At 71.5% G+C, this 57,098-nt stretch carries 47 protein-coding genes and 2 riboswitches (2 of these 49 cut by a window edge); of the genes, 15 read left to right on the top strand and 32 right to left on the bottom strand.

Annotated elements, in window-relative coordinates; all coding sequences use genetic code 11:
- A protein-coding gene (locus tag AB0B14_RS07820; RefSeq protein ID WP_357521900.1) for a serine hydrolase domain-containing protein crosses the window boundary here: on the bottom strand, positions 1-1,053 show its 5' portion. 333 nt of this gene lie to the left of the window's left edge; 1,053 of the gene's 1,386 nt are visible here — the first part of the coding sequence; the start codon lies at positions 1,051-1,053; its stop codon lies off the left edge, out of view.
- Between the two features lie 177 nt (positions 1,054-1,230).
- Between AB0B14_RS07820 and AB0B14_RS07815 the strand changes: the two genes are divergently transcribed.
- Complete coding sequence (locus AB0B14_RS07815; RefSeq protein ID WP_357521898.1) at positions 1,231-2,607, top strand: FAD-dependent oxidoreductase; 1,377 nt, start codon at positions 1,231-1,233, stop codon at positions 2,605-2,607.
- Here AB0B14_RS07815 and AB0B14_RS07810 read toward each other — a convergent pair whose 3' ends face one another.
- The 6 genes from AB0B14_RS07810 to AB0B14_RS07785 form a co-directional block, all read right to left on the bottom strand.
- A complete protein-coding gene (locus tag AB0B14_RS07810) occupies positions 2,608-3,084 on the bottom strand; it encodes a heme-degrading domain-containing protein (protein WP_357076003.1) in 477 nt (158 codons plus the stop codon).
- 36 nt (positions 3,085-3,120) lie between these two features.
- Complete coding sequence (locus AB0B14_RS07805) at positions 3,121-4,581, bottom strand: SDR family NAD(P)-dependent oxidoreductase (protein WP_357521896.1); 1,461 nt, start codon at positions 4,579-4,581, stop codon at positions 3,121-3,123.
- A gap of 134 nt (positions 4,582-4,715) precedes the next feature.
- A complete protein-coding gene (locus AB0B14_RS07800) occupies positions 4,716-5,621 on the bottom strand; it encodes a siderophore-interacting protein (RefSeq protein WP_357521894.1) in 906 nt (301 codons plus the stop codon).
- A 27-nt stretch (positions 5,622-5,648) separates the two neighbouring features.
- A complete protein-coding gene (locus AB0B14_RS07795; RefSeq protein ID WP_357521892.1) occupies positions 5,649-7,751 on the bottom strand; it encodes an iron ABC transporter permease in 2,103 nt (700 codons plus the stop codon).
- A 2-nt stretch (positions 7,752-7,753) separates the two neighbouring features.
- Positions 7,754-8,737 (bottom strand): iron-siderophore ABC transporter substrate-binding protein, encoded by a 984-nt coding sequence (locus AB0B14_RS07790; RefSeq protein WP_357076015.1) that lies wholly within the window; start codon positions 8,735-8,737, stop codon positions 7,754-7,756.
- A 32-nt stretch (positions 8,738-8,769) separates the two neighbouring features.
- Positions 8,770-9,603 (bottom strand): ABC transporter ATP-binding protein, encoded by an 834-nt coding sequence (locus AB0B14_RS07785; protein WP_357521891.1) that lies wholly within the window; start codon positions 9,601-9,603, stop codon positions 8,770-8,772.
- 113 nt (positions 9,604-9,716) lie between these two features.
- Here AB0B14_RS07785 and AB0B14_RS07780 point away from each other — a divergent pair, with 113 nt between their 5' ends.
- Positions 9,717-12,896 (top strand): BTAD domain-containing putative transcriptional regulator, encoded by a 3,180-nt coding sequence (locus AB0B14_RS07780; RefSeq protein WP_357521889.1) that lies wholly within the window; start codon positions 9,717-9,719, stop codon positions 12,894-12,896.
- A gap of 1 nt (position 12,897) precedes the next feature.
- Here the strand turns inward: AB0B14_RS07780 and AB0B14_RS07775 are convergent, their stop codons facing one another.
- The 3 genes from AB0B14_RS07775 to AB0B14_RS07765 all read right to left on the bottom strand — a co-directional run bounded on the left by AB0B14_RS07775 (position 12,898) and on the right by AB0B14_RS07765 (position 15,368).
- Positions 12,898-13,725, bottom strand: coding sequence for an ABC transporter permease (locus AB0B14_RS07775; protein ID WP_357521887.1), 828 nt, complete (start codon positions 13,723-13,725; stop codon positions 12,898-12,900).
- Positions 13,722-14,702 carry an ATP-binding cassette domain-containing protein gene (locus AB0B14_RS07770; RefSeq protein WP_357521885.1) on the bottom strand — a complete coding sequence of 327 codons (981 nt, stop codon included), beginning with the start codon at positions 14,700-14,702 and terminating at the stop codon, positions 13,722-13,724. Before AB0B14_RS07770 ends, AB0B14_RS07775 begins: the two co-directional genes overlap by 4 nt.
- 198 nt (positions 14,703-14,900) lie before the next feature.
- A complete protein-coding gene (locus tag AB0B14_RS07765; RefSeq protein WP_357076030.1) occupies positions 14,901-15,368 on the bottom strand; it encodes a MarR family winged helix-turn-helix transcriptional regulator in 468 nt (155 codons plus the stop codon).
- 113 nt (positions 15,369-15,481) lie between these two features.
- On the opposite strand from AB0B14_RS07765, the gene AB0B14_RS07760 reads away from it, so the two are divergent.
- The 4 genes from AB0B14_RS07760 to AB0B14_RS07745 all read left to right on the top strand — a co-directional run bounded on the left by AB0B14_RS07760 (position 15,482) and on the right by AB0B14_RS07745 (position 19,350).
- The gene (locus AB0B14_RS07760) at positions 15,482-16,024 is read left to right on the top strand and encodes a DinB family protein (RefSeq protein ID WP_357076033.1); all 543 of its coding nucleotides are present in this window, start codon (positions 15,482-15,484) and stop codon (positions 16,022-16,024) included.
- A 40-nt stretch (positions 16,025-16,064) separates the two neighbouring features.
- Complete coding sequence (locus tag AB0B14_RS07755) at positions 16,065-16,676, top strand: dihydrofolate reductase family protein (RefSeq protein WP_357076035.1); 612 nt, start codon at positions 16,065-16,067, stop codon at positions 16,674-16,676.
- A gap of 257 nt (positions 16,677-16,933) precedes the next feature.
- Entirely contained in the window at positions 16,934-17,875 is a 942-nt protein-coding gene (locus AB0B14_RS07750; RefSeq protein WP_357076038.1) for a hypothetical protein, read from the top strand.
- A 215-nt stretch (positions 17,876-18,090) separates the two neighbouring features.
- The gene (locus AB0B14_RS07745) at positions 18,091-19,350 is read left to right on the top strand and encodes a serpin family protein (RefSeq protein WP_357521919.1); all 1,260 of its coding nucleotides are present in this window, start codon (positions 18,091-18,093) and stop codon (positions 19,348-19,350) included.
- Positions 19,351-19,453: 103 nt separating this feature from the next.
- Here AB0B14_RS07745 and AB0B14_RS07740 read toward each other — a convergent pair whose 3' ends face one another.
- The 11 genes from AB0B14_RS07740 to AB0B14_RS07690 form a co-directional block, all read right to left on the bottom strand.
- On the bottom strand, positions 19,454-20,263 hold the full coding sequence (locus AB0B14_RS07740; protein WP_357521883.1) for a methyltransferase domain-containing protein: 810 nt from the start codon (positions 20,261-20,263) through the stop codon (positions 19,454-19,456).
- Between the two features lie 70 nt (positions 20,264-20,333).
- Complete coding sequence (locus AB0B14_RS07735) at positions 20,334-21,104, bottom strand: ABC transporter ATP-binding protein (RefSeq protein ID WP_357076044.1); 771 nt, start codon at positions 21,102-21,104, stop codon at positions 20,334-20,336.
- Entirely contained in the window at positions 21,104-21,847 is a 744-nt protein-coding gene (locus tag AB0B14_RS07730; RefSeq protein ID WP_357521881.1) for an ABC transporter ATP-binding protein, read from the bottom strand. The genes AB0B14_RS07735 and AB0B14_RS07730 overlap by 1 nt, the downstream gene beginning before the upstream one ends.
- Positions 21,844-22,863, bottom strand: coding sequence for a branched-chain amino acid ABC transporter permease (locus AB0B14_RS07725; protein ID WP_357076050.1), 1,020 nt, complete (start codon positions 22,861-22,863; stop codon positions 21,844-21,846). Before AB0B14_RS07725 ends, AB0B14_RS07730 begins: the two co-directional genes overlap by 4 nt.
- Positions 22,860-23,756: a branched-chain amino acid ABC transporter permease gene (locus tag AB0B14_RS07720; RefSeq protein WP_357076053.1), complete on the bottom strand. Its 897-nt coding sequence runs from the start codon at positions 23,754-23,756 to the stop codon at positions 22,860-22,862. Before AB0B14_RS07720 ends, AB0B14_RS07725 begins: the two co-directional genes overlap by 4 nt.
- A complete protein-coding gene (locus AB0B14_RS07715; RefSeq protein ID WP_357076055.1) occupies positions 23,753-24,946 on the bottom strand; it encodes an ABC transporter substrate-binding protein in 1,194 nt (397 codons plus the stop codon). The genes AB0B14_RS07720 and AB0B14_RS07715 overlap by 4 nt, the downstream gene beginning before the upstream one ends.
- Positions 24,947-24,994: 48 nt before the next feature.
- Entirely contained in the window at positions 24,995-25,399 is a 405-nt protein-coding gene (locus tag AB0B14_RS07710) for a roadblock/LC7 domain-containing protein (protein ID WP_088989969.1), read from the bottom strand.
- Positions 25,400-25,415: 16 nt separating this feature from the next.
- Entirely contained in the window at positions 25,416-27,806 is a 2,391-nt protein-coding gene (locus AB0B14_RS07705; protein WP_357521879.1) for a nitrate- and nitrite sensing domain-containing protein, read from the bottom strand.
- Between the two features lie 253 nt (positions 27,807-28,059).
- Positions 28,060-28,542, bottom strand: coding sequence for a helix-turn-helix transcriptional regulator (locus AB0B14_RS07700; RefSeq protein ID WP_357076061.1), 483 nt, complete (start codon positions 28,540-28,542; stop codon positions 28,060-28,062).
- A 253-nt stretch (positions 28,543-28,795) separates the two neighbouring features.
- Positions 28,796-30,088, bottom strand: a complete 1,293-nt coding sequence (locus AB0B14_RS07695; RefSeq protein ID WP_357521877.1) for a cytochrome P450 — start codon at positions 30,086-30,088, stop codon at positions 28,796-28,798.
- 505 nt (positions 30,089-30,593) lie between these two features.
- A complete protein-coding gene (locus tag AB0B14_RS07690; protein ID WP_357521875.1) occupies positions 30,594-32,948 on the bottom strand; it encodes an AbfB domain-containing protein in 2,355 nt (784 codons plus the stop codon).
- Positions 32,949-33,315: 367 nt separating this feature from the next.
- Here AB0B14_RS07690 and AB0B14_RS07685 point away from each other — a divergent pair, with 367 nt between their 5' ends.
- The gene (locus AB0B14_RS07685) at positions 33,316-34,110 is read left to right on the top strand and encodes a serine protease (RefSeq protein ID WP_357076070.1); all 795 of its coding nucleotides are present in this window, start codon (positions 33,316-33,318) and stop codon (positions 34,108-34,110) included.
- A 137-nt stretch (positions 34,111-34,247) separates the two neighbouring features.
- Positions 34,248-35,099 (top strand): pyridoxal kinase PdxY, encoded by an 852-nt coding sequence (gene pdxY, locus AB0B14_RS07680; RefSeq protein WP_357521873.1) that lies wholly within the window; start codon positions 34,248-34,250, stop codon positions 35,097-35,099.
- A gap of 88 nt (positions 35,100-35,187) precedes the next feature.
- Here pdxY and AB0B14_RS07675 read toward each other — a convergent pair whose 3' ends face one another.
- The 8 genes from AB0B14_RS07675 to AB0B14_RS07640 all read right to left on the bottom strand — a co-directional run bounded on the left by AB0B14_RS07675 (position 35,188) and on the right by AB0B14_RS07640 (position 45,114).
- Complete coding sequence (locus tag AB0B14_RS07675) at positions 35,188-38,550, bottom strand: DUF87 domain-containing protein (RefSeq protein WP_357521871.1); 3,363 nt, start codon at positions 38,548-38,550, stop codon at positions 35,188-35,190.
- Positions 38,547-39,260, bottom strand: coding sequence for a hypothetical protein (locus AB0B14_RS07670; protein ID WP_357076079.1), 714 nt, complete (start codon positions 39,258-39,260; stop codon positions 38,547-38,549). Before AB0B14_RS07670 ends, AB0B14_RS07675 begins: the two co-directional genes overlap by 4 nt.
- Entirely contained in the window at positions 39,257-40,402 is a 1,146-nt protein-coding gene (locus AB0B14_RS07665) for a DUF559 domain-containing protein (protein ID WP_357521869.1), read from the bottom strand. The genes AB0B14_RS07670 and AB0B14_RS07665 overlap by 4 nt, the downstream gene beginning before the upstream one ends.
- Positions 40,403-40,484: 82 nt before the next feature.
- The gene (locus AB0B14_RS07660; RefSeq protein WP_357076085.1) at positions 40,485-41,903 is read right to left on the bottom strand and encodes a PQQ-binding-like beta-propeller repeat protein; all 1,419 of its coding nucleotides are present in this window, start codon (positions 41,901-41,903) and stop codon (positions 40,485-40,487) included.
- Between the two features lie 143 nt (positions 41,904-42,046).
- Positions 42,047-43,093, bottom strand: a complete 1,047-nt coding sequence (locus AB0B14_RS07655) for a polysaccharide deacetylase family protein (protein ID WP_357521867.1) — start codon at positions 43,091-43,093, stop codon at positions 42,047-42,049.
- Between the two features lie 469 nt (positions 43,094-43,562).
- Positions 43,563-44,153 (bottom strand): histidine phosphatase family protein, encoded by a 591-nt coding sequence (locus AB0B14_RS07650; protein WP_357521865.1) that lies wholly within the window; start codon positions 44,151-44,153, stop codon positions 43,563-43,565.
- Positions 44,150-44,920 (bottom strand): CbtA family protein, encoded by a 771-nt coding sequence (locus AB0B14_RS07645; RefSeq protein ID WP_357521863.1) that lies wholly within the window; start codon positions 44,918-44,920, stop codon positions 44,150-44,152. The genes AB0B14_RS07650 and AB0B14_RS07645 overlap by 4 nt, the downstream gene beginning before the upstream one ends.
- Positions 44,911-45,114, bottom strand: coding sequence for a CbtB domain-containing protein (locus AB0B14_RS07640; RefSeq protein ID WP_357076097.1), 204 nt, complete (start codon positions 45,112-45,114; stop codon positions 44,911-44,913). The genes AB0B14_RS07645 and AB0B14_RS07640 overlap by 10 nt, the downstream gene beginning before the upstream one ends.
- Positions 45,115-45,171: 57 nt before the next feature.
- A riboswitch (cobalamin riboswitch) is annotated at positions 45,172-45,247 on the bottom strand.
- 289 nt (positions 45,248-45,536) lie between these two features.
- Between AB0B14_RS07640 and AB0B14_RS07635 the strand changes: the two genes are divergently transcribed.
- From AB0B14_RS07635 to AB0B14_RS07620, 4 genes are all read left to right on the top strand, one after another.
- Entirely contained in the window at positions 45,537-46,415 is an 879-nt protein-coding gene (locus tag AB0B14_RS07635) for an amidohydrolase family protein (RefSeq protein ID WP_357521861.1), read from the top strand.
- Positions 46,416-46,722: 307 nt separating this feature from the next.
- Positions 46,723-47,730, top strand: coding sequence for an ABC transporter permease (locus tag AB0B14_RS07630; protein ID WP_357076103.1), 1,008 nt, complete (start codon positions 46,723-46,725; stop codon positions 47,728-47,730).
- 40 nt (positions 47,731-47,770) lie between these two features.
- Positions 47,771-48,823: an ABC transporter substrate-binding protein gene (locus tag AB0B14_RS07625; RefSeq protein ID WP_357076107.1), complete on the top strand. Its 1,053-nt coding sequence runs from the start codon at positions 47,771-47,773 to the stop codon at positions 48,821-48,823.
- A complete protein-coding gene (locus AB0B14_RS07620) occupies positions 48,823-49,635 on the top strand; it encodes an ATP-binding cassette domain-containing protein (RefSeq protein ID WP_357076110.1) in 813 nt (270 codons plus the stop codon). Before AB0B14_RS07625 ends, AB0B14_RS07620 begins: the two co-directional genes overlap by 1 nt.
- A 60-nt stretch (positions 49,636-49,695) precedes the next feature.
- Here the strand turns inward: AB0B14_RS07620 and AB0B14_RS07615 are convergent, their stop codons facing one another.
- Positions 49,696-50,418: a FadR/GntR family transcriptional regulator gene (locus tag AB0B14_RS07615; protein ID WP_357076112.1), complete on the bottom strand. Its 723-nt coding sequence runs from the start codon at positions 50,416-50,418 to the stop codon at positions 49,696-49,698.
- 8 nt (positions 50,419-50,426) lie between these two features.
- Positions 50,427-51,821, bottom strand: a complete 1,395-nt coding sequence (locus AB0B14_RS07610) for an enolase C-terminal domain-like protein (RefSeq protein WP_357076114.1) — start codon at positions 51,819-51,821, stop codon at positions 50,427-50,429.
- 563 nt (positions 51,822-52,384) lie between these two features.
- A riboswitch (cobalamin riboswitch) is annotated at positions 52,385-52,601 on the top strand.
- A gap of 194 nt (positions 52,602-52,795) precedes the next feature.
- Between AB0B14_RS07610 and AB0B14_RS07605 the strand changes: the two genes are divergently transcribed.
- From AB0B14_RS07605 to AB0B14_RS07595, 3 genes are all read left to right on the top strand, one after another.
- Positions 52,796-55,114, top strand: coding sequence for a ribonucleoside-diphosphate reductase subunit alpha (locus AB0B14_RS07605; protein WP_357521917.1), 2,319 nt, complete (start codon positions 52,796-52,798; stop codon positions 55,112-55,114).
- Between the two features lie 101 nt (positions 55,115-55,215).
- A complete protein-coding gene (locus AB0B14_RS07600) occupies positions 55,216-56,211 on the top strand; it encodes a ribonucleotide-diphosphate reductase subunit beta (protein ID WP_357076298.1) in 996 nt (331 codons plus the stop codon).
- A 486-nt stretch (positions 56,212-56,697) separates the two neighbouring features.
- On the top strand, positions 56,698-56,898 hold the full coding sequence (locus tag AB0B14_RS07595; RefSeq protein ID WP_357521859.1) for a hypothetical protein: 201 nt from the start codon (positions 56,698-56,700) through the stop codon (positions 56,896-56,898).
- Positions 56,899-56,938: 40 nt separating this feature from the next.
- Here the strand turns inward: AB0B14_RS07595 and AB0B14_RS07590 are convergent, their stop codons facing one another.
- A protein-coding gene (locus tag AB0B14_RS07590) for a MerR family transcriptional regulator (RefSeq protein WP_357076117.1) crosses the window boundary here: on the bottom strand, positions 56,939-57,098 show its 3' portion. 755 nt of this gene lie beyond the right edge of the window; only the last 160 of its 915 coding nucleotides appear in the window; its start codon lies off the right edge, out of view; it ends in the stop codon at positions 56,939-56,941.

Here is a 57,098-nt window from a genome sequence, read left to right as displayed (position 1 = left end):
GGTGCCTCCGTCGAGGAGCAGCTGACCGATGGCCGCGAGATCGGTGGCGGTCGCGAAGACGCCGGCGTGACCGGCGATGCCACCGAGGTGGTTGGCGACGTCGTCGTGGACGGTGCCACGGAGCAGGCCCCGCGACGATCGGGCGTCGGTGGCGACGAGTCGACTGGCCCGGGCGGTGCCCGACAACCAGGTGTTGGGGTGGAAACCGGTGTCGCGCAGGCCCAGCGGACCGGTGAGGTTGCTCTTGAGCGCCTGGTCGAGCCGCTGACCGGTGACCTTCTCGACGATCTTGCCGGCGATCATGAGCCCGACGCTGGAGTAGCGGAACGTGTCCCCGGGCACGGCGCCGGAGACCAACCCGGTGGTGAGCACGGCGTTCCAGCGGGCGGCACTGTCGGCGAGGCCGGTGACCTTGGCGCCGACGGGCAGGCCGCTGGTGTGGGTCAGCAGCATCTCGACGGTGACGCGCTCGGTGCCGGCTCCGCCGAAGGCCGGCAGGTAGTCGCGGACCGGGGCGCCCAGGTCGACGCGTCCCCTGTCGACCTGCTGGAGCAGCAGGATGGCGGTGTACACCTTCGTGACCGAGGCGAGGTCGAAGATCGAGTCGGGGCGCATCGCGACCCGTTGGCTGGCCGGGAGGAGCTTCGGGCCGGCGCCGTAGCGCAGCGCCTCCCCGACGGCGGTGTGCACAGTTGTCTTCCCGTCGACCAGGACGACCGCGACGGCACCCGGAAAGCCCTTGTGCGCAACGGTCTGCGGTGTGGCGGGCAGGTGCCTGCGGAGCAGGGTCGTCACGCCCTGCGCGTAGCGGGCCTGGCCGGCCGGCTCGGCACCGCCACTCGGCGCCGCGGTGGCGCTCGGCGAGCCGGACGGGGCCGCGCTGTTACCGGCCGCGCCGAACCCCACCCGGTTGCCGGCGGCGTCGGTCGCGGTCACCGCGTCGCCGGGATCACCCGGGCCTGGCTTCGGCCCGCCGTCCGCACCGCAGCCGGTGAGGGTGGCGGTCGCGGCGGCCAGACCGGCCCCGAGCAGAGTACGACGCGCAACGGGCATGCCGGGAATCGTGACAGCTGACATCGACGTGCGCCAACCGAGCCTCCCCACCTCGGTCACGCTCATCCATTGGTCAACACATGGTCACCATCAGGACACGTTCGGTAAATGTGTGGTGCCTGTGCGACGATCGGCGGGCGTCACACCGAACGACCATCCATACCCTTGGAGAGCACGATGTCCCTCTCCCGCGCCCGCGTCTTCGCCGAGCTGAACGCGGTGCGACCCCCCGATCAGCCATCCCCGGTCCTGGGCAGGGCAGTCGTGGTCGGCGGCAGTGTCGCCGGCCTGCTGGCCGCCCGCGTGCTCTCCGACTACGCCGACAGCGTCGTCATCATCGACCGGGACGACCCGCAGGGGTGCGGCGCGCGTCCCGGCGTACCCCAGGGGACGCAGCTGCACGCGCTGCTGCCCGGCGGCTTCCTGCAGTTGGAACGGCTGTTTCCCGGCTTCCGCGACGCGGCCGTGGCGCGCGGGGCGGTCGAGGCGCCGCCCGCGGCCAGGCGCAACTACCTCGACGGTCGCCTGCGGGTCGTCGTCCCCGACGACGCCGACAGCCTGGCGGGCAGCCGGCCGCTCCTGGAGGGGCTGATCCGCCAACAGGTGCTGCGACTGCCCAACGTCAAGACGGTCACCGCCCGTGCCACGGGTCTCGTGTTCGACGGCACCGTGGTCACCGGGGTCCGCTGCGACGTCGGCGGGTCGCCCGGTGTGGAGTGCGGTGACCTCGTGGTGGACGCCATGGGGCGGTCGAGCAGACTGTCGGCCTGGCTGGAGCAGGCCGGCTGGGACCGGCCGGTCACGCGGCGGATGACCGTGCACCTCAACTACGCGACGGCCCTCTTCCGCCGCCCGGCCGAGGCGGAGGCCGCGACGGTGGCCCTGGCGCTGCACACCCCGAAGATGTCCTCGGACGTGGCCGGCGCCGCGTTCTTCGCCATCGAGGACGGTCGGTGGATGGCCATGATGGCCGGCTACGGGGACCACCGCCCCGGCTCCACCGCCGAGGACTTCGTCCGTCGACTCCGGGAGCAGTTTCCACCCGAGTTCGGTGAGGTCGCCGGCCAGCAGATGCTCGGCGACGTCCAGACCTACCACCATGCCGACAGTCGACGGCGCGACTTCCACGCGCTGCGGCGGTTTCCCGGCGGGCTCGTCAGCGTGGGCGACGCCGTCGCGTCGTTCAACCCGGTGTACGGGCAGGGGATGACGGCGGCGGCCCTGCACGCGGCCTGCCTGTCGACGTACCTGCGCACCCGCCCGGATCTGACCGCCCCCGCACACGAGTACCTCGCGTTGCAGAAGGTCGTGGTCGACGCCGCGTGGTCGACGTCGACCTCCGCCGACCTGGGGCTGCCCCACGTCGACGGGCCCTATCCGCGCGGATACCGGATCACCAGTTGGGCCAGCCGGCAGATCATCGCCGCGACCGTCACCGACGTGGCGATCGCGCGACGGTTCAACCAGGTCGTCTCCATGCGGGAGCACCCACTCACACTGGCCAGGCCCGGCGTGCTCGTCGGCGCCCTACGGGCCAACCGACGCGCCCGTTGACTAGCGGGGTAGCTTGCGCAGGATGTCGACGACGAACCGGTGGTCGTCCAGCTGCGGAAGCCCGGACACACCGACCCAGCCCACCACGCCGGTGCCGCGTACGCGCAACGGCACCGCACCGCCAGCGGCCGCGTAGCGGGAGGCCGGCAGACCGAACTTCTCGGCCAGCGTCACCTGCTTGTCCTGGCACAACCGGGCCATGTAGAGCGACGAGTGCTCGAACCGCATCACCACCCGCCCCTTGCGTCGCAGCCACCCGTCGTTGTCCGCCGTCGACCCGGGCAGGCCACAGTGGAACAGCTGACGCCCGGCCCGCCACACGCCCACCGAAACCGGCAGCCGCTGCTCCCTTGCGGCGGCGACGGCGAGCTGCCCCAGCTCGTACGCGTCCGTCTCGGACAGGCCCGCGAGCTCCAGCTCGGTCTCCTCGCGCAGCAGCTCGTCAAGCGTCGGCCACGGTTCACGATCAGATGCCATGAGTCTTCTCCTCGTCGAAACTCGTCGTGTCGGTGCTCACCAGGCGCAGGGCGCGTAGTCCTTCAGGAAACACCCGTACAGGTCCTCGCCCAGCTCGCCGCGGACGATCGGGTCGTACACCCGGGCGGCGCCGTCCACCAGGTCCAACGGGGCGTGGAAACCCTCGTCGGCCAGTCGCATCTTCGTCGGGTGGGGGCGTTCGTCGGTGATCCAGCCGGTGTCGACGCTCGTCATCAGGATGCCGTCGGTCAGCATCTCCTGTGCGCTGGTGCGGGTCAGCATGTTCAGCGCGGCCTTGGCCATGTTGGTGTGCGGGTGCCCCGGCCCCTTGTAGCCGCGGCCGAACTGGCCCTCCATCGCCGACACGTTCACCACGTACTTGCGGCGGGCCGACGCGGCGGCCATCGCCGGCCGCAGTCGACTGACCAGCACGAACGGCGCGGTGACGTTGCACAGTTGCACTTCGAGCAGCTCGACCGGGTCGACCTCCTGCACCCGCTGGACCCAGCTGTTGACCGAGTCGAGGTCGGGCACGAGACCACCGGCGTCGATGGCCGTGGACGCGGCGATCCGTTCCGGCGAGGCGGAGCCGCTGGTGAGTGCCAGCGCGGTGAGCGCGTGCGGGGTGAGCGCGGTGGACTGCGGCCCGGCGGTCAGGCTGCCCACCGGGCCGGTCTGGCCGTCCGGCTTGGCGAACGTGATCAGCTCGGGCAGGGGGCCGTCCGGTAGGGCCGCGGCCTCGGCGGCGATGAGCTGCGCGTACGCCCCGGGGGAGCGGCGGACGGTCTGCGCCGCGTTGTTGATCAGGATGTCCAGGGGGCCCTGGCTGCTGACGTCGTCGGCGAGGGCGATCACCTGGGCGGGGTCGCGCAGGTCGATGCCGACGATGCGCAGACGGTGCAGCCAGTCCCCGCTGTCGGGCATGGCGGCGAACCGGCGCACCGCGTCGTGCGGGAACCGCGTGGTCACCGTCGTGTGTGCGCCGTCGCGCAGCAGCCGCAGCGCGATGTACATGCCGATCTTCGCCCGACCGCCGGTGAGCAGTGCGCGCCGGCCGGTCAGGTCGGTACGGGCGTCGCGGCGCTCCCGGTTGAGCGCGGCGCAGGACGGGCAGAGCTGGTGGTAGAAGGCGTCCACCTCGCGGTAGCGCTGCTTGCACACGTAGCAGCCGCGGGGGTTGTGCAGGAAGCCCGCCGTCTCACCCGCGGCGGAGGACGCGAGCGGGATGCCCTGGGTCTCGTCGTCGATCCGCCCGGGGGCGCCGGTGGCGGTGGCCTCCGTCACCGCCCGGTCGGCCGTGAGGATGGCGTCCCGCCGTTCCTCACGCCGCCTCTGCTTGATCACCTTGTAGAGCCGGGCGGTGGCCCGCTGCACCCGCACCACGTCCGGGTGGTCGGAGGGCAGGGCCTCCAAGGCCTCGAAGACACCGAGGCAGGCCTCCAGCCGATCGCGGTCGATGCCGCCTTGACCGTTTTCGGTAATGTTGTCCACCGTCATGTGTCTGTGTCTCGTCCCGTTTCCCGTGCCGGAACCAGCCGGCCCACCCCAAGTCCGACCCGAAACTGTACGCGGGGTCCGCGACGGACCCCGCGTACACCTGTCGGCCCCGGAGGCGGCAGGCGGCGTCGGTCTCAGGCCTCGTCGGCGCGGCCGAGACGCCAGTAGCCCATGAAGGCCACCGCGCGCCGGTCCAGGCCCCGCTCGGCGACCAGGTGTCGGCGCAGGTTCCGGATGACGCCGGCCTCCCCGGCGAGCCACGCGTACAGCGGTGTCACGGTCACCTCGTCGGGGACCTCCCACAGGATCTCGGTGTCGACGTCCACGTCCGCGACCGGCGCGGTGGCCGCCGTCGCGCCCGGGGCCAGCAGTTCCCCCGCCGCCACGGTGACGGCGGGCACCAGGCGGCTGCCGTGGGCGTCGTCGCCCCGGGGCAGCCAGCGCACCTCGACGCCGGGAGGTGCGGCCAACGGCAGCACGTCGTCGGCGTCGGGCACCTCCAGCAGGACGACGCCCCGGGCTTCGCGAGGCAGGCGTTCGCAGATGCTGGCGATCGCCGGCACGGCCGTCTCGTCCCCGGCCAGCAGCAGGCTGCCCCCGGCCGACGGGCGGAACTCGGCCCCGCCGTGGTCACCCTCGTAGGCGGAGTCCGGCCCGACGATGGCGATCTGGTCCCCCGCGCCCACCCGCCGCGCCCAGCGCGTCGCCGGCCCGCCGTCGCCGTGCAGCACCAGGTCGACGTCGACCTCGGCCAGGTGCGGTCGGACGGCCCGCACGGTGTAGGTACGGATCGGGGGACGTCGGTGCTCGGGCAGGGCCCGCCAGGTCGCGTACCAGTCCGCGCCCTGGGGAAGGTCCACCCCGCGCTCACCGGGCAGCGGCAACGCCAGCTTGATCCGCTGGTCGTCACCGTTGTCGGCGAAGCGGTCGAGGTCCGCTCCGGTGAAGGTCACCCGGGTGAAGGACGGGCTGAGTCGGCGTACGGCGCGGACGGTGACGGCGAACACGCGGTACGGCGCGATGGGCAGGGTCTCGGTCATGGTGCCTCTCTCGACTCGGGCCGGCGTCTACCGGGTGGTGCTCGCCAAGGCGCGGGAGCGCCACAGCAGCCAGACGAAGTACGGTGCGCCGATCATGGCCGTGACCAGGCCGGCGGGGATCTGGGCCGGGGCGATGACCGTCCGGCCGAGGGTGTCGGCGATGCTGACCAGCGCCGCGCCGAGCAGTGCGGCCACCGGGAGCACCCGGGAGTGTCGTCCGCCGACGAGCGCCCGCGCGGCGTGCGGAGCGACCAGGCCGACGAAGCCGATGACCCCGACGGCCGAGACGGCGGTGGAGGTGAGCAGCGCCGCCGCGCCGAGCGCGATCAACCGGGTGCGTTCCAGCCGGACGCCCAACACCCGGGGGGTGTCGTCGTCCAGGGCCAGCAGGTCGAGTTCGCGACGGGCGGCGACCACGGCCGGGGTGAGCACCAGCAGCGCGATCAGCACCGGCAGCACCTGGGTGGGCAGCCGACCGTAGGTGGAGCCGGACAGCCAGGTCAGCGCCTTGCCGGTGTTCCACGGGTCGAATGCGACGACCAGGTAGGTGATGACCGCCATGCCGCCCTGCCAGGTGCCGAAGCCGATCAGCACCAGCCGGTCGGAGCTGAGCCCGCCGCGCCAGGCCAGGCCGTAGACGAGGGCGAACGCCAGCATCGCGCCGAGCCCGGCGACGCCGGAGACGGCCCACACCCCGGCCAGCGGCACGAAGGTGAGCAGGGAGACGGCGCCCAGCCCGGCGCCGGCGGTGATGCCGAGGATGCCGGGTTCGGCCAGCGGGTTGCGGCAGACCGCCTGCACGGTGGTGCCGGCGACCGCGAGCGCCGCGCCGGCCAGGACCGCCGCGGCGACGCGCGGCCACCGCTGGTCCAGCACAAAGGTGTACGCCGGCCCGGTGCTGCCGTTGACCCAGTTGACGACGTCGCCGAGCAGCACCCAGGTGTCCCCGGCGAGCATGCCGACCGTCACGGCGCAGACGGTCAGGACGGCGGTGACCGCGACGACGCCCCGGTGGAAGGCGGCGGAGCGGACGGCCGCGTGGCCGCCGGGCGGACGGCGGGTGGGGCCGGCGTCGCGGTGCCGGCGCGCCAGCCAGATGAGGATCGCCGCGCCGAACAGGGTGGTGACCACGCCGGTGGGGATGTCCACCCCGGCCTGCCCACCCAGCACGGCGCGCAACAGCACGTCCGAGCCGAGCACGATGATGACGCCGGCGATGCCGGACAACGGCAGCAGGACGCGGTGCCGGTGCACCCCCGGCACCACGGGGCCGAGCAGCCGGACGATCACCGGGGCGCACAGGCCGACGAAACCGACCGGGCCGGTGAGGGTGACGGCCGCGGCGGACAGCAGCACGGCCAGCACCACGACGGTGAGCCGGGTACGCCGCACGTCGAGGCCGAGCACGGTGGCGGTGTCGTCGCCGAGGGCGAGGATGTCGAGGCGGTGCCCGAGCAGGACCAGCATGACGATGGCGCCGACGATCACCGGGGCGAGTTGGGTCAGTGCGCTCAGGTCGCTCTGCACCAGCGAGCCGTTGCCCCAGGCGAACAGCCCGATGGTGGCCTGCTCGAACAGGAGCAGCAGCAGGGTGGTCACCGACCCGAGCGCCAGCGCGGTCGCCGAGCCGGCGAGGATGAGCCGGGTGGTGCCGGCCTGCCTACCGGAGGACATCGCCAGCACCAGGCCGGCGGCGGCCAGCCCGCCGCAGAAGGCGAGACCGCCGGCGGGCAGCGCGGGCAGCGAGATGCCGAACGCGGCCACCGAGACGATCGCCAGGTGCGCGCCGGCGTTGACGGCGAGGGTGTCGGGGGAGGCGAGTGGGTTGCGGGCGATCGACTGCAACGCGGCGCCGGCGAACCCGAGCGCGACGCCGATGGCCAGCCCCGCGAGCAGCCGGGGCAGTCGGGCGGCGAGCAGGACGCGGGCCGTCTCGTCGTCGGTGCCGGTGGCGAGCCGCAGCAGGTCCAGGGCGCCGACGTTCGAGGTGCCCTGGGTGAGGTGGACCGCGCCGACCACGAGCAGCAGCAGGGTCGCGGCGACGAAGACGACGGCGACGCGGGGCGCGGCCGGGCGTCCGCCCGGAGCCGGCCGGGTGGCCGGCTCCGGGCGTGGGGGTGCGCTCAGCACGCTCACACCGCGTACGTCTTGACGAGTTCGTCGAGGTACTGCTTGCCGGACAACGGCCCGCCGAAGGTCCAGATGCCGTTGGGCATCTTGTGCAGGTTGCCCTGCCGCACGAAGGGCAGCGACTTCCAGATGGCGTTTCCGGCGAGACCGTTGGCGAACACGTCGTCGCCGTCGGAGGCGCTGTAGAAGAGGCGCAGGTTCGGGTCCTTGAGCACCGTCATGCCCTCGACGTCGGTCTGGCCCAGGCCCCACACCTCGTCGGTCTTACCGGTCCAGGCGTTGGTGAGGCCGAGCTGGATGCCGATCTGGGAGACCAGCGCGCCCTTGCCGAACATTCGGATGCTGACGGTGCTGCCCTCCTTCCAGCCGTCGGCGATGGCGAACGGCCGGCCGGCGGCACCCGCGTCGGCGATCTTCTTCCTGCCGTCGGCGATGGCCGCGTCGAAGTCGGTGAGCAGCTGCTGTGCCTCGGTGGTCTTGCCGACCGCCTTCGCGATCATGGTGAGGTCGGTGCGCATCCGGCCGAGGTTGTCGGTGGCGTCACTGCCTTTGGCGACCACGACGGGCACGAACTTCTCCAGCTGACTCACCAGGCTTCCGCCCCGGTCGTCCTCCATCACCACGAGGTCGGGCTGGAGGGCGACGATCGAGTCGACGCTGGGCTCGCCGCGGGTGCCGACGTCCTTGACGCCCGGGTCGAGCTTCGCGGCGGTGACCCAGGTGCCGTAGCCCTTGGGGTCGGCGACACCGACGGGCATGACGCCCAGGCTGACAAGCATCTCGACCTCGCCCCACTCCAGCCCGACGACCTTTGTCGCCGGGGCCTTGAGAGTGACCTGCTTGCCCCGGCTGTCGGTGAGGGTGACCGGGCCGCCGGCCGCCGAGGGGGAGGTCTCGGGGGACGCGGCGGTCTCGGTGGTGCCGCAGGCGCCGAGCGTCAGCGCGGCCACGACGGCGAGGAGGGCGGTGATACGGGTACGGGTCATGACGGTCTTTCTTCTGCTGTGGATAGGGGTGTTCAGACCAGGGCGCGGATCTGGTGCCGCCCGACGGGGCGGGTGGTGACCAGTCCGCTGAGCGGATCGGTGGTCACCTCGATGCGGATCCCGTAGGTCTGGGTGAGGGCGTCCTCGGTGAAGACCGCAGCCGGGGTGCCGGTGGCACGGACCCGGCCCTGGTGCAACAGGACCACCTCGTCCGCCACTGCGGCTGCCTGGTTGAGGTCGTGCAGCACGACGCCGACGGCGACGCCGTGATCGTTCGCGAGGTCGCGGACCAGGTCGAGGATCTCCACCTGGTAACGCAGGTCGAGAAACGTGGTGGGCTCGTCGAGGAGCAGCACCGGAGTGTCCTGGGCCAGGCAGGTGGCCAGCCACACCCGCTGCAACTCGCCGCCGGACAGTTCGTCGACGGGGCGGTCTGCCATCGTCGCGACGCCGGTGACGTCCATGGCGCGGGTGATCGCGGCGGGACCGTGCGGGTCCTCCGCGCGCCAGCGCCCCCGGTAGGGGTGGCGACCGTAGCCCACGACGTCCCGGACGGTGACCCCGTTGGGCACCGGCCTGCTCTGGGCGAGCAGCGTGACCCGCCGGGCGAACTCCCGGACCGCGAGGCTGGCGGCCGTGACGCCGTCGGCGAGGTGCACGGTTCCGGCCTCGATCGGGTGCAGCCGGGCCAGTGCCCGCAGCAGGGTGGACTTGCCGCTGCCGTTGGGCCCCACCAGGGCGGTCACGGCACCCGCGCGGAGGTTGATCGCGGCACCGTGCACCACCGGCACACCGTGATAGCCCAATTGGAGGTCGACGCCGGACAGGCTGCGCTCCCCGTTGACCGACGCCAACTCGCTCTGCATGAGGTTAGGCTAACCTAACCGAATGATGGCCTGTCAAGCTGGTCGCGGGCCCGTGGCCGGCCTGGCGGACCGGTGGGCGTCGGGTCCGTGCGCGCGTGGGGGATGCTGGGTCCGTGCAGATCGCGATCCTCCGCCCACTCGCCGTCGACGGCCGTCCCGTTCGGGGTGAACGGCTCGCGACGGTGATCCGCGCCCTGGCCGACGCGCGAGGGCGGGCAGTCTCCACGAGCCTGCTCGTGGACGCCGTGTGGGATGGCGCGCCGCCCGACGACGCGACCGGCGCCGTCCAGGCCCTGGTGTCCCGGGTGCGTCGTCTCGGGCTGCCCGTGGTCGCGGTGCCGGGTGGCTACCGGCTGCCCGCCGAGGAGGTCACCGTCGACGCGGTCGAGGCGCGGGCGCTCGTCGACCAGGCGCGGATCGTGTTCCACTGTGGCGACGTCCGTGCCGCCCGCGGCTTGGCCGATCAGGCACGTGCCCTGTTCCCCGCGGTCCCGGAGCTGGTCACCAGCGAGGACACCCGACTGTTCGCGGATGTCACGGCGCTGCGCGCGCAGGCGGCACTCGCCGGCGTGGGTGCCTTCGACGAGGTCGACCTGAGGCGGCTCGTCGCGCGTACGCCCCCGGACGAGCCGTCGGCCGCCCTGCTCGTCCGGGTGCTCGCCGCCCAGGGCCGCGAGGCAGAGGCGCTGGAGGTGGTCGAGCGACTCCGGGCCGAACTGGCCGACCGGTACGGCACCGACCCGTCGCCCGTGGTCACACAGGTCCATGTGGCGCTGCTGCGTGGTGAACTCACCGCCCCGCCCGTCGCCGCGGCGCCCCGGCAACCGCTGCGGATCGCGTTGCCCGCCGCCTGGCGTCGGCCGATGACCGCCCTCGTCGGCCGGGAGCGGGACGTGGACGCCGTCGCCGACGCGCTCGCCGAGACACCCGTGGTGACGATCGTGGCGACCGGTGGCGCGGGCAAGACCCGGCTCGCCGCCGAGGTGGCGAGACGCGCCGCGGCGGCCGGGCGGTCGGTGCGCGTGATCGAGCTCGCCGGCCTGCGCTCGCCCGAGGAGGTGCTGCCCACGGTGCTCGCCGCGCTGGGCGGTGCGGACACCACGGCGACCGGCGCCAACCTGGGCCTGGAGCGGCGGGTGCTCAGCCCCGAGGAGCGGCTGCGCGCCGTGGCGCCCGACCTCGACGGGCTGCTGGTGCTGGACAACTGCGAGCACGTCCTCGACGCGGTGGCGGCCGTCGTCGCGGACCTGGTCGCGGTGACGTCACCGGAGGTCGCGGTGCTCGCCACCAGCCGGGCCCCGTTGGGTCTGGCCGGCGAACTGGTGCACCGGCTGACCGCCTTGCCGGACACTGACGCGCTCGCGCTTGTCGAATCCCGGGCGAGGGCCGGCGGTGCGGTGCCGACCTGGGACGCCGAGCGGGTGCTGGCCCTGTGTCACCGCCTCGACAACCTGCCGCTGGCACTCGAGTTGGCCGCCGCGCGGCTGCGGCACATGCCGATCGACGACGTGCTCGCCGGGTTGACCGACCGGTTCGCGCTGCTCGACGACGCCCTACGCGGCCTGCCGGAGCGGCACGCGAGCCTGTGGGCGTTGGTCGACTGGAGCAGGGAACTGCTCGCCGTGGACGACCGCGAGTTGCTGCAACGGGTCGCGGTCATCCCCGCACCGTTCACCGCCGACCTCGCCGCCGCAGTCGCGCAGACCCCCGATGTGCGTCGCGGCCTGGCGAGACTCGTCGAACAGTCGCTGTTGACACTTGTCGAGGGGGACGGCCCGCCGCGTTACCGGATGCTCGAAACGGTCCGCGAGTACGGCGAAGCCCGGCTCGACGCGGCGGGTGCCCGGGAGCTGGCCATGACCGGCCTGGTCGGGTGGGCGCGGAAGGAGGCCGTCGCACTCGCCGGCCGCTTCGTCGGCCCCGACCAGGTCGACGCGCTGCACCGCTGTGCCGCCGAGCAGGACAACCTGGTCGCGGGCCTGCGGTGGGCACTGGGACAGGACGACGAGCCCGCCGCGATCGACGTCACCACCGCGCTGTTCCACCTCTGGTCGGTGCGGGGCCTGCACCTTGAGGTCCTCGCCTGGGCGCGCGGGCTGCTGCACGTCGACGACCCGCGGCGACGAGCGCGATCGGCGATCCTGCGGGGGGCGGCCAGCGGCCGACCACTGCCCAACGCCGACCGACTCGCCTGGACCTGCGTGGTGATCAGCGTCAACGCCGGCATCAGCGCCGATCTGCGGTCCGCCGTGCTCGCCCGGCGGGCGCTGCGCACGGTCCTGGCCGAACGGCCCGCCGAGGTGTCGTCCCGGCTGACCGCCCTCGCCTCGGCGTTGCCCGGCTTCGACGCGTCCGACCTGGAGCAGAGCTTGAAGAGCGCGGCCGAGATGATCGCGCACCCGGACCCGTACGTGCAGGGGCTCGGGCTGTTCGCGCGCGCCGCGGTACGGGAGAACGGCGGCCTGCCGCAGGAGTCGATAGGTGACGCCGAGCAGGCGTACCACCGCTTCGAGGCCGTCGGCGACCACTGGGGCATGGCGATGGCGGCGGGTGCCGTCGGGCAGTTCCTGGTCCCGGGCGGGGACGCCCGGGCGGCCGAGTGGCTGCGGCGCAGCGTGCAGCACATGGAGTTGGTCGGCGCCGCACAGGACGCGCGCTCGATCCGGGTCCGGCTGGACGTGCAACTCGCCCTCACCGGTGACGCGGAGGCGGAACGGCGGCTGGCCGAGACGGCCACACCGGGTCAGTCCGAGCAGATGGACACCGCGCAGGCGCTGCTCGGCCTGGCGCACCTCGCCTGGCAACGCGAGCGGTACGACGAGGCGCTCGCCCGTGCCGACGATGTGACAGGTCTCCTCGCCGGCTGGGTCGGACCGCTGCCACAGCCCCGCGTGATGCTGCGGGCGGCCACGGCGGTTCTCTACCTACGGGTGGCCCAGGCCGGGTGGGTGTCCGGAACCGAGGCCGCCGCCCACTCGGCGGCGATGCTGTCGCTCGCCCGCGACGACGCGCTGACATCGAGGGACCTGCCGGTGATCGGGGCGTGGGCGTCGGGTGGCGCGGAACTCGCGGCGCAGCGGGATAACATCGACGCTGCCCGCGAACTGGCCGTGCTCGCGAAGCGGATCGGCACCCACATCGAGATGTTCTTTCCCACCGGCAGCAGCGAACGGCTCAGCGCCATCCTCGGGGACGAGGAACAGCGTGAGCCGTTGCTGGCCGCGTGGCGCGAGCGGCCGGCCGCCGCGGCCGTCAGCCGGATCCGCGAGTTGATGGACGACCTGCTCGCCTAGGTCAGATCTTCTTGCGGTACGCGCGTAGCGCCAGCGGCATGAACACCGCCACGAAGCCGGCGCACCAGGCGAGCGTCCACCAGACGTGGTTGCCGAGTGGGGTGCCGAGGAACAGTCCGCGTACCGATGCCACCAGGTGGGTCATCGGGTTGACGTCCACGAACGCCTGCATCCAGCCGGGCAGGGTGTCGGCGCCGACGAACACGTTCGACGCGAAGCTCAACGGCATGATCAGCGCGAACATCACGCCCTGCACGGCACCCGCGGTGCGCACCTTCATCGACACCAGCACCGGCAGCCAGCTCAGGCAGAGCGCGAACAGCACCGCGAGCAGGCACCCGGCGATCGCCCGGAACAGGTCGGTCTCGATCCGGAAACCCAGCACGTAGCCGATCGCGAGGGTCGACACCGTGACGATGACGTACCGGACGACGTCGCCGAGGACCGCGCCGACGAGTGGTGCGGAGCGGGGGATCGGCAACGAGCGGAACCTGTCGAAGATGCCCTTGGCGATGTCGGTGTTGAGGTTGACGCCGATCGCGATGGCGCCGGTGGCGATCGTCTGCGCCAGGATGCCGGGCAGCAGGAACTGCAGGTAGTCGTGGGTCGATCCGGCGACCGCGCCGCCGAAGACGTACACGAAGATGATGAGGAACAGCACCGGTTGCAACGTGACGTCGATGAGTGCCTCGGGCGTACGCCAGGTCTTGATCAGGCTGCGCTTGGCGAGCGCCAACGAGTGCCGGACCAGCCGGAACGGCCGCGGGTTCGGGGCCGTTGTCGACAGTGCGCGGCTCTTCGTGGGTGCCGTGTCGATCAGAGTGCTCATGCCGCGACCTCCGTGGGGCGGGTGGTGTCGTCGTCGGATGCCGTACGCCCGGTGAGGGTGAAGAACACCTCGTCGAGGCTCGGCAGGTGCAGGGAGAGTTCGGTGACCGCGATGCCGGCGGCGGCGAACCGCGCGACGCTCTCGGTCAGGGCCGCGTCGTCGGTGACCGGCACCGCGAGCACACCCTTGCGGATCTCGTCGGCCTGCGCCCCGGAACCGACCTGGGTCAGGATCTCCGCGGTACGGGGCAGTTGCGCCGCGTCGGAGGGCCGGACCTCGAGGGTCTGCCCGCCGACCACCCGCTTGAGCCCGTCCGGCGTGTCGTGCGCGATGACCCGGCCGTGGTCGATGACCGTGATCGCGTCGGCGAGTGCGTCGGCCTCCTCCAGGTACTGGGTGGTGAGCAGCACCGTCGAGCCGTTGCCGACAAGCGAGCGGACCACGTTCCACATGTCCTCGCGCTTGGCCGGGTCGAGTCCGGTGGTCGGCTCGTCCAGGAAGATCACGTCGGGGGAGCCGACGAGGCTGGCGGCCAGGTCCAGCCGCCTGCGCATGCCGCCGGAGTAGGTCTTGGCCGGCCGGTTCGCGGCGTCGGTCAGGTCGAACCAGTCGAGCAGTTCGGCGGCCCGCCGCCGGGCACCGGTGCGTCCCAGCTCCAGCAGGGTGCCGAACAGTTCCAGGTTCTGCCGCCCCGTCAGGTCCTCGTCGACCGAGGCGTACTGGCCGGTGAGGCCGATGCTCTGCCGAACGCGCTCGGCGTCCCGTACCACGTCGAAACCGCCGATCCGGGCGGTTCCGCCATCCGGGGCGAGCAGGGTGGAGAGGATGCGTACGGCGGTGGTCTTGCCGGCGCCGTTGGGGCCGAGCACCCCGAGCACCGTCCCGCGGGGAACCGCGAGGTCCACACCCTGCAGCGCCCTCGTCTTCCCGAACGTCTTCACGAGGCCCTCGGCCTCGATCACCAGGTCAGCTGTCATGCGGACAGCCTGCACGGGTCGGCTGACACCGCCCCGACACGCCACCGACACCGGCTGACACCGGCAGTTCCGGCCCCGGCGGTTCCGGCCCCGCGCGGTGATCGACTCGACTTTGCGACAGACGCGGTATCCACCCGCCCGCGACACCGCGACTTCAAGAAAACCGAGTCGATCAAGCCGCGTACGCACGGACCAGGGTCAGGCCGCCGGACCGTCCGTGTTCCGGATCATCTGCCGGAGCACCTTCAGGGCTGTCACGTAGTCGGCGTCGTCGATCCCGTGGTGGATGCGGGCGCGGATCGCCGGAGCGTGCTGCTTGATGGTGAGGCGAGCCGCCTCGCCCGCCTCGGTGATCCAGAGTCGCTGCTGGTCGTCGCGCGTGAGCCAACCCCGGTCCAGCAGAACGCCGGCCTCGGCCTCCAGATCGTCCTCGGACCTCAGGTAGGTGCTCATCGCCATGTCAAGCTCCGGAATGGTCATGCCGTGACCGTCGGGCGAGATGTCGTTGCCCGACAGGTTGCGGAGCAACCAGAACTGGGGCTGGGTGAAGCCGAAATCGGCGTACCAGGCCCGCGTGAAGGCGATGAGTGCCTCATAGGCCACGCCGGTCCAGTACGCGGCGGGCTGGGTCGCGAGTTCGACGTCGGACAGGCGTTGGGTTGCCACGGGTGCCTCCTGGGGTGTTCGACTGAGCGCGACCCTAGAACCTCAAATCGTGGTGAGGTCAATGTCGAGACCGGCTGTTCCCGTGCACGAGCGCTACGGCGTAGGTTGCGGAAGTGACAAGAAGTGAGCGAATCGCGGACCAACTGGACCGGCACTGGCAGAAGAACCTGCGGCCGCGGCTGGACGACCTTACCGATGAGGAGTACTTCTGGGAGCCGGTGCGTGGCTGCTGGAGCATCCGTCCACGTGGCACGTCGCCCGCGCCGACGTCGGCAGGTCCGGGGGAATGGACGATGGACTCCGCGTCCCCTGACCCGGTGCCCGCGCCGGTGACCACGATTGCCTGGCGGCTGGCGCACATCATCGTCTCCTGCCTGGCCTATCGGGTCGAATGGCACTTCGGCGGCCAGGAGGCCGACTCTCTCGCCTACGCGGGGACCGCTGACGAGGCGCTGAAACAGCTCGACGAGATGTACGGGAGATGGGACGCGGGGGTCCGCGAACTCTCGGACGTCGACCTGGAGAACCCGCCCACGGTGGGTCCGGAGCGGTTTCCCATGGAGGGCATCGTCCTGCACGTCAACAGGGAGCTGATCCATCACGGCGCCGAGATTTCCCTGCTGCGCGACCTCTACCGCTGGCAGGACGGAGCGTGACGCTCCGTTCGGCGATTCTCTACGGGCAAAGGAGGGCCCGATGGGCCGCACGGTGTTGAGCATGAGCGTGTCGTTGGACGGCTTCGCCGCCGGCCCTGACGTCACCCGCGAACAACCGATGGGCAGAGGCGGCGAGCGGCTGCACGAATGGCTGTTCCAGGCTGACGGGGATCGCGGTGTGGCGGCAGACGGCGTCACCCCGGCCGGGGTCGACGCCGCGCAGGTACGAGAGCGTCATGCCACGACCGGCGCCGTGGTGATCGGCAATCGGACGTTCGATGTCGGTGTGGACCTGTGGCAGGACACCCCGTTCCCGGTGCCGTGCTTCGTGGTCACTCGCGAGTCACGCGACCCGTTGCGGATGGAGAGCGACGTCTTCACCTTCGTCAACGACGGACTCCACAGCGCGCTGCGCCAGGCGCGACAGGCAGCGGGCGACCGGAACGTCCTCATCATGGGTGGACCCACCACCGGACGAGAATTCGTCAAGGCCGGGCTGGTGGACGAGATCCACCTCCAACTCGTACCGGTGCTCCTCGGTGCCGGCACGCGCCTGTTCGACACCCTCGGCACCGACCACATCGAACTGGAACGCACCGCGGTGATCGAATCACCACACGTCACGCACCTGCGCTTCCACGTCTCGAGGTGACCGCTTGGCGTCGGCCGGTCGCAGTGCGGACTCGACGTCCGCCGCGCAGACCGGCCGGCGCTCGCACGGCCGCGCCGATTGTCGAAGTCGCGATATGCTGGCGGTGGCAGAGCGCCTGCCCGCGCCCGATGTGGTGGCCCACGCCCGACCGCATGCTTGGGGCCAAGAGTCTCCGACTCCGCGCCGCTGTGTCGACTCCCGGCGTGCCGGCCACGCCGCCCGTTCGGTGGAGTGCGTGGGGCTGCACCGGAGGCGTCATGTCTGATCACCAACCACGGCGGACCCCCAGCCCGGGGCGTGCCCGCAAGCGCGCCATCCGGGAGCACGCCGCCCAGACCGGTGTCGCCTACTCGGTGGCCGCCCGCCACCTCGAGTCGGTGGGTCTACGGCCCGGCGAGACCCTCGCCAGGTACGGGCGGACGATCTATCCGATCGGGGTCGACCCGCATCGCCAGCTGCTCGTCGAACGCCGTGAGCGGCGGTCGTTCGAGGCACGGGTGTCGGACACCCGGCGGGCCGCGATCCTGCCACACGGTCGCGCGCAGCACCTCGTCGAGCGGTTCCCGCCCAGCCGTGGGCGTACGGGCAGTGGAGTGGGCGCGCTCTACCACGGCGAGGGCCGAGTGGAACTGCTCGCGATGGTGTACGTGGTGGTCGCGGCCGAGTCCCCGGGGCTGCTGCCCGCGGTGGGGGATCTCGCCTGGATCGCGGAGTTGGGCGAGGACACCGCGCTCGACACGGCCTGCGCGGACGTCGACCGCGAGGCCCGCCGGCTGCTCGACCAGGAGCCGCTGGCGCTTTGGTCGGGCATCCAGGAGGCGCTGACCGTGGCCGAACGCAGCGTGGACGGACAGATCCGCCAGGAGGCGATCCGGCAGACCGCGCTGCTGAGCACGATGATGACGCCGCGTCTGGGATACGCGGACGAGCCGTACGTGCCGGGGCTGCCCGTCACCGGTGCCCGGCAGATCCTCGACGCGCTGCTCATCGTCGCCGACGACGGACATGCGTCAGGCACCCGGGTGCGCCTGCTCACCCAGCCGAACGACGTGCGCTCAGGCACGATTATCGGTGCCAGGTGGGGATCAACTGGTCCGCCGGTGGGCTATCTCGTATGGCTGGACGGAGCGACCGCGCCGCTGTCGGTCTGCCCCGAGAATCTGATTGTCGTGGCCGGCCAGGAAACCATTCCCCGCTGAGCCCCACTGGCCTACGCGCGGACCGGCCGGGCTCCTGGGGAGGGAGCCGGGCCTGATGGTCGAACTGCGTTCGATGGCAGGCATGTCCAGGTTCTGGGTCCGCAAATGACCCGAACAACTACCCGGAGGCGCTCGCGCGTCCGGGACTGGAACCGGCCGGAACCCAACCTGCGTCGAACCAGTCACGAAATGATGAGCGGAGTGTGTACGTGTCCATGTCCCAACTAGCCACGAGCCTGCCCGCCCGGGTCAGCGCGGTCCTCCTTGCTGGCGCGGTCCTGCTGGCGGGTTGTAGCCGATCGACGCTGCCGGGCGACGCAGCGCGCATCGACGCAAAGCTCGTGGCTAACCTCGATCCCGACGATGCCCGGGCAGTGGGTCAGGCGGTCAACGCCTTCGGGTTCGATCTGTTCGGCGAGGCGGCGGACGGTAAGCAGAACACCATCACCTCGCCGCTGTCGGTGGCAGTGCTGCTGGCGATGGCCCTGGCCGGCACGGACGGCGACACGGCCACGGAAATGGCCAAGACGCTGCACCTCGATGACCCGCGCGACGTCAGAGTCGGCGCGCTGCTTCGGACGCTTGCCGATACCGACCAGGTCACGCTCTCGGTCGCCGACGCTCTCTGGGCCGATCGAGGCAAGCCGTTTGAGGAGGACTTCCTGACGTTCGTGCGTCGCACCTTCGGCGCCACTGTGGAGCAGGCCGACCTCAGCTCGCCGGATGCGGCCGACGCGATCGACGCCTGGGCCAAGAAGAACACCAACGGGCTCATCCGTGGCATCGCCGCCGATCTGGGGCTGCCTGACCCGGACGCGGTCCTCGTTCTACTCAACGCCGTCTACTTCCTTGGTGAGTGGAAGACGAAGTTCGACCGCGCCGACACCAGGCCGCAACCGTTCACGCTTCCCGACGGCGGGAAGGTCGACGTGGCAACGATGCACCTCGACGACGAGGCGTTCGGCTATACCCAACGCGACGGGTACCGCATGCTGCGCCTGCCCTACGGCAAGCACGGTCGGTACGGCATGGAGGTGCTGCTGCCCGACGAGCGGAACACACTGGCCAACCTGCTCGGCTCGCTCGACGCCAGCCAGTGGCGCGCCGCCGTCGACAGCCTCACCGAACAGACCATCGACGAGCTCACCCTGCCGCGCTTCGAACTACGGTGGAAGGGCGAACTGAACGGTCCGCTCCAGCGGCTTGGCATGTCCAAAGCGTTCACACCAGGCAGTGCCGATCTCCGACCGATGTCCCCCCTGGCTACGTCGCTGGAGAAGATCGTGCACAAGACCTACATCAGGGTGGACGAGCGCGGCACAGAGGCGGCCGCCGTCACCGGCGGGGCCATGGTCACCTCGGCGCGACTGAACCGGACCGTGTTTCGCGTCGATCGGCCGTTCGCCTTCACCATCTCCGACCAGCAGACCGGAGCCATCCTCTTCCTCGGCGCCGTCACTGACCCACGAACCTGAAATGGCATGACGCCGAGGCGGCCCCAACGCACATCTCGGCCTTGCGTACACGCCATAGGTGCGTGCGGCGGTCTCGATCGCGGCTCAAGGTTGACGCCCTCGGCTACCGACGGTGCGGATCACGGCCCCGCGTGGAGACGAAGTGGTACGACATGACGGCGAACCCGGGGTCGCGCAGCAGCCGGCGGAAGGCGTCCAGTTGCTGGGGCGACAGCCCCGCCGCCAGCAGGTCCGGCTCCAACTGGCGGGAGTTGGTCTCGTAGAGCGACGCCCCGGTCGACCCGCCGGCCCAGCTCTGCGAGTGGGTGATGGTGTCCACGTCGGTCAGCCCGGCGAGGGCCATCTCGGTGTGCACGTCCTGCGCCCAGCCCAGGTCGGCCCCGTGGTCCTCCAGGACACCCATCATGGCGTCCATGACCTGCGCGAAGAGCTTCGCGGCGTCGTCGGTCGGCGCGGTCAGCACCCGCTGCGGCGCGGTGCAGTCGAACTCCTCGACCACTAGCCACCCGCCGGGCGCGAGCGCGCCGGCGAGGGTGCGCAGGACCCGCCGCCGATCGGGGAGGTGCAGCAGCACCAGCCGGGCGTGGATCAGGTCGTACGCGTCCCCGGGTGGCGCTTCGGTGCGCACGTCGTGCCGGCGTACGCGCAGGTTGCCGTCGGCCGTGAGGTGCGTGGGGTCGATGTCGGTGGCCAGCACGTGGCCCTTGTCGCCGGTCGCGCGGGCGATCCGCCGGGCCATCGAGCCGCCACCCGCCCCGACCTCCCAGCAGGCCGCGCCCGGTCGCAGCACCGGGCTGGCCAGGCGACGCGTCGTGATCGGGTCCAGGAAGGACTCCAGCGCCTGCATCTGCGGAACGGCGTCCGGTGCGCCGTTGTCGAACGTGTACGCGCCATCGCTCGTGGCGGTTGTCATCGGTGTCTACCTCTCCGAGAAGGGTCGGGTGACTCGAGATGGGTCGGGTGACTCGAGCGGGGTCGGGTGGCTAGGGGGTGTCGGCCCAGAGCCGGGGTGCCGCTCGGTTGGGTGGGGGTGCCGGGGCGGCGGCGACGCTCAACACCGCCGCGAGTGGTGCCGGATCGACCCGGGCCTCGGCCGTCGGCCGGTCGTAGACCACCCGGCCGTACTCCAGTACCGCCACCCGGTCGGCGATCTCGATCGCGTGCTGGAGTTGCTGCTCCACGAGCAGCACGGTCAGGCCGTCGGCGGCCAGACCGTTGACGAGTTCGCGGACCCGCGCCGCCAGGTCGGGTGACAGGCCCTCACACGGTTCGTCGAGCAGCAGCACCCGGGGTTGGCCGAGGAGCGCGCGGGCTATCGCCAGCATCTGTTGCTCACCGCCGGAGAGTTCGCCGCCGCGGTGGCGCAGCCGCGCCGCCAACCTGGGCAGCAGTTCGAGGGTGCGGGCCACCGTCCAGCCCTCGCCGCCGGGGGCGGCGGCCCGCCACGGCGCGGCTGCCAGGTGCAGGTGCTCGGCCACGGTCAGCCGGGAGAAGACCCGTCGGCCCTGCGGCACGAGACCGACACCGGACTGGGCGATGCGATGTGGTTGCCGACCGGCCACGTGCACACCGCCGATCTCGATGCGACCGCTGGAGGCTCGTACCAGCCCGGCGATGGTGTGCACGAGCGTGCTCTTGCCCGCCCCGTTGCGACCCACCACGGCCTGGATGCTGCCCGGGCGCACCCGCAGGCTGACCTCGTGCAGCACGATCCCTCCGCCGTAGCCGGCGCACAGCCGATCCACCGACAACATCAGGCCACCCCGTCGGCGTAGGCCTGCCGCACCAGCGGCGAGGTACGGATCTCGTCCGGCGTCCCGGCGGCCAGCGTCCGACCGTCGCGCAGCACGGTCACCGTGTCGGAGAGGGCGTACACCAGGTCCAGTCGATGTTCGACAAGTAACAGGGCGACCGCCCGGGGCAGCGCCTGGAGCACCTCGACCAGGCGGCCGACCTCGATGGCGGACAGCCCGGCCGCTGGTTCGTCCAGGAGCAGCAGGCGGGGGCGACCGGCAAGGGCCATGGCGATCTCCAACTGGCGTCGTTGCCCGTGTGCGAGGTGCCCGGCGGGCACATCCGCGACGTCGGCGAGGCCCATCTGGTCCAGCAGTGGGCCGGCCCGGTGTCGCGCGTCGCGCCCGCGTCCGCTCGGCCACCACCTGCGCTCGGGGATGACCCGCGGCAGCGCGGCTACCACGACGTTCTCCGCCGCGGTGAGCGTCGCGAAGACCGCGGGTCGTTGGTGTATGCGGTTGATGCCCCGTCGGGCCCGCGCCGCCGGCCCGAGCCGGCCGACGTCGCGTCCGGCGAGGCGCACGGTGCCGCGCTGCGGTCTCGTGGACCCGCCGATCACGTTGAGCAAAGTCGTCTTGCCGGCCCCGTTCGGGCCGATCAGTGCGTGCCGCTGGCCGTCGTGAACGCAGAGGTCCACGCCGGCTAGCGCGGCGAGCGATCCGTACCGCACGCTGACATCCTCGGCGCTCAGCAGGCAGGTCATCGGTGTAGCTCCGGGATCGTGGCCTGGTCACGGGTGGGTGGTGACTCCGCCTGGCGCGACGCGGCGCGCGGTGGGCGCGACCGGCCCCGGGCCCGGATGCCGCCGCTGGGCAGCAGGTAGACCGTCGCCACGAACAGCACCCCCAGCACCAGCGGCGCGTGGCCGGGCAGCACCCCGAACAACCAGTCCCGTACGGCGATGACAAGCGCCGCGCCCACCAGGGCGCCGCCGACCGAGGCGGTGCCACCGATGACGACACCGAGCAGCAGCAGTGCGGACGTGTCGAAGCCGAAGTCGGCGGGGGAGATGTACTGCTGGGCGACGACCAGGAGCGAGCCGGCGGCACCGGCTATCGCCCCGGCGGCCAGGTGCGCGCCGGAGACGTAGAGCGGCACCCGGTGACCGCTGGCCCGCAGCCGCGTCTCGTCGTCCCGGGCGGCGCGCAGCAGCAGCCCGGCCCGGGTACGCAGCAGCACCAGCACCGCCCCGACAAGCGTGGCCACGACGACCAGGGCGTACAGGTAACGCGCCTGGTCGCTGGCGAGCGGCGGGAGCCCCCAGAACGGGCGGACCGCCGCGATGCCGGCCAGCCCGTCCGTGCCACCGGTCACCGACCGCCACCGGCCGAGGACGGTGACGGCGAGTTCACCGATGGCCAGGGTGATCATCAGGACGATCACCCCCCGGGCGTGCACGACGAGCGGCACGGTGAGCGCGGCCAGCACCGCCCCGGCGGCCGCCGCGACGGCGACCTGCACGACCCCGACGTCGGAGATCCGGCTGCCCACCACGGCGCAGGCGTAGGCGCCCGCCGCGTACGGCGCGGTCTGGCCGAGGGTGGGCATGCCGGCGACGCCGGTGAGCAGCGCCACGCTCACCCCGACCAGGGCCAGCGCCAACGTCCGGGCGAGGATCGCCGTGCTGTAGTCGTCGACCACCCAGGGCGCCACGACCAGGCCGACCAGGACGAGCACCGCGATGCCGATCCGCGCCCGCCGGAGCACCTCGCCGCTCATGCCACCCTCCACCTGCCGGCCAGGCCACGGGCCCGCACCGCGAGCACCGCCGCCATGGCGGCGAACAGCAGGAACGGCGCGGCGGACGGCAGCAGCGCCACTCCCAACGTCTGGATCTCGCCGATCGCGAGCGCCGCCAGCAGGGTGCCTCCCATCGACCCGAGACCGCCGAGGACGACGACCACCAGGGACAGCAACAGGACGGTGTCGGCGGTGTCCGTGCCGGGGCCGATGATCGGCGCGCCCAGGACCCCGGCCGCGCCGGCCAGCGCGCCGGCGGCGGCGAGCACACCGGCGCGGATCCGCGCCGGACTCACGCCCAGACAGGCGACCATCTCCGGGTCGTCGACGGCCGCGCGGACCAGCATCCCGGCCCGGGTGCGCCGCACCGTCAGGTAGAGGGCGGCGGCGATCACCGCGGCGACGACGATGAACACCAATCGGTACGCGGCGTAGCGGTGACCGGCGACCAGCACCGATCCCTCCAGGACGGCGGGCACCCGTACCTGCGGATCGTCGGGCCCGAAGCCGGCGACGAGCAGGCTGCCGCCGGCCAGCGCCACACCGAACGTCAACAGCGCCTGACTCAGGTGGTTACCGGTGGCGACCGGCGTGAGTAGCCCGGCCAACAGCACCCCCGCCGCGGTGGCGGCCAGCACGCCGACCACCAGCGCCAACGCCAGGCTGGCCCAGCCACCGTCGAGCAGCGCCGCGGCAGCGTACCCGCCGATCGCGTAGAGCAGGCCGTGCGCCAGGTTGAGGATGTTGGCGACGCCGAAACAGAAGACCAGACCCGACGCGGCGACGAACACGAGCAGCCCGTAGGCGACCCCGTCCAGCGCCGGGATCAGGTACGGGTCGATCCGGTTCGCGCCGGCCGCCACCGCGATCACCGGCCGACGGTCGCGAGGTCACCCACGACGGTGTTGGACAGCGCGCGGCCGTCCTGGCGGACCTGCCGCAGGTACCACTTCTGCACCGGGGAGTGCGTGGCGGTGGAGAACTGCCAGGTGCCGCGCGGGCTGGCGATCTGACCGAGTTGGCCGATGGCCGTGTTGATGGCCTCCGAAGTCGGGTTGCTCCCGGCGGCGCCGATCGCCCGGTCCAGCACCGCCGCCGCGTCGTACGAGGCGAGCGCGTAGGTGGTCGGTGAGCCGTCGTGCTTGGCCTTCCACGCGGCCACGAAGGCGCGGTTCTCCGCGTTGTCCAGGTCGGGGGAGTAGTTGAGCACCGAGAAGATGTCCCGCGCGGCGTCGCCCTGCGCGTTGAGCACGCCGCCCTCGGTGAGGAACCCGGCCGCGTACAACGGGACGTCCTTGATCTCGGACTGCGCGTACTGCTTGACGAAGTCCACGGCGGCGCTGCCGGCGTAGAACGTGTAGACGGCCGCCGCGCCGGAGGCCTTGATGCGGGCGAAGTACGGGGTGAAGTTGGTGGTGGCGGGGAACGGGGTGAAGGTGGTCTTGCCGTCGGCGTTGGCGAGTTTCCCGCCGATCTTGCCGAACGCGTCGGTGAACCCGCGCAGCTCGTCCCAGCCGCCCTGGTAGTCCGGGCCGATCGCGTACACCGAGCCCTGCACGTTGTCGCGGACGTGCTGGGCGATCGCGGCACCGGGCTCGTCGGAGAGGTACGAGGTGTGCCAGACCCGGGAGACGTCCTTCAGCTCCGGCCGCCCGTTCGAGCCGACCAGCGGCACCTTGGTCTCGTCGAGCAGCGGGGTGACCCCGGCGACCGAGCCGCCACCGACGATGCCGGTGAGCGCCGCCACCCGGTCCTGCTTGAGCAGCTTGGTCGCCGCCGGCACCGCGGTCTGGGCGCCGTTGCCCTCGTCGGCGATGACGAGGTCGACCTGGCGGCCGCCGAGTTTGCCGTCGTGGGTGTCCAGGTAGAGCTGGAAGCCGTCGCGGATCTCCGTACCGACCGCCTGGTACGTCCCGGACAGCGACGCGAGCAGGCCGATCTTTATCGAGCCGCCGGCGCTCGTGCCCGGCGCGTCGTCGCCGCAGGCCGTGCTGGCGGTCAGGACGACCGCGAGCAGGGCGGCGGCCAGGGCATGGCTGCGCCGAAAGGTGGTGTGAGGCATGTCTTCTCCAGGGGAAGTGGGTCTGCGGCGTGGGGGCGCCGGGGGCGGTCAGCGGCTGCGGGCGAGTGCCGCCCGGGCCGCGGGGGTCAGGGCGTCCCCGATCCGGTTGGCCAACTCGGTCATCTCGTAGGAGACCTTGCCGACGTCGCACTCCGGTGCGGCGAGCACCAGCAGCGAGGCGCCGTCGTTGAAGGCCATCGAGAACATGAACCCGCCCTCGAGCTGCGTGACGTTGGAGATCACCGCCCCGGCGTCGAAGAAGGCCGCCGCGCCGCGCAGCAGGCTGACCAGCCCACTGCCCGTGGCGGCCAACTGGTCGGCCCGGTCCGGGGGCAGGTCGCGGGTGGCGGCCACCATCAGGCCGTCACTGGAGATGGCGATCGCATGGCTGACCTCGCTCGCGCGCGCGGCGAAGTTGTCCAACAGCCAGCCGAGGTCCTGTTGGTCGCTCACATGGTCTCCTGTCGCGTCAGGTGTTGCCGAGGTTGATCGGGGTGCGCCTGCGGTTCGCCACACCCCGCGCGTACGCGGCCATCGCCGACGCCACCTGGGCCGGGTCGCGGTACTCGGACCGCTGTCGCTGCTGCGGCACGGTCACGCCGCCGGGCACGAGATGCCGTTGCGGCTCCCGTTTGGGCAGGCCGGAGGTGGTGGTCGTGGCAACTTCGGGGGCGTGTGCCTGGGCTGCGGTGCGCCAGGCGTCGTCGGCGGGGCTGGACCACTCCCGGTCGTCGGCGCCGTCGGCGACATCCGCCTGGAACCAGTGGTTGACCTGTTCGAAGATGAGCAGCTCCTCGGTGGGCGCGTCACCCCGGTCCGGGGGTGGGGGAGTCGGTCGGAACACCGGCGCCGCCGGCAGGGTCCGTTCGGCCGGCGGGCGTCCCGCGGTGGGTTCGGGGCGCCGCTGGTACGGCGGAGGTGGGCTGGCCGTCCGCGCCGCCCGCCGGGACAGCCGGCCGGGTGCGAGCAGGTACTCCTCCGGTGGCAGCGACCGCATGATCGCCGCCGGCAGCGTCGCCTCGGCGAGGGTGCCGCGTCGGGGACCCCGTCGCAGTTGGACGGTGGCGCCCAGCCGCTGCGCGAGCTGCCCCACGACGACCAGCCCCATCGCCCGGACGGCCGCCACGTCGATGGCCGGCGGGTGGGCCAGGATCTCGTTGAGCTGCTGCATCCGCTGCGGGGACAACCCCATGCCCTCGTCGCTGATCTGGACGATGACGCGGTCACCCAGGCTTCGACCGCTCACCCAGGTCTCGCTGCCGGGCGGTGCGTACGTCGTCGCGTTGTCCATGAGTTCGGCGAGCAGGTGCACGACCTCGTCGACGGTCTTCGCCGCCACCGCCACGTCTCCGTCGATCATGCCGAGCCGGATCCGCGCGTAGTGCTCGATCTGGGACAGCGCCGCCTGGAGCACCTGTTGCAGGGGGACGTCGCGCTGGCGTACGCGACCCACGCCGACGCCGCCGAGCACCAGCAGGCTGGCGTTGATCCGTCCCATCCGGGTGGCCAGGTTGTCCAGCGTGTACAGCTGGTGCAGGCGGTCGGGGTCGGTCTCGTCCCGCTCGACCAGGTCGACCTGGGCCAGCACCGCGTCGACGAGTCGCTGTTCGCGGCGGCTCAGGTGGATGAAGATGTCGGCGGTGTTGGCGCGCATGACGGCCTGCTCGGCGGCGGTCCGCACGGCGGCCTGGTGCACCGCGCTGAACGCCTGGCCCAGCTCCCCGATCTCGTCGTCGCTCGACGGTTCGAGGGCGGCGGTGGACTGCTGGCGGGCCAGCCTGTCCGGGTCGACGGCGGCGCTGCCCGGCTGCTGGAGCTGGGCCACCACGGCGGGCAGTTGTTCGAATGCCACGGCGTTGGCGGCGTCCCGGAGGCGACGCAGCCGCCGGGTGATCTGCCGGGCGACGGCCCAGGTCACCAGCGCGGTGAGCACCAGTGCCAGCAGGACGCCGGCCGCCTCGGCCACGGCCCGGCGACGCTGGTCGGCGTGCGCGGCCCGGACGTCGTCGCGGACCGCGGCGTCGACCCGCGCGCGCAGGTCGGCCAGGCGGGCCGCACGCGCCTGTGTGGTGGACACCCAGTCGGCGGTCTCCAGTTGCAGTCGCGACCCCGGCTGGGCCCGCGACACCTCGTCCTGCATCCGTTGCAGCGCGAGCGCCTCCTTGCCGGTGCCGGCCTGCTCCCACCAGAGGCTCCACTCGGGCGGTGCCAGGGCCAGGAACGACAGGCTCGACTCGGTGTAGCTGGTCCGGGCCGCGGTGATGTCCTGCTGCGTGGCGGGGGTCAGCTCGCCGCCCGCGACCGCGCGCAGCACGGCGACCTGCTGCTGACCGATCGCCTCCGCCGTCTTCGACAGCGCCGCCGAGGCCCGGATGCCGTCGGCGAGTTGGGCGTCGACCACGCCGTGCGAGACGTTCTCCCGCAGGCTGATCAGGTCGGCGATGGCGATCCGGTAGCTGAAGGTCATCGCCGACACCGAGGCGTGCGCCGCCGTGCGCACCTGGGTGCGCAGCGGGGCGAGGCTGGCCAGGGCCGCGTCGATGCGGCGCAGGAGGGCCCGGTTGGGGTCGGCATCGGCGGACAGCCGGTCCCGCTGTGCGCGATAGCGCGTGACGGCGTCGTCGGTGGCGGCCAGCTCCGCGCCGAAGGTGTCCTGCTGCTCCGGCGCGGGATAGGTGAGCAGGTCGGCGGCGGCGATCCGTTCGCGTTGCAGCCGGTAGGCCAGATCACCGGCCTCGGCACCGACCTGCGCGAGGATCCGCAGGTCGCTGGCACGTGCGGTCTGCCGTGCGCTCTCGGTCAGCGCGAGACCGGCGAAGCCGATCACGGCGACGAGTGGTGCCGCGACGATGAGGCGCATCCGCCCGGCTATCTTCCAGCCGCGTCGGCGGGTCGGGTAGGGTCTGGCCGCGTGGGACCTGGTGCTCGACGCCAAGATTGACTCCCACGACTCGTCGATGACGGTCTATCCGCACGTTGCCGAATGCAAGTCCCATTCGGCCGGAAGCCGCGCTCGTAGGCCAGACCTGGCCGTGGTACAAACTGCCCGTACCAGCATCTGTACCCAACGTCAGCGGCCGATGACACCGCGAGACGGGTCGGGGTGGGTGGGGTCAGCGCTTGTCGTCGCGGGGGTCGGCCGGCGGGTGCCGGCGCTGGGTGTCGTCCGGGTCGGCCGGTCCGTTGAGCACCTGACCGATCAGTTCCCGCAGCTCATCGATCGCGTCCACCACGGCTGCCGGGTCGCTCGCGTCGCGCCGGGCACGCTGGCGCGGCACCGGCCGGTCCAGCAGATCCGGCTCCGAGGCGCGAGGGCCACGGCGGCCGTCGGCCGCCAACTGCTCGGCCGCCACCTGCGGCCACAGTGCCGCGAGCCGGCCGCCGGTGTCGAGCACGTCGTCGCAGCGCTGCGCGAACTCGTGACTGCCGAACCGGCGACCCGACTCGACCGCTGCGACAGTTTCCCGGCTGAACCGCACCAGATCCGCCAGGGCTCGTTGGGTCAGGCCCCGTTTGACGCGGCAGTTGCGCAACTCCCAGCGGAACCGCTGACTGGCCGCAGAGTGAGCAGAGCTCGACGGGGACGTGTGCTCCATGCGCTCACCTTCGTGGCTACGGGAATCAGCAGCGGACGCCAGATCGGGATATGGCAATGAGCTGAACATTCATAGGGGGCAATTCTTAACCCAGGATGCGATGGGTGTGAAGACGTTCGCCGACCCGGATGTCGAGCACACTGCGAAAGATGCCCGCGGACCGTGGCCGGCGCCGAGTCGCGCCGGTGGGCCGGGTACGCGAGCGGTCGCGTACCCGGTCCGTGCGCAGGTGGCGGGCCGGGCCCGCCCACGGTCAGGCGACACGCGCCTCGGCGGGCGCCCCCGCCTGCGTCGCCGGCACGTCGGCGGACGCGGTGACATCGATGGTGGCGAGCAGTGTGTGGTGCGAACGAAACGCGACGTTGGGTTTGTACGAACGCCGTTGTTCGGAAGCCAGCTTCAGGCCGGGAATGGATTCGGCGAGCCTGGTGAGGGCGATCTCGGCCTCGAGTCGCGCCAGTGCCGCACCGATGCAGAAATGTGGGCCGTGGCCGAATGACAGGTGATTCCCCACATCCGCCCGGTGCGGATGGAACTTCTGCGGGTCGGTGAAGACCGCGGGGTCGCGGTTCGCCGCGCCGATCAACAGCAGGCAGCGGGCCCCGGCGGGAATCGTCACCGTTCCCAGCGTGACGTCTCGGCTGGTCACCCGGAGCCAGCCGTCGATGGCGGGCGCGAACCGGAGCGTCTCGGCGACGAACGCGGGGACGGCTCCCGGGTCCGCGGCGATCGCCGACCAGTGCCGCGGACTGGACAGGGCCTGGTCGAGCGCGTGCGCGAGTAGGCCGGCGGTGGTTTCGTGGCCCGCGACGAGCAGATTGAAGGCCAGGCTCGCCACCTCGGACACCGTCAGCACCGTGTCGTCGTCGTCCCGGTAGGCCAGGGTGCGGCCGATGAAGTCGTCGCCCCGGTGCCCACCGTCCACGCGCTGGCGGACCAGCTCCTCGCAGTAGTGCCAGAAGTCCAGCAGGCCCTGCGCCAGACGCACCTGCTCGGCCTCGTCCGGGTGGCCCCAGAGCAGGGCGATCTGGCCGTCCGCCCAGCTCCGGATCCGCGCGATGTCGGCGTCGGGCACCCCGAGGATGTCCAGGACCACCAGCAGGGGAAGCTCGGTGGTGAGCTCCGGGACCAGGTCGACCCGGTCGCCCTGGCGGGCGGCGAGCCGGGCCACCAGCTGGTCGACCCGCCGCCGGACGATCGCCCCGTACTCGGCCTCGACGCGCTCGGCGGTGTTCGCGAAGGTCGCCCGGAGGGCCCGGCGGGTGCGGGGGTGCGCCGGTGGGTCCGCGGCGGCCGTGGTGGGTGGTGCGTCGAGCCGCATGAGCACGTTCATCGCCGCCGGGCAAACCTCGTAGACCGGGGCGAGGGTGAGGGCGTTGGCGAACGTCGTGGCGTCGGCGAGGGCGCGGCGGACATCGGCGTGTCGGCTGATCAGCCACAGGCCCAGATCCTCTGCGTAGTGCACCCCGTCGGGGTCGTCCAGAATACGCTGCCAGATGCTTGCCGGATCGGTGAGATAGGCCCCGGTGAACGGATTCAGCCGCATGGAACGCCTCCTGGTGAACGCGGCACGGAAACCGGCAGCGCCCCCATTCAGCGATCCACGTCAGTTGGGCCGATAATGGCGCGCATCTGCCTCAGGCTCTTTACGGTGCGCTGAGTGGCCGCGCAAGTCAAGATTGGTCGACATCTATTTATGGGTGTGCATAATTGCGTGTTGCAATGAGCGGGCCGGATCGGCCGGGTGCAAGTTGCGGCTCGGTCCTTGCCGTCGGTCGGGCCCGGCCGCCAGGCCCCGTCCCGGTGTCGCCGACAACGAGTCGATCGGGGATGGCCGCCGCGGAAACCGACCAGGCCCGACCGCGGAACCGACTCCCCGCTCTCCCACCTGACCGGAAGAACGACCTCCGGTACGGCGGGTGACGCGGTGTCCGGTCGCCGGCTCCCGCGGCTGCGGCCGTATCGACGACGGCGCCCACGCGTCGCGGGGGCGCCAACCCGGGCTGGCGCCCCCGCGACGTCCTACCGTGACGACCCTGCCGCGTGCGGGGTCAGGGCGCCCACGGGGTGGCGACGGCCCAGGTGCTGTCGGCGGTCCACAACGTCGGCGTGTTGTACGCGTCGCCGCCGGTGCCGTTGCTGAGCCAGATCTCCGAGTTGTGGTGCCGCAGGTATCTGCCCCGGAAGTTGTACGACTCCAGCGACACGCCCGTGCCGGTCAGCCCGACGCGTGCGCACCAGGTGGCGTCGGCACGCAGGAGCGCCGAGCCGTCGTCCGGCGAGTTGCGGACCCGGGAGTTCTGGTGGCGCAGGTACTGCCCGGGAAAGTTGACCGACTCGAACGAGTAGCAGCCGGCGTCGGCCAGGCCGGCCCGGATCGTGTACGTGGCGTCGGCCTTGAGCAGGCTGGGGCTCGCGGCGTCGACCACGTCGGTGTAGGCAAGGCCGTTCCGGTGGCGCAGGTAACGGTTGGTGTAGCCGGGCGTGGTCACCCGCAACGACCGGCGGGTGTCGACCGGCAGGGCGACCGGCGCCGAACTGCCGATCGTCTTCGACGCGTTGATCAGGGCGGTGTTGGCGGTGCGGACCCGCGCCTGGTCCATCTTGACCACCTGCCGGTCGTAGGTGACGAACCCGTTCAGCTCCCCCTCCAGGTCGGTGATCTCGGTGTAGATCGAGGCGCTCAGCCCCTTGCCCAGCATCAGGTTCTGGCTGCCCTGCACCAACCCCACGTAGCGGTCCGTGAGCGCGGTAGAGCTGGTCTGCCACTCGTAGGCGAAGAAGCCGCCGCTCGGGCTGTACTCGTGCCCCGGCGTGTGCAGACCCAGGCCGCCGAACTCGCCGAGCACGGCGATCCGGCTGCTCGACGGCACGGGGGAGTCCGGCCCGAGGTAGACGTGCCAGTCGTCGATGTCGCCGTTGCCGGGGTCGCCGAGGGACTGGCAGCAGTTGTGCCCGCTGTGCGGGTTGACCAGGCGGGTCGGATCCTGGTTCTTGATGTTCTGGGCGACCCGCCGGGTGTCGGCGAGGGATCGTTCGCCCCAGCCCTCGTTGTAGGGCGTGTACGCGATCACGGCGGGCGAGCTGCGATGCTCGTCGACGATCTCACGTGCCTCGGTCTCGAACTGCGCCTGCTGGGCGTCGGTGGGGTTGATGTCCTGTGCGGTCAGGGACGGGATGTCCTGCCAGACCAGCAGGCCGAGCCGGTCCGCGTGGTAGAACCAGCGCTGTGGCTCGACCTTGATGTGCTTGCGCACCATGTTGAAGCCCAGATCCTTGTGCTTCTGCAGGTCGAAGGCGAGGGCGGCGTCGGTCGGCGCGGTGTACAGCCCGTCCGGCCAGAAGCCCTGGTCGAGGGTGCCGAGCTGGAACACGAACTGGCCGTTGAGTTTGGGGCGCAGCACGCCGTTGACCACGCCGGTGGTGATCTCCCGCATGCCGAAGTAGTGCAGCGTCCGATCCACAGTGGTGCCACCGCTGTTACGCAGCGTGATCCGGAGGTGGTAGAGGAACGGGTCGTCGGGCGACCAACGACGCGCGTTGGGCACCGGCACGCTGAAGTCGGTGAAACCGCCGGCCGCCGATCCGACGACGGTGCTTCCGTTCAGGGCCTCGGCGAGCACGCTGTGGCCGCTCACCTCGCCTCGGGTGAAGACCCGGACCCGCAGGGTGTTGGTGGCGAGATTCGGGTGGACGTCCACGCTGGTGATGGAGGCGGCGGGCACCGGTTCCAACCACACCGTCTGCCAGATGCCCGAGCTGGGGGTGTAGAAGATCCCACTGGGTGTCTTGGTCTGCTTGCCGATGGCGGGCAGACTGCCGTTCTGCCGGCTGTCGGTCGGATCCCAGACCTTGACGACGATCTCGTTCACCCCGGCGGTGAGCTGGGGCGTCACGTCGAAGGTGAACGCGTCGTAGCCGCCGGTGTGTGCGCCGACCCGGACACCGTTGACCCAGACGGTGCTCTGCCAGTCGACGGCGCCGAAGTGCAGCAGGGTCCGCCGGCCCGACCAGTTCGCCGGGATGGTGACGGTGCGCCGGTAGAACAGGTAGTTGCGGTTGTCGTTGGCGGCTCGCTGGATGCCGGAGAGGGCGCTCTCCACCGGGAAGGGCACGTTGACCCGCTCGGGCAGGTTGGTGCCGAACTGCGGGGCGTCGTCGGTGGCCGACTGGCGCAGCTGCCACTCGCCGTTGAGATTGAGCCAGTCCGGTCGGGTCATCTGTGGCCGCGGATACTCCGGCAGCGGCGTGCCGGCCAGGGCCTGGCTGGTCCAGGGGGTGGTCAGTGGCGGTGTCTTGGCCGGTGCGGCCTGCGCCGGCGGGGCGGGCGCGGCGAGGGCGCCGGCGACCAGGGCGAGGACGAGTAGCAGCGGCAGGGCGGGGCGGATGGGGACGTGTCGTGTCATGCCGTCTCCGGGGACGAGTCGCCCCGGGCGGTGCAGCCAAGCCCGGAGCGCGTGGGCGGTGGGCATCGGGAAGCGTTGACGATGGGACGGCGTCATCGACGGATGCCGGTGGGCTGGCCACGCGCCGAGGTCGGCGCGCGCATCAACATCCATCACTGCTTGTGCACCGTTATAGGGCCGTGGTGGTCCTGTCGTCAACGCTCGTGCGCCGGACGGCCGGTGCTCTGCGCCGTGCTGCCGCGAGATCCATAGCCTCGGTGGTACGACTCAGAGAGGATGACCTTCGAATACACGTCGTTCAATATGCTGACCGCTATCTCGAATCGGGTGCGCTCACGAGGCGTGCCATCCTGATGCGGAGGAATGCATGGCTCGCTGGCGTACCCTCACCGGCCTGTTGGCCACCGCGTTGGCCGCGCTGACCGCGGCCAGCCTCACCCTCGCCGCACCGGCCGCGGCGGCCGACAACCCCATGACGCCGAACGTCGTCGGCGGCACCCGCGCCGCCCAGGGTGAGTTCCCGTTCATGGTGCGGCTCTCGATGGGTTGCGGCGGGGCGCTGTACAGCCCTCGGCTGGTGCTCACCGCGGCACACTGCGTGGGCTCGACCGGCACCAACACCAGCATCACCGCGACGCTCGGGACTGTCGACCTCCAGTCGTCCAGCCGGATCACCGTCCGGTCCAACTACGTCTACCGGGCCCCCGGCTACAACGGCGCCGGCCGCGACTGGGCGCTGATCCGGCTGGCCACCCCGGTCACCGGGCTGAGCACGCTGCCGATCGCCACCACGACCGCGTACGACAGCGGCACCTTCACCGTCGCCGGGTGGGGCGCCGCGCGGGAGGGCGGTGGCCAGCAGCGGTACCTGCTGAAGGCGAACGTGCCGTTCGTCAGCGACTCCACCTGCAACGCCAACTACGGCGGCGACCTCATCCCCGCCCAGGAGATCTGCGCCGGGTACGCCAGCGGCGGCACGGACACCTGCCAGGGTGACTCGGGTGGCCCGATGTTCCGCCGCGACGCCGGCAACGCCTGGATCCAGGTCGGCATCGTCAGCTGGGGCAACGGCTGCGCCCGACCCAACTACCCGGGCGTCTACACCCAGGTGAGCTACTTCGCCTCGTCGATCGCCTCCGCCGCGGCGAGCCTCGGCGGCTGACCGTACGACCGGACGGGCGGCCCGGACGACGATGTCCGGGCCGCCCGTCGTGCCGTCGGAGTGGGCGGCGAGTGGGCCACCCGACAGATTCGGCGGGCCGCGCGTGCGGCACCGACCGCAGCGACGATGATGGGCCGGTGAAGATCCTGTCCATCCAGTCGTCGGTCGCCTACGGTCACGTCGGCAACTCGGCGGCGGCCTTTCCGCTGCAACGCCTCGGGCACGAGGTCTGGCCCGTCCTGACCGTGCACTTCTCCAACCACACCGGGTACGGCGCGTGGCGTGGGCCGATGCTGCCGGCGGCCGACGTGGCCGAGGTGATCGCAGGCATCGGGGACCGTGGGGTCCTCGGCAGCGCCGACGCGGTGCTCTCCGGCTACCAGGGCGACCCGGCCATGGGCGCGGTGATCCTGGACGCGGTGGAGAAGGTCAAGGCCGCCAACCCGGCTGCGGTGTACTGCTGCGACCCGGTCATGGGTGACGTCGGCCGGGGGATGTTCGTCCGGCCGGGCATTCCGGAGTACCTGCGCGACACCGTCGTGCCGCGCGCGGACATCATCACCCCGAACCAGTTCGAGTTGGACTTCCTCGCCGGCCGGACGACGACCTCGCTGGCCGAGGTGCTCGACGCGGTCGACGTCGTGCGCGCGACCGGCCCCCGCCACGTCCTGGTGACAAGCGTGTTGCACAGCGACCTGCCAGCGGGCTCGCTGGAGGTGGTGGCCGTCTCGGACGAGGGCGCCTGGGCGGTGACCACCCCGCTGCTGCCGATCAACCCGAACGGCGGCGGCGACGTCACCGCGGCGTTGTACCTCGCACACCTGTGCACCACCGGCGCACCCGCGACCGCACTGGAACGCACCATCGGCTCCGTCTTCGCCATCCTCGAGGCGACCCTCGCGGCGGGCACCCGGGAGATCCAGCTGATCGCCGCACAGGACGTGATCGCCGACCCGCCGGCCCGGTTCGCCGCCCGCCGGCTGCGCTGACGCCGGCGGGTCGCGAGACGCCGGCGCCGGGCCCGGGACTGCGCCGCGAAAGCGGTCAGTGGCCCGGGACTGGCGTCCCGAGCGGCGGTCAGTGGCCCGGGACCGCCCCGCGAGCGCGGGCGACGACCTCCTCGGGGCTCAACGGGGCCTTCGGGTGGTGGGTCAGACACAACGGGGTACGGACCTTGACGAACGAGAATCCCTCGCCCGCGGCGTAGAACTCGCCGCTGTTGAGCAGGCCGATGTCCGCCAGCCGCCCGCCCTTGGCCTCGGCGAGCTGCCGGGCCGCGTCGATCTGCGCGGGCGCGTTGAGCAGCCCGAAGAACTGCGTCGTCGCGTTGCCGGAGATCTGGTTGTGCAGACCCTTGGGCGCCTGGGTGGCGAAGACCAACCCGAGCCCGTACTTGCGGGCCTGCGAGGCGAGCGCGATCGAGCTGGCGGTGCACGCCGTGGTGCCGGTCGACGGCGCGAGCGTCTGCGCCTCGTCCATCACGAACAGCCCACCCAGCGGTCGGTCACCGGCGGGGTGCCGTTTGATCCACGCGAAGAGCGCCATCTGCAACTGGTTGACGAAGCTCTGCCGCTGGTGCTCGGAGGTGAGGCCGACGAAGCTGATCACCGACACCCGGGCCCGCCGACCCGGCGAGGGCGTCAGCAGCAGCCCCGGGTCGGCCGGCGCACCGACCCCACCGAAGAGCGGGTCGGTGACCATCGCCGCCTTGAGCGCCTCGGCCAACTCCTCGGCGAGCTTGCCGGCCCGGGCCAACCGGCTGACCCCCTCGGGCAGGTCGGTGAGGAACTCGGTGAAGCCGGGCAGGCCCACCATCCCACTTCGCGCGTACGCCTGCAGGGCCTCGGTGAGGACGGCCTTGCCCTGCTGGGCGAGCCTGCTCGACCGGTCGACGCCGGCCCGTGGCGCGAGCGCCTCCACGGCCGAGCGGACCGCCTGGTCGAACTCGTCGGGCCAGTCCCGCAGTGAGGTGAAGTCGGGCAGTGGTTGGAAGCTCAGCGGCCGGCCGGCGGTGACCCGGGGCGTCCACACCACCACCTCGGTGTGGGCGAGGTAGTCGGCGGCTCGCTCGGCGTCGCCGGGACCCCAGCCGCCCGGCGGTGCGGGCCACGGGTCACCGAGCCGGGCGAGGTCGTTGTTGGGGTCGAGCACGATCGCCGAGACCCCCTCGCGGGCGCACTCCTCGACCAGTCGACGGATCAGCACCGTCTTGCCCGAACCGGATCCGGCGAACACGACGGTGTGCCGGCGCAACGACTCCAGGGGCACCGTGAACGGGTGGCCGCCGTCGACGGTCCGCCCCAACCCGATGCTCCGACCGCCGGTGTCGGCCACGAGGTCGACCGTGTCAGCGGCCACGGCCACGGCGGCGGGGCCGGTCGACGGGCCACCAGCCCCGTCGGCGGCCGGCCCGCCTGTCGAACCAGCCTCGGCACCACCCGCCGGAGTCCCGGCGTCGCTCGACGCTGTCCCGACATTGTCCGACGTCGCCCCGGTGTCGTCTGACGTGGGCCCGTAGTCGTGCGGCCGCGTCCCGACGTCGCCCGGCGGCGGCACCCCGTCGTCGGGAGGTGCCGGCGGCCCGCCGTCGCGGGGCCGCTCGGGCCCGGGCAGGACCGCCCGGAACAGCTCGGTGCCGCTGGCCGGTCGACGGGCCACCAGCCACTCCTGCAGGGCCGTGGACGGCTCGGTCGCCAGCACCCGCAGCGCCGCGAAGACCCGCAGGTCCGCCTCCGGCACCGCGCGCCGGAGGCCGCCGGCCGCGTCGAAGCCGGCCAACACCTCGGTGGTACGCCGCCCGGTCGGCCACGGGCCGTTGCGTAGCAGGATCAGCCGCCGTTGGGGCAGGTCCCGGTCCAGTCCGGCGAGTGTGCACGCGGCCTTGACCCGGGCGGTCACGGCGATGGCGTTGGGGTGCGCGATGGCCCGGAAGCACCAGTGCGCCTCGTTCTCGGTGGCCTCGTCGAGCACCTCGATCAGCCGCCCGTGCAGCGCGGGCTTGCGCCCCGGCGGCGGATCGTACTTGTAGGTGGCCCCGGTCGGCGCCTGCTCGGCGATCCAGGCGGCCAGGCCGGCGGCGAGCAGCGGTGGCATGTGCTCGTCCTCGCGGGCCGGGTCGACGGCGGCCGACACGTCCGCGGCCTCGACCAACTCGGCGAACCGTGCGTCCAACTCGCGCAGGCGGCGCTCGTCCGTCGTCGGGTCGCCCGGTGTGACGCGCACGGTGGGCACCGTCGGCGTCGAGTCCGTGCCGTCGATGAGCCGGTCGAGTTCGACCACCTCGTCGCGGTCGCGACACCAGGCGACATGGCGGTCCACCCGGCGCAGCAGGGCGCGTGGTGTCAGGGTGGGTGCGTCGGCGAAGGCGGCCGGGGCGATCGGCCAGGTGGGATGGGGCGGGACGAAGCGCGGACCCGCGAACGCGGCGGCGAGGCGCTTCGCCACGATCGCGTGCCCGATCTGCGGGGTGGGGATCCGGTCCGGCAGGGTCGCCGCGCGGAACCGGTCACCGACCGGAGTGGGCGCCGTACGTGTCATCAGCACCCACGTGTCCGGCAGACAGGAGACGACGACGAGCGTGCGGCGGGTGATGTCGCGGAGTTTGAGCAGCCCGTCGGCGATCGGGCCGAACACCTTGGCCTGGCCGTCCTCCAGCCCGTCGTGGTGCTGCAGCATCGAGGTGCTGGTCTGGGCGAACAGCGTGTCGAGCTGGTCCACGGCGATGACCGTGGGGTCCAGGGTCAGCGCCATCAGCCGGGAGATGTCCTGCACGATCTGCTGCGGGGTGCGGGTGGCGGCGCTCAACCCCCACGCCGCCCGTGCGGCCGGGTCTCCCGGTTCGGAGATCAGGTGGGCGTACCCCACGTCCTGTGCCCCGAAGTCGACGGCACCGTGCAGGACGAGCGCCCGAGCGGTGTCCTGGGCGTCCCGCCCGACCTCCCGATCGCGTTCGCGCAGTGCCCGGACGAAGGCGTCGAGCTGTGTACGGGTCACCGGGGTGGCGCCGGCGACCGCGTCGCGGACCTCCACCGGGAGGCCGAGCTGGGGGGTGAGGCGGCGCAGGAACGTCTTCAGCTGGGTGCCCCAGCCGACGTGGGCGCGGCCCATCCCCTCCACCAGGGCCAGGGCGACGCTCTCCCAGAACGTCTTGCCACTGACCATGTCGACAAGGAAGAAGTAGCCGCCCTCACGCTGGATCCGTTCGCGGACCGCGCCGAGCAGGTGCGTCTTGCCGGCGCCCGCGCGGCCCTGCATGGCCACGCCGAGCGGCATGCTCGTGTCGTCGGTGCGGGCCCGCGCCACCCCGCGCAGGATCTCCGCGACCACCTTCTCGTGCAGCTCCGGCACGTTGTGCGGGCTGGGTCGCCAGACGTCGTCCGGAGTGACGGCCGGGTTGAGACTCACCGCCTCCAGCGCGCCCCGCTGGTCGTCGGAGATCACGCGGGGCCGATCGCCAGGGCGTGGTTGTCCTCGTTCCCGATGCGGACGGCCGCGGCGCGGTCCCGTGCGGTCAGCGACTTGGTGTTCGCCACCGGGATGATGCGGACGTCCTCCCGGCCGACCATCGCCCGCAACGCGGCGTCCAGCGAGGCCCGGTCGGTGTCCGCGAGCCGGTCCCGCACGTCGGCGAGGCTGACCCACGCGCCAGGCGCGGTCGCCAGCTCCCGGTACGCCGTCCGAACCAGCGCCTCCAGGTCCGTCGCGGTCGTGTCCGTCGCGGTCACGTGCGTCGCGGCCGCCGTGGTCGGTGCTTCCGGTCGAGGCGCACCGGTCGCCGGGGCGGTGGCGTCGGTCTGCTTGAAGAAGTCGCCGTGACTGACCCGGAGCCGGTCCAGCGAACGGTGCAGGTTGGACAGCACGACGAACAGTGACCGGGTCGTGGAGCCGCCCTGCTTCGGCGGAGTGCCGAGGTGCAGGTGCCGGACCACCAACCAGCCCTCCTCGGTCAGCTCGTGGGCGAACGGGCGGGTCGTCCGGTCGGTCTCGACCAGGCCCAGGTCGACGAGCTTCTTGTTGTCCTTACCGGTGAGCGTGAAACCGGCCAGCTCGTTCAGCTCGGTGTTGGTGAGTCGGCGCGCCTCCACCATCAGCACCACGAGGGCGTTGATCTGGTTCGGCGTCAGGTGCGGGACGTCCGCCGGGCTGGTCATGATCTCTCATCTCCGTGGGGGTGCGTGCCGCCCGCGCGTCGCCGGGCCAGCAGCCGACGGATCCCGTCGACCACCGCCGGCGCGTCGGTGAGCACCTGCTCGTTGGTGAAGCGGAGCACGTCCAGCCCGAGGAGTTGCAACTGCACGTCCCTCCGCCGATCGTTGGCGAAAGCGATTCGACCACGATGCTCCGGGCCGTCCACCTCGACCGCAAGACCCTCGACGGGCCAAAAGAGATCCAGCCGGTACGACGTGCCCAGCACGTGCCACTCGTAGGTGTGGTTCCACCGCCGTCCCCGCGCCCAGTCGTGTGGTGCGAGCGCGCGTTCCAGTGCCTGCTCGGCAGCGCTGTCGCCGCGTGGCAGGCCCGCGATCGGTGGCCAGGCCAGCACCGTCGGGGCCGGCCCGGCGACCGTGGCCGTGGCCGTGGCCGTGGCCGTGGCCGTGGTTGTGGTTGTGGCGGCGGGCGGGTCGGTCGTGCCGGCCAGGTCGGTGAACCGCGCCGGCACCTGCATCGGCACCGACCGCACCCGGTCGGCGTGACGCAGCGGCCCGCCGACCAACCACACCGTGCAACCGCCGTGCCGCACGAGCCACTCGGCGGCGGCCACGAGCGTCCGCTCGGCATCCTCGCCCAGGTCGGGCAGGGCGAGGACGAGGACGCAACCCTCCCGGTCGTACGCCTCGGCGATCACCCGGGCGAGCCCGGCGGCGCGTACCCCCGGGGCGAAGCGGGACCGGGCGGCGGGCTGGCGCGGACCGCGCAGCGCACGCTCGGCGAGGTCCGCGAGAAACGGACCGAAGTGCGGGGAGCGGGCGGCGGCACGGGCCGCGAGGGCGCGCACCGCCGCCGCACCGAGCGTGCCCTCGGTCTCGAGACGGCCCGCGTCGGGCAGCCAACCGGGGAACATCGCGCGCGCCGCGGAGTCCAGCTGGTCGAGGACGTCGGCCACGAGGTCGCCGAGCGAACCCACAGCCGTGGGCCGGTAGTGCACGACCGCCGGCGCCGCTGGCGGCAACGGGTCGAGTGCCACCCGCAGCACCTCGGGGTCGACGGCCGGCAGGTGACTGACCTGTCGCGTGGGCGGGGCGGCCCACCAGGCCCGGTCGGCCCCGCCGTCGGCTGGGACGGGGTGGGCCATGCCGGCACCCTACGACACCGGCGAACCCGACAGGTGCCCCGTCGACGCCGCCCGCCCTGCCGCAGCCGCGGCGATCGACGGCTCAGCGCAGGCGGCGGATGTCGCCGAACGCCCGGTAGAACCCACCCCGGCTGGACTCGCGGACCTCGGTCACCAGATAGCGGGCGCCCGGCTCGCGAATCCCCTTGGGGAACTGCACGCTCCAGTCGCGCCGGTAGCCGTCGGACAGCACCTGGACCCGCAGCCGCCCCCGGTCGTCCAGGCACTGCACCACCACGCCCGCACCCGAGTCGCTCGTCACCTCGACGATCGTCGGCTCGACCGGCCGTGGTGCCTGGCGTGGGGCCTTGACGTCGCGGACCTCGGGGACGTCGCCGGCCTGGGCCGCCCGGATCGCCGGCTCACTCGCGTCGATGCAGGCCAGGTGGCCGGCGGTGGTGACGACGTAGAGCCGGTCGTCGTGGTACTGCATGGAGTATGCCGACCCGCAGCCGGTGCCGAGCTTCCACAGGCGGGTGCCCGCCGCGTCGAAGCAGTAGATCGAGGACTGGCTGTCACCGGCGAAGACGTAGCGGCCGCCCTCGGCTGTGGCGCAGGAGAACACCGGGGCGTCGCACCGGTAGCTGCGTTCGAATCGGCCAGCCTTGGACAGCCGCACCACCTCGCGGGTGCTGGTCCCGGCGAACACGCTGCCGTGCTCCTGCCAGCCGAAGAGCACCGAGCCGGTGCTGGTGTGCCACAGCTCGCGACCAGTGCGCCACTCGTAGCCGGTCACACCCTCGGAATGACCTTGGTAGACGGCATCGTTGTCGCACCGCACCATCCAGGCCGAGCCCCCGCGCCCGGGCCGACGCCACAGGAACTCGTCTTCGTGGTCGACAGCGGTGATCCCGCCGTTGGAATCCGACACGCCCAGGACGCCGTCGTGGATGTCCAGCCAGTAGATGTCGATTTCCGGGGCGATCGCGTACGCCACGCGGGGCATCTTGCCGGAGAGGTCGTAGACGTTGCCGTCGTCGCAGCCCGCGTAGACCCAGGCGTCGTCGGCGACGATGCACTTCACCCCGTCGGGAAGGCGGACCTGGCCGCGCACCCGGGCGTCGTGGTCGAGCGTGGTGATCACGCCGTGCTCGTTGCCAACCATGCAGTGCTGCCCGTCGACGAAGATGCCGAAGGCGGGGGCGCCGGAGTCGTAGCGCCAGAGCACCGGGGCGGTGCGGGCGGTGGAGCGGGTGCTGACGATCTGCCGTCGGGAGACGGTGCGCTTCTGGCGGACGCCGGGAACCGCCGGAGAGTATCCCTTGCGGACCTTCTCCCCGATCTTCTTCGCCGCAGCCGCTCGGGCCCGGGCGTTGTCCGGGTAGGCGCTGGCCTTGACCTGCCCCTGGTCGCCGATCCGGCCGTAGCGCACGGTCAGCGTGGCGTTGTCGACGATGACCTCGTAGAACTTGTGCGCACCGTCCACTTCGGACAGTTCGAGGTAGGTCGTCTCCTGGGACATGGGGGCCTCCGAGGGGATCAGCGAACGGCCTGAGCGGGCCGGCGCGGCGACAGTGCCCACACGCTAACCGCCACCACCGACACAATCGGCGGGCGCCCGGAGTACGCCGGGCACCCGCCGACACCGCGCCGGCCCGAGGGCGCTCAGCCCGTGGTGCAGGAGCGGATCTGCGGACGGGCGCCGCTGTTGCCGTTGGTCATCGTGGTGAAGCCGAAGGTGTTGCCGCTGCCGTTGGACCGCACGGTCATGACGGTGCCGCTGCTGTCCCACGTGGCGGAGCCGTTCCAGATGGTGGAGACCCGCTGCGGCGCGGTGAGGGCCACGACCACGGTCCACGTGCTGGCGCCGCTGACCATCACCGACGTGTTGTACCTGTCGCCCCAGACGTTCGTGGTCGTCGCCGTCGCGGTGCAGCCGCCGTTGCCCGGCGGCGGAGTCCCCGTGCCCGGGGGCGGGGTGCCGGTGCTGGGCGGCGGTGTCGTGCCGTCCGGGGCGACCGCCCGGCCGGTGGACGCCGAGATCATGCCGGGGCACAGGTTGCGGCTCGTGAGGTTGGCCATGATCTGCCCGATGGCGTCGCGGGTGTTCTGGATCCCGTCGTGCATGAGGATGACCTGACCGGCCTGGAGTCGGCTCGCGTTGGACACGATCTGGCTGACGCTCGCGCCGTTCCAGTCCTGCGAGTCCACGTCCCAGATCACCTGGCGCATGCCGAGTGACGACGCGACGGACTGGAGGGTGGAGTTGGTCTCCCCGTACGGTGGCCGGAACAACTGCGGCCGGACGCCGGTGGCCGACTGGATCGCCGAGTTGGTCTGGGACAGGTCGGACTGCATCTGCGACTGGTTCATCGAGGTCATGTGGGCGTGGTTCCAGCTGTGGTTGGCGACCCACATGCCGGCCGACACCTGCGCCTGTGCCGCGGCCCGGTTGTTCTGGACGTTCTGCCCGACGTTGAACATCGTGGCCCGTACGCCGTTGGTGCGCAGCACGTTGAGCAGTGCGCTGGTGCTGCCGGTGGGGCCGTCGTCGAAGGTGAGGCCGACGTAGCCGTTGCAGACGGCGGCGCTCGACGGGGCCGAGGTGGTGGCGAGGACGACGCCGCACATCGCGGCGGCGGTGGTGAGGGCGGCCAGCGCCGCGCGCAACCGCCTCGATCGCAGGGCCGTGCCGGGGGAGACCTTGCTCATCTGATGCCCCTTCTCGCGGGCCGGACGGGCTCTGGAACGCGGGCAGCACGGTCCGGACAGGTGTGGGTGAGTGGGGAGGCCAAACCGGAGTCGGTCGCATTGACCTCAATGGATCGGAGTATTGCAGCGAGATTTCCGATGCGTCAACAAGTTCCGGTAGTCCTCCGGAACACCGCAGCGCGCCCGTCCAGGGCTCGACCCGGTGCTCCAGGAGCCTGGACAGCCGGGCGCTGCGGTGGGTCGCTCACCTCAGTCGACGCGCCGACACCGGGCTCGATCCGGAAAACAGCCGGAAGTATCGGTGCGCCCGCCCCGGGTCCGGCGGGCCGCGATCGACTCGGTTTCCTGATGTCGCTGCGGCGCACCGGCTCGGACACCGCGACATCCTGCAAGCCGAGTCGACCGAGCGATAACGGCCGCGCGGTCGGCACCGTGCGCGTCGACCTCCGCCGCAGCCGCGGGCGTCGGCTCAATCCGTTCGTGCCGCGCCCAGTCGTAGCTGCCAGCGGGTGCCCTGGCTGGTGAGCCGGACGATGGCCAACGGCTCCACGTCCACCTGTCGGTACGTCCCGAGCGGCAGGTCGAGGGCGTGGACCACCGCGACCCGGATCACCAGCGGGTGGGTGACCGCGATGACCCGCCCCCCACGTGCGCGCTGCCCGTCCAGCCAGCGACCGACCCGGTGCCGTAGTGCCGCGACGGACTCGCCCCCGTGGGGTGCGGAATCCGGTGCGGACAGCCACTCGTGCAGCGCCTGCGGATGGTCGCCGGCGATCTCCTCGAATGCCCGCCCGGTCCAGTCGCCGTAGTCACAGTCGGCCAACGCCGCCTCGATGGTGGGCCGCAGGCCGAGGGCGGACGCGGTCTGGGTGGCCGCCGCAGCCGGGCTGGACAGGCAGGCGTCGTCGGCGCCGAGGTGCCCGCGCCGGTCGGCGCCGGCTCGCGCGAGGGCGGCCCGCAAACCGCCCTCGTCCAGGCCGTCGCCGGCCCCGCCGAAGCGGGCCCGGCGCAGGGCGACGGTGTGACCGTGGGCGACCAGCCGGAGGCTGGTGGCGGTCACGTGCTCGGCAGTGCGGTGGCGGCCCGGCGGCGCTGGTCGTGGTGCATCAGGGCGGCGAACAGCAGGCCGATCCCGGCCCAGAGCACCACCTGGGTGCCGAGCGAGGCCAGCCGGAAGTCCCACAGCAGGGTTGCCGGGAAGTCGGCCGGGACCTCCTGGAAGGAGGGCATCACCACATAGGACACCACGCTGACCAGCAGGAACCCGCCAGCGGCCGCGGCGGCGCGCTGCCACGCGGGCGCCTGGTCGCCGACCGCCCGGTAGCCGAGGGTGCCGGCCCACACCGCCACCAGGCCAAGCACCACCATCAGCAGGTAGGTGACGGTGCGCTGGTTGATGGTGGCCGGGTCGCCGACGGCCGGCGGGTTCGCCGGATACTTCAGGAACGGCACGATCACCGCGCCGAGCAGCGCCGCACCGGCCAGCAGCAGGCCCGACCGGCCGTCGTCGTAACTGCGCCGACGGCGGGACAGCAGCACGTACGCGGTGGCCAGCAGGCCACCCATCGCGGCGCCGAACAGGCCGGTGGCCAGGAACAGCCCCCCGCGCTGGCCGGTCCGGCTGACCAGGGCATCCTCGTGGTCGTGCCCGCCGGTCGCGGGCTCGGCGTGCGTCGCCGCCTCCTCGATGGCGATGGCCGCCTCGACCCGCGGTTCGCCGGCGACGTAGGCGAATGCCCCGGCGAGCAGGCCGGCGAGCAGGCCGGCGAGCAGCCCGCGGACGAGGACGGTGCGGAACGGGGGAGCGGTGGCGGACGTCAGTGGCACGGGACACCCAGCAGGTGCCGGCCGTCGTGCATCAGTTCGTGCAGGTACATCCCGCTGCGCGAGACGGCTCCCTGATCGAAGGCGACGAGGTAGGCCAGCAGGCTGAGCGCCACGACGGTCGCCAGGACCGTCCACAGCAGACGAGTGTTGCCAGCGGGATGCACCAACGGCTGGCTTGACGTGGAAGTAGACATATGACACGAACCTCCCCGGGGATGACGCGTCCCCATCGCAAGGCTGCGGACGACCGAGCGTCCTGGCTCGCGGCCCCGATGATGCTGGGACCGCTTACAGTGGCGCGACCGCGCCGGATTCACACCGGCTTCCCTCGCGTCGCCGCAGATAGTGGGTCGACGGTATCGGTGCCGCCGCAGGCGGTCAACCCGGCCGCGAGCGCGAAGCCGCCAAGTCACCATGGTGTGGGTATCGACAAGCGTGGATGTCAAAGATATGATGCTTGGTTGCGCCAAGGCACGCGCTCCGCAGCCCCATTGCCGGCTTGTTACGGCTAGCATGGTCGAACCGCCGGATCGGCTCCGTTGCGCCGAGCCGACCCGGACATCTGACCAATGAACGGGCGGGGTGAAGAGTACGTGAGCACGTCAGGGCATGTCCGATGACGACCAACGAGGCTGGGCAAGGCCAGGGCATCGTCGACGCGCACCATCATCTCTGGGTCCGGGCCCGGCACCCGCAGCCCTGGATCGATCCGCACACCATGGCCGCGATCGACCACGACTTCACCCCACTCGACCTCGCCCCGCTGGCCCGGGCCGCCGGAGTCACCCAGACCGTCGTGGTGCAGTCCGTCCCCGTCCGGACGGAGACGCCCGAGCTGCTGGGCATCGCGGCCGACGACCCCCTCATCGCCGGGGTCGTCGGCTGGGTCGACCTCACCGCCGACAACGTCGGTGACCGTCTCGCCCGGCTCCAGGCGGCGCGCGGCGGCGAGCGACTGGTGGGCATTCGCGACCTCGTCCAGTCCGAGCCCGACCCGGCGTACCTCGACCGCCCGGACATCCGGCGCGGCATCGCCGCGGTGGGCGCCGCCGGCCTGGCGTTCGACCTGCTGGTGCGCGACCACCAACTGCCGGCGGCCACCCGGCTCGTCCGTGACCTGCCCCAGATGCGGTTCGTCCTGGACCACCTCGGCAAGCCCTCGCTCGGGCGGGCCGGCCTCGGCGACTGGCCCCGCGACCTGCGGGCGCTCGCCGCCGAGCCCAACACGACGGCGAAGCTCTCCGGTCTGGTGACCGAGGTGGACGGCCCCTCGTGGACGACGGCCGACCTTCGGCCCGCCGTCGAGCACGCACTCGACGTGTTCGGTCCGGACCGGCTGATGTTCGGGTCGGACTGGCCCGTGAGTCTGCTCGCCTCCTCGTACCCACGCTGGGTCGAGGCCCTCACCGAGCTGCTGGGCCCGCTGGGCGACGATGAACGGGCGGCGATCTGGCGACGGACCGCCCGCCGGGCGTACCGGCTGGAGACGCCCTGACGCCTCGCGGCCGGACGGGTCCCAGCTCGGCCCCTGTCGATGGGCTGCGGGAAGTGCCCGTTTGATCGGACGTATGCCTCCACCGGATCAGGTAACGACGACAACATGGCCGTAAGACCTTGGCAACATGCGTCAATGCTGGCAAGGTAACGCCTGATCGAGGGAAACATCCGACCTATCCCGACGGGTGGCGCGGGCAAGCGGCCGCGCTCCCCGCCGGGCAGGCTGGGTGGCTGAGAGGTTCCTGGTGCGCCGGGTGTTCCCCCGTCGCCGCGCCGGGGCCACGCTTGGGAGGTCAGATCCGACGATGAGCACCGTCGAGGCATCCGCCGGCACGCAGCGCGGCGAACTCAGCGACTGGTTCCGCGAACGGATCTCCCACGCCGTTTCCGAGTTGACCGCGGCGACGGCGCTCGTCGTCCTGTTCATCGCGTTGACCTTCGCCAGCCCCTACTTCCTGACGGCCGACAACCTCTTCAACATCGGCGCGCAGACCGCGGTGATCGCCATCATCGCCACGGCGCAGACGATGGTCATCATCACGAAGGGCATCGACCTGTCCGTGGGGTCGGTCGCCGCGCTCGCCGGCGTCGTGGGAGCGATGGTCGTCCGCGACCTCGGCTTCTCGGTGTGGGCGGCGACGGCTGTCGCGATCGGCGTCGGCGCGTTGGCCGGTCTGCTGAACGGACTGCTGGTCACCGTGGCCCGGATCCCGCCGTTCATCGCGACACTGGGCACGATGTCCGTGGGTCGGGGCCTGGTCTTCATCATCACCGGCGCGGTCGGCGTCTACGGTCTGCCCCGCTCCTTCCAACTGCTCGGCAACGGGGAGATCCTCGGCATCCCGTTCGCCGTGTTGATCACCGTCCTCGTCGCGGTCGGGGTCGCCTTCCTGCTCTCCCAGACCCGCTTCGGTCAGTACACCTACGCGATGGGCTCCAACCTGGAGGCGGCCCGCCGCTCCGGCATCCGGGTGGGGCGTCACCTGACCGGGGTGTACGTGCTGGCCGGTGTGCTGGTCGGGTTGGGCGGCATGATCGCCGCGTCCCGGGTCAACTCCGGCCAGCCGAACTACGGGATCTCGTTGGAGCTCGATGTCATCGCCGCCGCGGTCATCGGCGGCGCGAGCCTGTTCGGTGGTCAGGGCCGGATCGTCGGGACCATCATCGGCGCGTTCCTCATCGCCCTGGTGCGTAACGGCGCTGTCCTGCTCGACATCAGCATCCACTACCAGCAGGTGATCGTCGGCCTGATCATCTGGGCCGCCGTCTACTTCGACCAGTACCGCCGTCGGCGGCTGGAATCACGGGGTTGACATGCCATTCCGAGAGTCCGAACGAGGAAGGACACACACCATGGCGCACACCACCACCAGTCGCCGGGCACGACGGCCCGTTCCCCGCGTACAGGCCGTTCTGGCCGCGGCCGCGGCGACCGCTCTGCTCAGTGCCTGCGGCGGGGTCGAGGTCCGCGACGGCGGCGACGGCGCGACGAAGGCGGCGAGCGGTCCGTTGAAGCTCGCCGTCGTGCCGAAGGCCGTCGGTGCCGACTACTGGAACACCGTGAAGGCGGGCGCGGAGTGCGCCGCGCAGCGCGCGGGGGACGTCACCGTCCAGTGGGACGGGGTGACCGCCGAGACCGATGTCGAGGGCCAGGTGAACCTCATCCAGAACTTCGTCACCAAGAAGGTCGACGGCATCGTCTACGCGGCGACCGACTCCAGTGCGCTGGCGCCCGCCACCGACAAGGCGCTCGCCGCGAACATCCCGGTCGCGATGATCGACTCCGGCACCAGCCCGCAGCCGTCGAACGTGCCGCTGTTCGCCACCGACAACCGCGCGTCGGCCACCGAGGCGGCGAAGTTGCTCGCCACCGAACTCGGCCCCGGCAACCACCAGGTGGCGCTCGTCGAGTTCCAGCCGGGGTCGCAGACCAACACCGAGCGGGTGGACGGCTTCAAGGCCGGCCTCGCCCAGTTTCCGAACCTGAAGCTGGTCGGCCAGCAGCCCAGCCGCAGTGACGTCAACGAGGCACGACGCGTCACCGAGAACATCCTCACGGCCAACCCCAACCTGGCCGGCGTCTTCGCCGCCAACGAGCCGAGCGTGCTCGGCGCCGCGCAGGCCATCCAGGCGGCCGGCAAGTCCGGCAAGGTGGTCATCATCGGGTGGGACGCCGCCCCGGACGAGATCGCCGGGGTGCGCAGCGGCCAGATCTCCGCGCTGGTCGTGCAGAACCCGTTCAAGATGGGCTACTTCGGCGTCGACAAGATGGTCAAGCACCTGCGGGACAAGGCGCCGCTGGCGTCGGCGGACACCGGCGTCACGTTCGTCACGAAGGAGAACATCGACTCCGCGGAGATCAAGGCGGTGCTCGAGCCGAGTTGCGCCAACCCTCCGGTGCAGTGATGGGCGCGACCCCGACGGCCACCGCCGACAGTGACAAGCAGCCGACCGCCGACGAAGCGCCGGTGCTCGAAGCCCGGGGCATCGTCAAGCGGTTCGGGCACGTCGAGGCGTTGCGCGGTGCCGACTTCACGGTCCATCGGGGTGAGGTCGTGGCGCTGATCGGCGACAACGGCGCCGGCAAGAGCACCCTGATCAAGACGCTGTCCGGTGTCCACCCGCCCGACGAGGGCGAGATCCGGGTGGGTGGTCGTACGGTCCAGTTCTCCACGCCGGTCGACGCCCGGCGCGCGGGGGTGGAGACCGTCTACCAGGATCTCGCCGTCGCCGACGACCTCAGCGTGGCCGCCAACCTGTACCTCGGTCGGGAGATCCTGCGTTCCGGGCCGCTCGGCCGGCTGGGGTTGCTCGACAAACGCGCCATGCGGCAGGGCGCCGCCGCGGCCCTGGACCAGTTGGGTGTGCGGATCCCCCGGGTCACCACCCCGATCGCGATGTTGTCCGGTGGGCAGCGCCAGTGCGTCGCGGTGGCCCGCGCCATCATCTGGGCGACGAGCGTGGTCATCCTCGACGAGCCCACCGCGGCGCTCGGTGTCGTGCAGACCGGGCGGGTGCTCGACGTCGTCCGGCGCGCCCGCGATGCCGGCATGTCGGTGGTGCTGGTGAGTCACAACATGCCGCAGGTGCTGGAGATCGCCGATCGGGTCGAGGTGCTGCGGCTCGGCCGTCGGGCGGCCCGGCTTCGTGCCGATGAGGTCACCACCGACGACCTGGTCGCGGCGATGACCGGCAGCACCGGCGCGGATCGGGACTAGGGAGTGTGTTTCGGAAGTGCTGGCTGGCCCAGCACTTCCGAAACACTCCGGGGCGGGTGCTCAGAACCGCGTCGGCTCGACGGTGGCGTCGGCGTCGTCGGGTTGCCCGTGCAGCGACTCCTCCACCCCGATCAGGTGGTTGGCCATGCGGATCCGCGCGCGTTCCGGGTCGCGTGCGACGAGGGCCTTGAGGATCGCGACGTGCTCGTCGTGGGTACGCCGGTCCGCGCCCTCCTCGTGCAGACTCCGCCAGAGCCGCCCGCGTAACGTGCGCCCGGCGAACGCCTCGATCAGGCCGACGAGCACCGGATTGTCGGCGTGCACCGCGATGATCCGGTGGAACGCGATGTCGATCTCCATGATCCGTTCGTGCTCCTGCGGAGACCGTCCGGCGATCCGGGCCGCCTCGTCGAGCAACTCCGCCGCCTGGGCGAGGGCCTCGTCGGTGATCCTGGTCGCCGCCAGGCGGGCGGCCTCGCACTCCAGCAGTCGTCGGACGATGTGGATGTGCCGGGTGTCGCCCTGGCCCTGGAAATCCACCACGAAGCCCATCGGGGCCAGCAGTTGCGGCGCGTCGAGGTTGGTGACGTAGGTGCCGTCACCCTGGCGGATGTTGACGATGCCGAGGATCGACAGGGCCGACATCCCCTCGCGTAGCGAGCCCCGCGAGACGCCGAGCGACTCGGCGAGATCCTTCTCGATGGGCAGACGGTCCCCGGGCTTGAAACGCCCTTCGAGGATCATCCGCTTGATGCCGTTCACCACCTCGTCGGTGCGCGACATGACACCCCCTAGCGGCCGGCGGGGGTGGCCGCCCCACCCGCGATCACGTACGGCTTCGGAGATGACACGGTAGTCGGGTCTGTCGCCGTCCAGTAGGTGCCGTCCGGGAACCGGTAGCGCTCGACCGACTCGGGGCGCATCCGGGTGGAGTAGCCGGGCTGGTGGGGCAGGACGTACCCGCTGCCCGTGCCGGTGTCCCGGATGACGCACGGGTCGGTGAAGTGCTCGTGCAGGTGGTCGACGAACTCGGTGACACGGTTGGTGAGGTCGCCCGAGATCGCGACGTAGTCGAGCACCGACACGTGCTGGACCATCTCGCACAGGCCGACACCGCCGGCGTGGGGGCACACGGGGATGTCGAACTTCGCGGCGAGCAGCAGCACGGCGACGATCTCGTTGATGCTGGCCAACCTGCCGGTGTCCAGTTGGCAGAAGTCGATGGCCCCGGCCTGGAACAGCTGCTTGAACATCACCCGGTTGTGGCAGTGTTCGCCGGTGGCGACGCCGATGGGCGCGACCGCGCGACGGATGGCGGCGTGGCCCAGGATGTCGTCGGGGCTGGTCGGCTCCTCGATCCACAGTGGCTCGAACCGCGCCAGGGCCGTGACCCACTCGATGGCCTGACCGACGTCCCACACCTGGTTGGCGTCGATCATCAGATTGCGGTCCGGGCCGAGGATCTCCCGGGCGATGCCGCAGCGGCGGATGTCGTCGTCGAGGTTGGCGCCCACCTTGAGCTTGACGTAGCCGTAGCCGGTGTCGACCGCCTCCTGGCACAGCCGGCGCAGCTTGTCGTCGCCGTAGCCGAGCCAGCCGGCCGAGGTGGTGTAGGCGGGGTAGCCGGTCCGGTCGAGCTCGGCGAGACGGGCGGCCTTGGTGCTCTCCTTGGCGCGCAGGATGGCCAGTGCCTCGTCCCGGGTCAGCGCGTCGGACAGGTAGCGCAGGTCCGCGATGTCGACGAGCTGCTCGGGGGACATGTCGACGAGCAGCCGCCACAGCGGCTTGTCGGCGACCCGGGCGACCAGGTCCCACGACGCGTTCAGCACGGCGGCCAGCGACAGGTGGACGACGCCCTTCTCCGGGCCGAGCCACCGCAGTTGGGAGTCGGAGGTGAGCAGGCGGTAGACCGCGCCCATGTCCGCCGCCATCGTCGCGACGTCCACGCCGACGAGGCGCTGTGCCTGATGGACCGCCGCCGCGACGACGATGTCGTTGCCGCGACCGATGGTGAAGGTCAGACCGTGGCCCGCGAGTGGCGCGCCCGTGCTGTCGACGCCGTCGGTGTGCAGGACGACGTAGGCCGCCGAGTAGTCGCCGTCCTTGTTCATGGCGTCGGAGCCGTCAGCGGTCAGGGAGGTGGGGAAGCGGACGTCCTCGATGGTGACGGCAGTGATCTGCGGCATGCGCTCCTCGCCCGGCTAGGCTAAAGATCAGATGATCTCTGCGAGTATACGGAGGGCTAATCCGGCACGTCAACGACGTCGATCACCTGTGAATCCAAGACATCCAATGTTTCGGTCCCGATGCGAATGCGTCAGCGCGCTGTCCTCCCGGTCGCCGCATCCGGCCCACGGGCCTCGGCAGCGGCTGCGGCGAGATTCGTGGCGCTGGTAGACACTCTGCGGCGCGACGGCACGTCGTCGTTCACGGACTGTTGATGTGCGCCCGGCGGGATTGGGATATTGCTGCGAGAAGTGGATAGTGCGCGCGGAAGATTGGATGTCCACTTCAGATTCTGACATTGATGGCCGGAAATAAATAGGGATCCTTACGTCTGGAGACTTAATACATCACACCTTTCCGCATGACGGCACCTGCTCGATGTCACGTCCGCGCGGGCGTGGGCTGCCGCCCGCCGGCCTGGTTCGGCGCGGGTCCGGGCGAGCCGGTGACGACCATCACCAGTCACGGCGCCGACACGCCCGGGACCGACATGTGGGGTGTGACAACCGCAGCGTCCCTATATATGGTGTCGAGCGCAGCTGGTTCGGCCGTTCATCCCGAGCGGTCGAGGCAAGAGGGAACCCGGTGGAAATCCGGGACTGTCCCGCAGCGGTGAGTGGGAACGACAGCCGTCATGAGCACTGGGCCACCAATCGGTCTGGGAAGCGACGGCCAGTAGGAGACCGGCGACCCGGTCGTGCCCGCGAGTCCGAAGACCTGCCAGCGCGCCGTGCACCCGCACCCGGGTGGGCGGCGGTCCGAGGCCGCGTGGGACGGCCGACGCCACCTGACCCGCGCCTGCCCGGCGTGGCGTCCGCCGGTGTCTGTCTCCACGCGTCCGAAGGCCATCAGGTCTCGAACTCGCGAGGAGTGAGTGGTGACAGTCACCGAGGTAGTCCCGGCAAGCGGCGACGCGGTCCTGCGGCGGACGCCGATGCAGGTCCGCAAGCGCAACGGCACCACCGAGTCCGTGGACGTCAACAAGATCGTCCGGGCGGTCGAGCGGTGGGCCGACGACCTGACCGACGTCGACCCGATGCGCGTCGCCACCCGCACGATCAGCGGGCTGTACGACGGCGCGACGACTGCCGAGCTGGACCGGCTGTCCATCCAGACCGCCGCCGAGATGATCGGTGAGGAGCCGCAGTACTCCCGCCTCGCGGCCCGGCTGCTGGCCGGCTACGTCGACAAGGAGGTGCGTCGGCAGGGCGTCACCTCGTTCAGCGCGGCGATCCGGGTCGGTCACGCCGAGGGCCTGATCGGGAACGACACCGCCGCGTTCGTCGCCGCGCACGCCGCGATGCTCGACGACGCCATCGACACCGACGGCGACCGGAGGTTCGAGTACTTCGGCCTGCGCACGGTGTACGACAGGTACCTGCTGCGCCACCCCACCAGCCGGCTGGTGCTGGAAACCCCGCAGTACTGGCTGCTGCGGGTGGCCTGCGGGCTGTCCCAGACGCCGGACGAGGCGGTCGGCTTCTACCGGCTGATGTCCAGCCTGGCCTATCTGCCCAGCTCACCGACGTTGTTCAACTCCGGCACCCGGCACACCCAGATGTCCTCCTGCTATCTGGTCGACTCTCCGCGCGACGAGTTGGACTCGATCTACCAGCGGTACGCCCAGGTCGCCAACCTGTCCAAGTTCGCCGGCGGCATCGGCATCGCGTACTCCCGGGTGCGGTCCCGGGGCGCGCTGATCCGCGGCACCAACGGGCAGTCCAACGGCATCGTGCCGTGGCTGCGCACGCTGGACGCGAGCGTCGCCGCGGTCAACCAGGGTGGCCGGCGCAAGGGCGCGGCCTGCGTCTACCTGGAGCCGTGGCACCCGGACGTCGAGGAGTTCCTGCAACTGCGGGACAACACCGGCGAGGACGCCCGCCGCACCCACAACCTGAACCTGGCCAACTGGGTCCCGGACGAGTTCATGCGCCGGGTCGAGGCCGACGAGATGTGGTCGCTGTTCGACCCGCACGAGGTGCCCGAGCTGCCCGACCTGTGGGGGGAACGGTTCGACGCCGCCTACCGGCAGGCCGAGGCGCAGGGTCGCCACGTGCGGCAGGTCCCGGCGCGGGAGCTGTACGGCAAGATGATGCGCACCCTCGCCCAGACCGGCAACGGGTGGATGACCTTCAAGGACGCCGCGAACCGGCTGTGCAACCAGACCGCCGAGGACGGCAACGTGGTGCACCTGTCCAACCTGTGCACCGAGATCATCGAGGTGTCCAGTGACGCCGAGACCGCCGTGTGCAACCTCGGCTCGGTGAACCTCGCCGCGCACCTCACCGACGGCGGCATCGACTGGGACCGGCTGCGCGCCACGGTTCGTACCGCGGTGACCTTCCTCGACCGGGTCATCGACATCAACTACTACCCGACCGCGCAGGCGGCGGCGAGCAACCCCCGCTGGCGGCCGGTCGGACTGGGGCTGATGGGCCTGCAGGACGTCTTCTTCGCGCTGCGACTGCCGTTCGACTCCCCGGCCGCCCGGGAGCTGTCCACCCGGATCAGCGAGGAGCTGTACCTGACCGCGCTGGAGACCTCCGCCGACCTGGCGCGCCGCTTCGGCGCGCACCCGGCGTACGCGCAGACCCGGGCCGCGCGGGGCCAGCTCCAACCCGACCTGTGGGGTGTCGAGGGTACGCAGACCGCGCGCTGGGCCGCCCTGCGGGAACGGGTCGCGGCGGACGGGCTGCGCAACTCGCTGCTGGTGGCGGTCGCCCCGACCGCGACCATCGCCTCGATCGCCGGGTGCTACGAGTGCATCGAGCCGCAGGTGTCCAACCTGTTCAAGCGCGAGACCCTGTCGGGGGAGTTCCTCCAGGTCAACACCGCCCTGGTCCGCGAGCTGAAGGCCCGCGGCCTGTGGACTGACCGGATCCGCTCGGCGATCAAGCGGGCGGAGGGGTCGGTGCAGGACATCGCGGAGTTGCCGGCCGGCGTCCGGGAGTTGTTCCGGACCGCGTGGGAGCTGCCGCAGCGGGCGCTTGTCGACCTGGCCGCCGCCCGCGCCCCGTTCATCGACCAGTCCCAATCGCTGAACCTGTTCCTGGCCGCGCCGACCATCGGCAAGCTCTCGTCGATGTACCTGTACGCCTGGAAGGTCGGGCTGAAGTCCACGTACTACCTGCGCTCGCGCCCCGCCACCCGGATCCAGCAGGCCACCGTCGCGGTGCTCGCCCCGGTGGCGGCCGACGCGGAGGCGCTGGCCTGCTCGCTGGAGAACCCCGAGTCGTGCGAGGCCTGCCAGTGACAGCCGCCGACACCGGCACAGTCGACGCCAGCACCACCGACGCCAGCACCACCGACACGGGCACCACCGACACGGGCACCACCGACACGAGGACCACGCACATGCTGCTCGACCCCGGGATGGACCTCACCCTCCGCCCGATGCGCTACCCGCACTTCTTCGACAGGTTCCGCGACGCGATCCGCAACACCTGGACGGTGGAGGAGGTCGACCTGCACGCCGACCTCGCCGACCTGGACAAGTTGTCGCCGGCCGAGCGGCACCTGGTCAGCCGGCTGGTGGCGTTCTTCGCCACCGGTGACACCATCGTCGCCAACAACCTGGTGCTCAACCTCTACCAGCACGTCAACAGCCCGGAGGGTCGCCTCTACCTGTCCCGGCAGTTGTTCGAGGAGGCCGTGCACGTCCAGTTCTACCTGAACCTGCTCGACACGTACGTGCCGGACGAGACCGAGCGGTTCGCCGCCTTCGCGGCCATCGAGAACATCCCCTCGATCCGCCGTAAGGCCGAGTTCTGCTTCCGCTGGATCGACTCGCTGAACAACCTGCGGGAGCTGCGGACCCGCGACGACCGGCGGACGTTCCTGCTCAACCTGATCTGCTTCGCCGCCTGCATCGAGGGATTGTTCTTCTACGGCGCCTTCGCGTACGTCTACTTCCTGCGCTCCCGCGGGCTGCTGCACGGCCTCGCCTCCGGCACCAACTGGGTGTTCCGCGACGAGTCCATGCACATGGCGTTCGCGTTCGACGTCGTCGACACCGCCCGCGCGGAGGAACCCGACCTGTTCGACGACGACCTCGCCGACCAGGTCCGGCAGATGCTCACCGAGGCCGTCGAGTGTGAGGTGCAGTTCGCCGAGGACCTGGTGGGCCAGGGGGTGCCCGGTCTGACGTTGAGCGACATGCGGGAGTACCTCCAGCACGTGGCCGACCGCCGCCTGGCCCAGCTCGGCCTCGCCCCGCACTACGGGTCGAGCAACCCGTTCGCCTTCATGGAGTTGCAGGACGTGCAGGAGCTGTCCAACTTCTTCGAGCGGCGCGTCTCGGCGTACCAGGTAGGGGTGGCCGGCACCGTCGCCTTCGACGACGACTTCTAGGGCGGACGGTCCACGCGTTCCGGTCTCTCCGATCATGGAGTTGTGGTGCCTGATTTGGTGTCGTGCAGGCACTTTGTCACCCACCACAACTCCATGATCGACGAGGCCTGTGGGGTTGGCGCGCTCAGCTCTGGGCTTCCGCGACGTAGACGCCTTTGCCTGGATGGCCCTCGACCAACTCCCGGTCTTTGCGGATCACCATGACCCGGCTGATGGTGGAGATGTGGCACGCCGTACTGATCGGCCAGCTCGCGGGTGGACGGCGGTCTCTCGCCCGGAGCAAGCTCACCCGACTTGATTTTTCCCGCGATCTCGTTGGCGATCCGCCAGTAGTCCACTCGCTCGGTCGGCATGGGTCGATCTCCGCAGGGTTCCCTGGTTTCGGCAAACTCCTGGGTCCTCGGCCGCACACTCACCTGGGGGAGCACGGCAGATGGTCGCTGCCCCCAGGTGCAGCCAACGTCGTGGACGCGGGAGGGTGCCGCCGTGCCGATCGATGAACCGGTAAGTCGGGCAGACGAACTGTTCGCCGCGATGCGGACGCTTGATGCGCACTGGACTCGGGCACTTGACCAGCCGTGGCGTTCAGGCGGCTGCCTCGAGTTCACGAGTCAGAGCGAATGCGGTCAGCTCGATTGGTCGTTGGGTGTCGTGGCGGACGCCGCATCGATCATGTTGCAGAAGTAACGATGGACGCTGAGCAGTGCGGCGAGTTCGACGACGATTGCTAGGCGGCGACCGATCCGGGGGCCTGGCGTCGCTTGGTGAGCCACCGCATCACGTGCAGCGGATGCGACGCCGGGTCCGGAATCGGGTGGAAGACGTGTTCGATCTCGCCGTCGGCGATGATCAGCGTCAACCGCTCGTAGAGCGTCATGTCGCCGGCG

The sequence above is a fragment of the Micromonospora sp. NPDC049171 genome, assembly GCF_040648275.1.
Lineage (GTDB): Bacteria > Actinomycetota > Actinomycetes > Mycobacteriales > Micromonosporaceae > Micromonospora.
This window is presented reverse-complemented; position numbering and strand designations above follow the sequence as displayed.

Excerpts from the sequence above, each read along its gene's own strand:
- AB0B14_RS07715 (WP_357076055.1), bottom strand. The coding sequence starts at position 24,946 with ATGCCTCACACCACCTTTCGGCGCAGCCATGCCCTGGCCGCCGCCCTG.
- AB0B14_RS07630 (WP_357076103.1), top strand. The coding sequence starts at position 46,723 with ATGAGCACCGTCGAGGCATCCGCCGGCACGCAGCGCGGCGAACTCAGC.
- AB0B14_RS07635 (WP_357521861.1), top strand. The coding sequence starts at position 45,537 with ATGACGACCAACGAGGCTGGGCAAGGCCAGGGCATCGTCGACGCGCAC.
- AB0B14_RS07805 (WP_357521896.1), bottom strand. The coding sequence starts at position 4,581 with ATGACGGTGGACAACATTACCGAAAACGGTCAAGGCGGCATCGACCGC.
- AB0B14_RS07775 (WP_357521887.1), bottom strand. The coding sequence starts at position 13,725 with ATGAGCACTCTGATCGACACGGCACCCACGAAGAGCCGCGCACTGTCG.
- AB0B14_RS07810 (WP_357076003.1), bottom strand. The coding sequence starts at position 3,084 with ATGGCATCTGATCGTGAACCGTGGCCGACGCTTGACGAGCTGCTGCGC.
- AB0B14_RS07785 (WP_357521891.1), bottom strand. The coding sequence starts at position 9,603 with ATGCAGAGCGAGTTGGCGTCGGTCAACGGGGAGCGCAGCCTGTCCGGC.
- AB0B14_RS07790 (WP_357076015.1), bottom strand. The coding sequence starts at position 8,737 with ATGACCCGTACCCGTATCACCGCCCTCCTCGCCGTCGTGGCCGCGCTG.
- AB0B14_RS07640 (WP_357076097.1), bottom strand. The coding sequence starts at position 45,114 with ATGTCTACTTCCACGTCAAGCCAGCCGTTGGTGCATCCCGCTGGCAAC.
- AB0B14_RS07705 (WP_357521879.1), bottom strand. The coding sequence starts at position 27,806 with ATGCGCCTCATCGTCGCGGCACCACTCGTCGCCGTGATCGGCTTCGCC.
- AB0B14_RS07700 (WP_357076061.1), bottom strand. The coding sequence starts at position 28,542 with ATGGAGCACACGTCCCCGTCGAGCTCTGCTCACTCTGCGGCCAGTCAG.
- AB0B14_RS07610 (WP_357076114.1), bottom strand. The coding sequence starts at position 51,821 with ATGCCGCAGATCACTGCCGTCACCATCGAGGACGTCCGCTTCCCCACC.
- AB0B14_RS07815 (WP_357521898.1), top strand. The coding sequence starts at position 1,231 with ATGTCCCTCTCCCGCGCCCGCGTCTTCGCCGAGCTGAACGCGGTGCGA.
- AB0B14_RS07800 (WP_357521894.1), bottom strand. The coding sequence starts at position 5,621 with ATGACCGAGACCCTGCCCATCGCGCCGTACCGCGTGTTCGCCGTCACC.
- AB0B14_RS07740 (WP_357521883.1), bottom strand. The coding sequence starts at position 20,263 with ATGACAACCGCCACGAGCGATGGCGCGTACACGTTCGACAACGGCGCA.
- AB0B14_RS07655 (WP_357521867.1), bottom strand. The coding sequence starts at position 43,093 with ATGAGCAAGGTCTCCCCCGGCACGGCCCTGCGATCGAGGCGGTTGCGC.
- AB0B14_RS07755 (WP_357076035.1), top strand. The coding sequence starts at position 16,065 with ATGGGCCGCACGGTGTTGAGCATGAGCGTGTCGTTGGACGGCTTCGCC.
- AB0B14_RS07770 (WP_357521885.1), bottom strand. The coding sequence starts at position 14,702 with ATGACAGCTGACCTGGTGATCGAGGCCGAGGGCCTCGTGAAGACGTTC.
- AB0B14_RS07745 (WP_357521919.1), top strand. The coding sequence starts at position 18,091 with ATGTCCCAACTAGCCACGAGCCTGCCCGCCCGGGTCAGCGCGGTCCTC.
- AB0B14_RS07600 (WP_357076298.1), top strand. The coding sequence starts at position 55,216 with ATGCTGCTCGACCCCGGGATGGACCTCACCCTCCGCCCGATGCGCTAC.
- AB0B14_RS07730 (WP_357521881.1), bottom strand. The coding sequence starts at position 21,847 with ATGACCTGCCTGCTGAGCGCCGAGGATGTCAGCGTGCGGTACGGATCG.
- AB0B14_RS07660 (WP_357076085.1), bottom strand. The coding sequence starts at position 41,903 with ATGTCCCAGGAGACGACCTACCTCGAACTGTCCGAAGTGGACGGTGCG.
- AB0B14_RS07615 (WP_357076112.1), bottom strand. The coding sequence starts at position 50,418 with ATGTCGCGCACCGACGAGGTGGTGAACGGCATCAAGCGGATGATCCTC.
- AB0B14_RS07620 (WP_357076110.1), top strand. The coding sequence starts at position 48,823 with ATGGGCGCGACCCCGACGGCCACCGCCGACAGTGACAAGCAGCCGACC.
- AB0B14_RS07725 (WP_357076050.1), bottom strand. The coding sequence starts at position 22,863 with ATGAGCGGCGAGGTGCTCCGGCGGGCGCGGATCGGCATCGCGGTGCTC.
- AB0B14_RS07735 (WP_357076044.1), bottom strand. The coding sequence starts at position 21,104 with ATGTTGTCGGTGGATCGGCTGTGCGCCGGCTACGGCGGAGGGATCGTG.
- AB0B14_RS07685 (WP_357076070.1), top strand. The coding sequence starts at position 33,316 with ATGGCTCGCTGGCGTACCCTCACCGGCCTGTTGGCCACCGCGTTGGCC.
- AB0B14_RS07690 (WP_357521875.1), bottom strand. The coding sequence starts at position 32,948 with ATGACACGACACGTCCCCATCCGCCCCGCCCTGCCGCTGCTACTCGTC.
- AB0B14_RS07625 (WP_357076107.1), top strand. The coding sequence starts at position 47,771 with ATGGCGCACACCACCACCAGTCGCCGGGCACGACGGCCCGTTCCCCGC.
- AB0B14_RS07750 (WP_357076038.1), top strand. The coding sequence starts at position 16,934 with ATGTCTGATCACCAACCACGGCGGACCCCCAGCCCGGGGCGTGCCCGC.
- AB0B14_RS07695 (WP_357521877.1), bottom strand. The coding sequence starts at position 30,088 with ATGCGGCTGAATCCGTTCACCGGGGCCTATCTCACCGATCCGGCAAGC.
- AB0B14_RS07665 (WP_357521869.1), bottom strand. The coding sequence starts at position 40,402 with ATGGCCCACCCCGTCCCAGCCGACGGCGGGGCCGACCGGGCCTGGTGG.
- AB0B14_RS07605 (WP_357521917.1), top strand. The coding sequence starts at position 52,796 with ATGCAGGTCCGCAAGCGCAACGGCACCACCGAGTCCGTGGACGTCAAC.
- AB0B14_RS07670 (WP_357076079.1), bottom strand. The coding sequence starts at position 39,260 with ATGACCAGCCCGGCGGACGTCCCGCACCTGACGCCGAACCAGATCAAC.